Genomic DNA, 57,671 nt, shown 5'->3' on the forward strand with positions numbered 1-57,671 from the left:
AACTTGACCAGGGCGCGCATCGAATTGCCGTGGGCGGCCATCAGCACGTTGTTCCCCGCACGGATGGCCGGCGCCAGCACCTCGTGCCAGTACGGCAGCACGCGTTCCACGGTGTCCTTCAGGCATTCCGTCAGCGGCACGGCGATGCCTTTGTAGCGGTCGTCGTCCGCGAAGGCCTTCGCGCCCGGTTCGAGAGCCGGCGGCGGCGTGTCGTAGCTGCGGCGCCAGATGTGCACCTGCTCGTTGCCGTATTTCGCGGCAGTCTCGGCCTTGTTGAGGCCGGTCAGCGCGCCGTAGTGCCGCTCGTTGAGACGCCAGTCGGTCACCACCGGAATCCACATCAGGTCCATTTCGTCCTGCACGTGCCAGAGCGTGCGCACGGCGCGCTTCAGGTACGAGGTATGGGCCAGATCGAAGGTGAAGCCGGCGTCCTTCAGGAGGCGCCCGGCTTCGCGGGCCTCGGCCACGCCCTGTTCGCTGAGGTCGACATCGGCCCAGCCGCTGAAGCGATTTTCGAGGTTCCAGGCCGACTGGCCGTGGCGGATCATCACGAGCTTGTACATGGCGGTAGACGCTGGCGAGGGAAAAGGGGATGGTGGGGTGTCCCGCCAGGTAAGGTCAACTTTGCGGCGTGAGTCGGCCGCCGTGGGCGGCCTGTAAGTCGCGGCCTGCGGCCGCTGCGAACCGTAAGGAGGCCCCCTTACGGTTCACAAGCGCCGCCAGGCGCGCTCCCAGCGGCCGCAGGCCGCGACTCACTCAAATGCCCCTGCCGTCAGTCACGCTAAACCCATGCCGCTTTGGGTGCATCCTAGGGACTCAATCCACCGCGGAGTCCCGCAATGCGTCGTACGCTCCTTTCTCTCTTTATCGCCTTCTCCGTCGCCGGCACGGCCGTCGCCCAGGAGGACGTCAGCAAGGTCAACGGCAGCGCCACGGTGGACGCCGGGCAGCGTGCCGGGGACGTGCACACCGTCAACGGCTCCGTGCGCGTCGGCGACCGCGCCGTCGTGCAGAAGGCCAGCACGGTGAACGGTTCGGTCGAGATCGGCGAAGGCGCCACGGCCACCGGCGTCAAGACGGTCAACGGCGCGGTCACCCTGAACGACAAGGCCCGTGTATCCGGCGATGTGGAAAACGTAAACGGCAGGGTGCGCCTCGACGAGGGTGCGGACGTCGGCGGGCACCTCCACAACGTCAACGGCGAAATCCAGCTGGAGCGCGCGCACGTGGGCGGCGGCATCGAAACCACCAACGCCGACGTCACCATCGGCGAGGGCTCGAAGGTCGAGGGCGGCCTGCTCGTCAAGAAACCGGGCTGGGGCCTCTTCGGCAATCACAACGATCGCGTGCCGAAGATCGTGATCGGCCCGCACGCCGTCGTGCAGGGCACGCTCACCTTCGAACGCGACGTGGAGCTCTACGTCAGCGATTCGGCCACGGTCGGCAAGATCGAAGGTGCCACGCCGAAGAAATTCTCCGGCGCGACGCCCTGAACCCGGTCACACCCAATCGCGCGGCTTCAGATACTCCTGGAGCCGCGCTTCCGCGCTGCCCGCTTCCGGCGAATAGCCATACTCGAAACGCACGCGTGGCGGCAGGCTCATCAGGATGGACTCCGTGCGCCCCCCGGACTGCAGGCCGAACAGCGTGCCGCGGTCGTACACCAGATTGAATTCCACGTAGCGGCCACGGCGATACAGCTGGAACTCGCGCTCGCGTTCGCCGTAAGGCATGTGGCGGCGCCGCTCGACGATCGGCAGGTAAGCGTCGAGGAACCCCTCGCCGACGTCGCGCATGAAGTTCATGCAGCGCTCGAAGCCGCCTTCGTTGAGGTCGTCGTAGAACAGGCCGCCCACGCCGCGGGTCTCGCCGCGATGCTTCAGGTAGAAGTACTCGTCGCACCAGTGCTTGTACCGTGCGTACACGTCGTCGCCATAGGGCTGGCAGATATCCCTCGCCACCGTGTGCCAGTGGCGCACGTCGTCGTCGAAGGGATAGAAGGGCGTGAGGTCGAACCCGCCGCCGAACCACCAGACCGGATCGCTGCCTTCCTTCGACGCCTCGAAGTAGCGCACGTTGGCATGGGTGGTTGGGATGTACGGATTGCGTGGATGCAGCACCAGCGACACACCTGTGGCGATGAAACTGCCCCCCACGAGATCCGGACGGTGGGCGGTGGCGCTGGGCGGAAGCGGCGACCCCGTCACGTACGAGAAATTGACTCCGGCCTGCTCGAAGACACCGCCATCGCGCAGCACGCGCGTTCGTCCGCCACCGCCGGCCGGGCGCGTCCACGCGTCTTCCTCGAAGCGTGCCACGCCGTCCGCCGATTCGACAGCCGCGCAGATGCGATCCTGCAAGCCGCGCAGGAACGAAGCGGCGAGTTCGGCTTGCTCGGACATGGCGCATCCTTCGGTAAGAGTTGACGCCCAAGCTTAGCAAGCACAACGAAGGGATGCCCGCGACGAAGCGCTGCGCGCTCAGGAGATGCGCGTGGCCATGCGCCGGTTGCCGGTCAGGGCGGCCCAGCGCATGCCGGTGTCGATCCACATGAGGTAACCCGCCTCCATCAGCAGACGGGTGACGTAACGCCGGCCGAGCGGCAGATGCTCCTCGGCGGCGAGCGGCTCGGCGTCGAAGCCCAGGCGTCGGGCAAGGTAGAGGCAGCGGGCCAGATGGTAGCGGCTGGTCACCAGCCACACGGGCGGAAGCGCGTCGTCGCTGCGCTCCCGCAACAACTCGCGGGCGTGGCGCAGGTTTTCGAGGGAATCGACGGAAGCCTGCTCCAGTTGCAGCGGTACGGTTTCCGGCCACCCTTCGGCCTGCAGCCAGCGGCGCCCGGCCTCGGCCTCGCTGATGGAGCCCCCGCTGTAGCCGCCAAGAACGAGCACGCGATCCGCGAAACCGGCGAAGGCATCGGCGCGTCCCCTGGCGAGCCTCCCGACGAAATCGGCCTCAGGCCGGTCGCTTACGAGGCGGCGGCCGAATATCAGCATGGCGCGCCGGCCGGCGGCACGCGCCGGTGCGCGCGCGGCGAGCCAGCACACGCGCCCCAGGTGCGCGGCATAGACCAGCCCGAGGCTCGCGGCGAACACCACGGCGGTGACGAAGGCCGCGACGAGGATGTCGCGATCGCTCAGGTAACGCCAGACACCACGGCGGAGGATTTTCGGAGCGTGCAGACCGGACATGGAAGCATCCTCGGGGGCGCAAGTATCGCCTGAACGCGTCGTGCGTGGCATTACGTCATTCACGAGACGCTGCGGATCAAACAGGATAGGCTCGCCGCATGCCCCATCTCATGACACCGTTAGCCATCAGCGCGTACACCGCCACCTCCGCCCTCGGCCGGGGCCTCCAAGCCCACGCCGACGCACTCGCCGCCTCGTGCGGCGGACTCGTTCCGAACGATTTCAGTACCGCGCCGCTCGACTGCTGGATCGGGCGCGTTGCCGGCGTGGAAGACGAGCCGCTTCCGCCCGAACTGGCGGAGTGGGATTGCCGCAACAACCGGCTTGCCTGGATCGCCCTGCGCCAGGATGGTTTCGCCGACGCGGTGCGGGCGGCGCGCGAGCGCTACGGATCGGCACGCATCGCGGTGCTGCTGGGCACGTCCACGGCCAGCATCGGCGCCACCGAGGAAGGTTATCGCCGGCTCGACCACGGCAACATGCCCGCGGACCTTCATCGCCCTGTGCTGCATACACCCCATTCGCTCGCGAGCTTCGTCGCGGCAGCCTTCGAACTCGACGGCCCGTGCCTCACGGTAGCCACCGCGTGCTCCTCCAGCGCCAAGGTGTTCGCGAACGCGGAACGCATGATCCGCCTCGGCCTCATCGACGCGGCGATCGTCGGCGGCACCGACAGCCTCTGCGACAGCGTGCTGTTCGGATTCAACTCCCTCGAACTCGTCTCGCCCGAGCCCTGCCGTCCCTTCGACGCCGGGCGCAGCGGCATTTCGATCGGCGAGGCCGCGGGCTTCGCCATCCTCGAACGCATCGAGGCAGCGAAAGACGCCCCGCTGCTCATCGGCTACGGCGAAGCCAGCGACGCCCACCACATGTCCACGCCCCACCCCGAAGGCCTCGGCGCGGAACTCGCGTTGCGCGACGCGCTGGCCCGTGCGGGCATCGAGCCGGGCGACGTCGACTACATCAACCTGCACGGCACCGCCAGCCAGAAGAACGACGAAGTGGAAGCCGCGCTCGTCGCGCGCACTTTCCCCGCGACCACGCGAGCCAGCTCGACCAAGGGTTTCACCGGCCACACCCTGGGCGCGGCCGGCGTGCTGGAGGCTGCCATCACGCTGCTCGCCATGCGCGAACGCCAGGTGCCGGCCAACCTGGGCGCGACGACGCCCGACCCCCTCTGCGGTCCGCAGATGGCCTGGCGTCCGGAGCCCGCGGAGATCCGCATCGCCCTCAGCAACTCCTTCGGCTTCGGCGGCAACAACGCCTGCCTTGCTTTCGCCCGCGCGGAGCAACGCGCATGAGCCCCGCCCTGTCGGTCTGGATCGGCGGCATCGGTCTCTGGGCTCCCGGCGCCAGTGACTGGCATGCGTTCCGCGACATCGCCGCCGCCGGCGCCGCCCCGGGCGAAAGCGCCCGCCCGCTGGCCGAGGTGCTACCGCCGAACGAGCGGCGCCGCGCACCGGAAAGCGTGCTGCTCGCAGCGGCGGTCGCCGGCCAGGCGGTGCGGATGAGCGGCCGGGACGCCGCCACGCTGCCGTGCGTGTTCGCCTCCGCGCACGGCGACCAGGTCATCACCGACTACATGTGCGAAACCCTGGCCACCGCACCGCGCGAACTGTCGCCGACGAAGTTCCACAACTCGGTGCACAACGCGCCCGCGGGTTACTGGACGATCGCCACCGGATGCCACGCGGCGTCCAGCGCCGTATCCGGCGGCGAGGAAGCCTTCGGCGCCGGGCTGCTGGAGGCAGCGACGCTCGCCGTGGCCGACGATCGCGACGTGCTGCTCGCCAGCTACGACATCGCCGGCACCGGACCGCTGGGAAGCATGACGACCACCACCGGCCCGTTCGCCGTCGCGCTCGTTCTCTCGCCGCGCGCGGAAGGTGCCGCCGTTCGCCTCGACATCACCCCGGAGCGGGGCAACAGCGGCAGCGACCCGATGGGCGATGCCTGGCTGGACGGTCTCTCGGCAAGCAATCCCTCCGCCCGGGCCGTGCCGCTGATGCGTGCCCTGGCGCTGATGAAGCCGGCGGCCTTGCGCCTGCCCGCCGCGCGCGGCCTCGACCTGCACATCGACATCGGAGTCGCCGCATGAGCGCCGCCACGCCGCGCTATTGCGTCCTCATTCCCTGCCTCAACGAGGAGCGCGCCATCGGTCGCGTGGTCGGCGAAGCGCTTGCGCTTGGCCTGCCGGTGATCGTGGTGGACGACGGTTCCGACGACCGTACTCCAGACATCGTTGGCGCCATGCCCGTCACCCTGCTCCGCCACGAGACGCGCCGCGGCAAGGGCGAGGCCCTGCGCACGGGCTTCCGGGAGGTGCTCCGCATGGGATACGACGCCGTGGTGACCATGGATGGCGACGGGCAGCATCTCGCCGCCGACATTCCCGCCATCGTCGCCGCCGGCGAACGCTATCCCGGCTCCATCGTGATCGGCGCGCGCCTGCTCGACCGCGAACAGCAGCCGAACGGCCGCCGCCGCGCCAACGCCGTCGCCGACTGGGGCATTTCCTGGGCCTGCGCCCTTCCCATCGCCGATACGCAGAGCGGGCAACGGCTGTATCCGCGGGAAACCCTCGATCTGGCGGATATCCCCGCCGAGCATTTCGTCTTCGAAGCGGCCGTGTTGATCACGGCATGCCGGGAACGCGGCATCGGTGTCGTGTCGGTGCCCATCGCGTCGCGCTACCAGGGGGAGTTCCGGCTCAGCCACTTCAGCCCCGTGCGCGACGTGACGCGGATCACCCTCTATACGATCGGCAGGATCTTCCACTATGGGAACATCCTCGCCAGTTACCGGCGGTCGCGAGCGCGACCCACGATCGTGGAAGACCGCGCGGCGGCGGGCCTGGCCGTAAACTGATCAGAAGCACACAAGGGGTGGAACCGATGGATCGCAAGCCGCACGACGCCGTCATCCTTGGCGGAGGCCTGGCCGGCCTCACGCTCGCCATGCAGCTCAAGGGTGCCTACCCCGACATGGACATCGTCGTGCTCGAACGGCAGGTCCGGCCGCTGCCCGAGGCGGCACACAAGGTCGGCGAATCCACCGTCGAGATCGCCGCGCACTACTTCGGCGACACGCTCGGCCTCCTGCCACATCTGGAAGAGGCCCACATCCGCAAGTTCGGCTTCCGGTTCTTCTTTTCCGAAGGCTGCGACCGGCTCGAAGACGTCACCGAGCTCGGCGTGAGTGCCGTACTGCCCACACCGAGCTACCAGATCGACCGCGGCATTCTCGAAAACTTCCTCGGCGACGAAGCTCGTCGCCGCGGTATCGATTTCCGCGAAGGCGTCACCGTGCGTGGATTCGACATCGGCAGCGACGACACACTGCATACCGTGCGTTTCGTCGACGGCGAAGGCGAAGCGAGCCTGCAGGCTCGCTGGCTGCTGGACGCATCCGGCCGCGCCGGCCTGATGCGCCGCAAGCTCGACCTCACGCGCGACAACGGCCACCGTGCCAACGCCGTGTGGTTCCGCATCGGCGAGCGCCTGGCGATCGACGACTGGTGCGACGACCCCGAATGGAAAGACCGCTGCCATCCGCCGGAACGCTGGCGGTCCACGAACCACCTCGTGGGTCCGGGCTACTGGGTCTGGCTGATTCCGCTGTCGTCCGGCGCGCATTCGGTCGGCATCGTGGCCGACGCGGAAATGCACCCGCTGGAGGGCATGAAGACCTTCGACCTCGCGCTCGCATGGCTGGAAGAACACCAGCCCGTGGTCGCACGGCACGTGGCCAGCCAGCGTGAAAAGCTGCTCGACTTCGCTTTCTTCCGTAACTTCTCCTACGGCTGCGCCAGGATGTTCTCATCCGATCGCTGGGCACTTACCGGCGAAGCGGGCGCGTTCCTCGATCCGTTCTACTCGCCGGGCAGCGATTTCATCGCCATCGCCAACACCTACATCACGCTGCTGGTCGGGCAGGACCGGCGCGGCGAGGCCGTGGCCCCCTATGCGCGCCACTACGAACGGATGTTCTTCTCGTTCTACGAAGGCACGCTGCGCATGTACCGCGGACAGTACAACCTGTTCGGCGATCCGGAAGTGCTGCCGGTGAAGGTGATCTGGGACTACGCCTACTACTGGGGCGTGCTCTGCCAGCTCGTGTTCCAGGAGCGCCTGGGCGACGCCGCCTTCGTCACGCGCATGGCGCCGGAGCTCGCGGAATCGGCCGAATTGAACACGACCATGCAGACGTTCTTCCAGCGCTGGCACGCGGTGTCCGAACGGCGGAACGGCCGGAACATGATGGACCAGCGCGATCTCACCTGGTTCGCCGACATGAACGCCACGCTACACGACAGCCTCAACGACGACACGCTTGCGCTTCGCCTGCGCGACAACGTGCGCATGATGAAGGCGCTCGCGTCCAGCATCGTGGAACAGGCGGCAGCCGAGCACCCGTCGGTGGTCGAAGGCTACGAGCACCTTCTGCACGGCGAAGGGCGGCTGGAACTGTTCGCCCGGGTGGCCTGAGCGGGGGCGTCTCGTTCTGTGAGACGGCACCGGCGGAGAATGCCCCGGTCGGCCCGGAGGGGCCGGTCAGGCTCCTCATCAGTCACCCTTTCCCTCTGCCCCTCCGGGCCGTCGATCACATCTGCGGATGGATGACGGCCGCGCGGCCCGACGCGATCTCGAGCCCTTCGTGGCAAATGCGGAACACGTACTGGGCGCCGGCATCGTCGGCCAGCAGGCACTCGGCGTGGACATCCAGGGTGCCAGCGAGCGTGTCCACCCTCTCGACGGAAAGCTTCACGCCGCGCAGGCTCACGAGCATGCCGGGGCGAGGTTCCGTGCGGCCTTCCGCCTGTCCGCGCAACGCACCGTGCACGGCCATGGCCTGTGCACCGTATTCGGCCAGGTGCACGGCATGCAGGCCGTGCTCGCCGCGCAGAGGATGCGACGCCAGTACATGGCTCGTGCTCACTGCGTGGATCGTCGAGGCGTCCCACGCCAACACGCCGTCGAGCAGGCACATGTCGCCCGCATGCGGAACGAGGTCAATGAAGTCGGTCTTGGCGAGCATGCGGAGCCATCAGGATCGATAGACAGAAATGGAAGCCGACGCCCAGCGCCACAGTGAGGCCGATGGCGCGCAGCACCGGGATCGACGACCAGGCGAGCATGCCGAACACGAGCAACGCGGCGATGACGCACACCACCGTGGCATGCAACGTGCGCCGCTGCTCGGCCGGATCGCCCGTGTCGCGCTCGAAGAAAAGCGCATAGTGCAGGCCCAGGCCCGCGGCGAGGATCAGTGCCACGAGGTGGAAAAGTGACACGGGAATGCCCGCCATGCGCTCCACCGCCAGCACGAGGAACGTGGCGAGCGTCATGGGCGCCAGCACATGCCATGCGCGGCGGATGCTGCGCAATGCCAGGGTGATGGTGACGAACAGGAGCAGCGTGGCCGCCAGTACCGCGTGCAGGATACGCGTGCGGTATGCGGCGACGAGCGACTCCGAGGCCTCCTTGAGATCAAGCAATCGCGCACTGGGATCGGCCGACGCGACCGCGGCGGCCACAGCGGCCGCATCGTGCACGCCGCTCAGCGTCGACAGTCCGACCCAATGATCGCCCCGCGCCGAAAGCATCGCGGCGAGGCGCTGGCCCAGCGGCGATCGCGCAAACATCTCCGGCGTCAGCAACGGGGCTGTGCGGGCGGTTTCCACGTCGTCGACGAACGGAGCGAAAAGGTCCTTGCGGAACGGAAGACCCTGGAGCGCCGCGGTCAACGCGGCATCGAGCGTGGGACGGTCGGGCAGTTTCGCCTGCCGCGCACGCTGCGTCGCCAGGTCGGGCAAATAGATGGACGGCAGCTCGAAACCGTCCAGCGCCTTCGCGGCCACCTGTTCGCGCAGGCGCGGCTCCAGCTTTGCCGATGCCGTCAACACGGCGTCCGCCGTCTTTGCCTGCACCACCAGGAGGTAACGCACATCGGGCGCACCGAGTTCGCCACGCAGTCGCGCGTCGGTCATCAGCAGGTCGCGCGGCAGGGGCGTGAGCGCCGAAAGATCGTTCTGCCAGAAGGGACCGGGGGCGAATACGATCATCGCCACCACGGCGGCGGCGATGGGAATCGGCAACCAGCGCGGACGCGGCAGGGCATCCAGCCACGCGCGGAAGGCGGCCAGCCCAGGCATGCCGGCAACATCGCGGGCATGCTCCGGCAACAGGTAAGGCAGTGCGTAGCGGGTGCTGAAGCCCGCGGCCAGCAGGCCTGTGATCGTGAACACCGCCAGTTGCTTCAAACCGCCGACGCCGGACGCGTAGAAGGCAAGGTAAGCGATGCACGCGGAAGCGATGGCGGTGAGCAGAAGAGGCCACAAACCACGCACGCTGGCGACGGCCGATTCGCCTTCGCGGCGGTGGCTGAGAAGGCGGATCGGGTATTCCTGCGCTACGCCGAGCAGGGTGAAGCCGAAGGCCAGCGTGATCCCGTGCACTTCGGGAAAGCAGACCGTCAGCATCGCGATGCCGGCCAGTCCACCCGTCGCCACAGGCAAGGCGCCCAGCAGGAGACTGCTCACGCTCCGGTAGGCGGCCAGCATCAGCACGATGAAGCCGATGGTCGAGATGCGGCCGATCCAGTCGGCCTCGTCCCGCGTCTGCGCATTCACCATCACGGTGAAATAGCCCGGGCCGGTGATCGTGAGATGCGAACCACCGCTGCCCGGCAAGGCGGCGAACGCCGCCCGCAATTGCCCGATGGCCTGTTCCTGCGCGCCGGGGTCGAAGCCTGCACCGCGCGTCTGCGCCAGCAGTAAGGCTTCGCCGCGCGAAGAGAACCACACGCCTTCGCGCACCTCCGGCGAGCGCACGGGCGTCCATCGTTCGGCGAGCTTCAGCGTCTCGAGTGTGGGATCGCGCGGCAGCAGGCCTTTGAGCAAGGTGGCCGCCGGCGAGCCCAGGTCGTCGAGGCGTTGCTGCAGCTGGTCGGCGAGGTAGGCCTCGTCGAACGACTCCGTATCGAGCGTCGGCGAGAGGAGGTAGCGGTAAGGCAGCAGCGCGCTGTCGAGCATGCCGACGTCGAAGTCGCCGTTCACCACCTGGGTGAACGCGGGATCCTTGCGCAGCGCCTGCGCCAGCCCGCGGCTGAGCGAGGCCTTCGCGGCGTCGTCGCCGCCGTCGATGGCCACGAGCAGCAGGCGCGAGCCAGGACCCTCGCCCACCTGCTCCATGAGCAGCTTCTGATCGGGCGTGGTCGGTGCCGGCATGAAACTGCGCAGGTCGGTGCCGACCTTCAGCTGCGTGGCGACCAACGCTCCGAGTAACGCGAGGACGACGATCCAGGCGACGAGCAGACCGAGGCGCGCGCCCCTCACATTGCGCCGCCGCACTGCGCGATGAGGCCCTCGCGGGTGGGTTCCGCCGGCATCTTCGCGGCGAGGTCGCCCAGGAGATCGATGGACGTGTCGCCGTCGCTTTCGTCCATGCGCATGCAGCGGGCGAGCTGGCCGGTGCCGTAGACGTGGATGCCGGCGATCTGCTTCGCGATGCGCGCGTCGCGCGGGGTCAGGGTAAGGCGCCAGCGGTCGGCATCGCGGCCGAGCGTGACATCGAACGACTGGCCGAGGCGCGACGGATCGCCCGCCAGAAGGGCGACGAAGCTGTCGAGCAGCACCTGCAGCTGCGGCGCCCGCTTCAGCGAGAAGCTGCGCGGCTTCTTGCCTTCGCGTTCCTGGGTCACCTCGCCGTCGGCGATGGTCGAGACTTCCTTCGTGGGCGTCTCGACACGGCGTTCAAGGCGGTCGCCGCCGAGCCAGGCGAGTTCGCCCGACACCACCAGCGGCTTGTCCAGCACACGCATGAAACGCGCTTCCGCGAATGGCGTGCGCGCAGGGGCCGGACGATTCAGGCTGGCGATCAGCGCTTTCGCATCGTCCGCGTCAGGCGTCGGAGTGGCGAGGCAGGTGAGCGGCAGCAGCAGGCTCGTCAGCAGGGCCAGTTTCTTGCCAGAAGTCATAGAAATTGAACCAGTTGAAGGGATAAAGGCGGGCGTAGTGCTCCACCCGGGCAGCGTACCTTGCCACGAGGGCCTCGAGCATGGCCGCGCGCTGGCCGCGCGGAATGTCGATACCGTCGGAAAACGCCTCGAAGATCAACCGGTAACGGTTGCCGCCGAGATAAATGCCCATGCACAGCACCACGGGAATCTTCAACGCCGCGGCCAGCAACCAGGGCCCGGCCGGAAATGGCGCGGGCTTGCCCAGGAACGGCACCCGGCACACAGTTTCGTGGCGGTGCCCCCGGTCGGCAAGGAGGGCCACCATGCCGCCCTGCGCAGCGCCTTCGGCCATGGCGAGCGCCACGGAGGCGCCACCGCGCGAGGCGTCGATGACCGCCGCGCCCACGTCCGGCGCAAGCGCCTCGAGCACTGCCGTGAGGGCCGGGGTCTTCTGCTTGTCGAGGACCACGCGCAGCGGGACGTCGGGACGGCGGCCGCCCAGCGCGCGCAGCGCTTCGAAACTGCCCTGGTGGGAGCCGACCAGCAGCACGCCGCGGCCGGCGTCGATGCAACGATCGAGCGCATCGAGGCCTTCCACCTCCACGACGAAGTCGCGTTCGCCGCGCGCCAGGAAGAACAGGCGGTCGAGCAGCGTGGCGGCGAACATGTGAATGTGCCGGAACACGTCGTACGCCGTCACCGGCCGGTGCAACACGCGGGCGAGGTAGGCACGCGAAGCGGCGCGTTCGTCGCGCCGGCGCAGGAAGAAATAGAACGCGATCGGATACAGGAGCACGCGCGCCACACCGCGCCCGAGGCGCAGGGCGATCGTACGGATCAGCCAGATGGCGAACCAGCCGCCGCCCTCGCGCTGCTGCCAGTGGCTCATGCGGCCTCCAGCGTGCCGCGCAGCAGCATGTCGCCGCCCCGGCGCACCGTGAAGCGGAAGCGCGAATCGCCCGCGGCCACGAGTTCCAGCTCGGCGTCCTCGTCGGGCAGGAGCGGCGCGACGAACTTCGCATCCACCACCTGGCGCACGGTGAGCCCTCGCCACGCGCGCAGGGCCTCGGCCGCGGCCTCCAGCAGCAGGACGCCGGCCACGATGGGCCGGCCGGGGAAATGGCCGGCAAAGCTCGGGTGCGCCCCCGCGAAACGCAGCGGACGCACGCAGGACGCGTGGTCGGATTCGGTCATCGACATCTCCGGGCGAAGCAAACCACGCCCTGGGAAAGTGCGGCCTGAACGGCGATCAGGCGGCGGCGCGATGCTGTTCGATATGCTCCGACAGCGTCCGCAGGCTCGTGAAGATGGTGCGATTGTCGGGGTTGTCGGACTTCAGCTGGAAGCCGTAGCGCTTGGAGACGGCCAGCGCGATCTCCAGGGCATCGATGGAATCGAGACCCAGATCGCCGCCGAAAAGCGGGGCTTCCGGGTCGATTTCCTGGGGTTTCACCGATTCGAGGTTGAGGCTGGTGACGATGAGTTCGGCCAGTTCTTTCTGTGCTGCGGTCTGCGTTGCCATTGATGTTTCCAGGTCCTGGATATTCCTGCCTCCCCCCGGATGGCAGCGGCCGCGGAGTTTATCACAGGGGTCTTAGCCCCAGCTTCGCAGCCGTTCAGGCGGGCGTATGCGGATCGTTCACGCCGCGGCGCGGGAACGGGACGATATGATGGCCCGACTGCGTTTGACGGAAGACTCGATGCTCCCAGGAAGCGAAATGCGCGAGGCCGCGCGCCACACCATCCATGCCGCGCCGGCTGTCGGCTACGTGCCGGGAACGGCGGTGCTTTCGCCTTCCACGCTCGCTGCGTTCGGATTCGGCACCCCCGGTACGGGGCCCGACGACCCGCGCTGGCTGCGCGTGGCACTGGCGCCCTTGGGGGAGCCGGCGAGCGAAGTCTGGGAAGTGAACGGTGAAGTGGTGGCCGGGCGCGAGGGCGAATTGCGCTGGTCTCGCGGGGGCGGCTGGCTGTTCGCCGCCGTGGAGTGCCATGAGGAAGACCACGGCGGCACGGAAGGCGCAGCGCGTCACGCCTACCGCCTGCTGTCGGGCTTCGTCGCCGGTGCGGCGGAGCAGCACGTGCAGCGGATATGGAATTACCTCGGCGCGATCAACGAGGGCAAGGACGACGACGAGCGCTACAAGCACTTCTGCACGGGCCGCATCGGTGGCATGGGCGACGTATTCGCGCAGGGTTTCCCCGCGGCGACCGCCATCGGCCACCATGCGGACCCAGGCCTTCTGCAGGTCTACCTGCTCGCCACCGACCGTCCGGGCACGCGCGTGGAAAATCCTCGCCAGGTAAGCGCCTGGCGCTACCCGCGCCAGTACGGCCGCACGCCGCCCAGTTTCGCCCGCGCCACACTGCTGCCGGCCGGCGACGCACTCGCCATCTCCGGTACCGCGGCCGTGGTGGGCCATGCGTCCGCGCATGCCGGCGACATCGAGGCCCAACTGGCCGAGACGCAGCGGAACCTCGACGCACTGCTCGCCGCCGGCGGCCTCCCCGGCGGATTCGGCGCCTCGGCGCCGCTGAAGGCCTACGTGCGCCATCCCGAACATGCCGACGCGGTGCGGGCCTTCGCGGAGACACACTTCCCGGATGCACCGCTCGTGCTGCTGCATGGCGACATCTGTCGCGCCGAGCTGCTCATAGAGATCGACGGCTGGCGCTATCGGCACCCCTGATACCGCCGTTCGGCACCACGTAGGAGCGCGCCCTGCGCGCGACATCTTTTCGCGACAGTGTTCAAGCTGGCGCGCCAGCTCCGAGGCTTCGCGAAAAACTGTCGCGCGCAGGGCGCGCTCCTACGAGCGTTTGGTCGGGCGATGCCAGCCTTCGACGGTCGTCTGCCGTGCCCGGGAGATTGTCAATTCGCCGGCGGGGGCGTCTTTCGTGATGACCGAGCCGGCACCAATGGTGGCTCCGGCGCGGAGGGTGACCGGCGCCACCAGCGAGCTGTTCGAACCGACGAAGACGCCGTCCTCGATCGTGGTGCGGCTCTTGTTCACGCCGTCGTAGTTGCACGTGATGGTGCCCGCGCCGATGTTCACCTTGCTGCCGATCACCGCGTCGCCGAGATAGGTGAGGTGGTTCGCCTTCGAGCCCTGCGCGACGGTCGCATTCTTCGTTTCGACGAAGTTGCCGATGTGTACGCCTTCGGCGAGATCGGTACCGGGGCGCAGACGCGCAAACGGGCCGATCGTGCAGGGGCCGTGGGTGACCACGCCGTCGAGATCGCAATGGGCCAGCACCACCGTGCCCGCGGCCAGCCTCGCGTTGCGCACGCGGGTGAAGGGACCGATGCGCACGTCGTCGCCCAGGGTCACTTCTCCCTCGAAGATCACGTTCACGTCCACCTCGACGTCGCGCCCGGCGGTGACCGTGCCGCGCACGTCGAGCCGGCGCGGGTCGGCCATGCGTACGCCTGCCAGGGCGAGTTCCCGCGCGCTGCGCTCGCGGAACAGGGCTTCCAGGTCGGCGAGCTGCCATGGATCGTTCGCCCCCGACGCCTCGGTGGCCTCGCAATCCACGCAGGCGGCCGGCGAGCCTTCGCTCGCGGCCATTTCGAAAACGTCGGTGAGGTAGTACTCGCCTTGCGCGTTGTCGTTGCCCAGTCGCCGCGTCCAGGCCAGCAGCCTGGCGGCGTCGGCGGCGACGATCCCGGTGTTCACCAGATCGATGGCGCGCTGCGCCGCGCTGGCGTCCTTTTCCTCGACGATGTGGCGCACGTGACCCGCGGCGTCCAGCACCACGCGGCCGTAGCCCTTCGGATCGGCCAGCCGGGTGGCCAGCATCGACAGGCCTTCGCCGGCGGATACGAGGGTCGAGAGCGTCGCCGCACGGATGAGCGGCACGTCGCCGTAGAGCACGAGCACCCGGCCTTCGATCCCACCGTTTGCCTCCATCGCTTCCAGCGCCGTGCGCACGGCATGGCCGGTTCCCAGGCGCTCGCGCTGTTCGATCCAGTCGAGCGAGGTGTCGCCGGCGAAGGCCTGGCGCACCTGTTCGCCGTTGTGGCCGTACACCACGTGGATGCTCTCGGGTCCGAGCGACCGGGCCGCGTCGATCACGTGGGCCAGCAGCGGCCGACCGGCGAGAGGCATCAGCACCTTCGCCTTTGCGGACTTCATCCGTTTGCCCTCGCCGGCGGCGAGGATGAGGACATGGAGAGGTGTGGCGGTCATGGATTCGGCAGCCTGCCTTGAGCGAGGGGCGCACTTTCGCGCGTTTGCCCCGCCCTGCCAAGTCGGCTACTCGTCCTTAGGCCGCTCGGTCAGGTGCTCCAGGCTGGGCTTGTACGCTTCCACGAACGCGTTGCGCAGAATACCCAGGATGGCCTCGATCGGCGAAACGTTCCTGTCGCCGATCGTGCCCGAGATCGGCACGCGCGTGGCGAACTGGTCCTTGGACTGGTTCTTGAAGATCTTGGTGACGCCTTCCGCCACGGCCTCGTAGGCAAGCTTGAGCGGATTCTTCTTTTCCTGTTCGACGTCCTGCTTCCAGCTGAAGATCTTCAGTCCGTGGAAAAGGGGCTTCGCATAGCCTTCCAGCCGACGGTCGCGCGCCTGCAGCTCCATGAAGAAGTCGCCTTCGCCGCCAGCGAAATCCAGCCCGCTGTATGCGCGCGCGAGATCGTTAGCCTTCACCAGCTTGATGTTGCGAACGCTCAGCTCGTAGCGGAAGTCGCCGGTCTCCTCGAGCGGGTCGAACTCCGCCCGCGTTTCCAGCGGGGCATCGCCCAGCACCTTGGCCGTGGCATGCATGTGCGCCACGCGCGAGCCGCCCTCGCGCTGCACGTTGGTGAGGTTCGTGGCGGTACCGTTCACCTCGGTCATCTTCAGGTCCACCTTGGGACTGGAGACGAAATTGTGGAAGGTGACCGTACCGTTCATGACGTTCAACTCTTCGATACGGGTCGGCACCAGTGCGCGCAACTGCGCGCGCCAGTCGACGCCCTTACCCGTCTGTGTGTCGCCCTCGCCGCGACCGTCGACGAAGTTCAGCACCGGCTCATAGAAATCCACCTTGCCGCGCAGGCGACCGCGCGAGAGGGCCAGCCAGCTCAGGGAAATGTCGGCGCGCGCCGTGTCGAAGAACGGCACCGGCACCTTGCCGTCCACCTTCTGGATCGTGAGGTGGTCGATCGAATACGCCCCGCGCCATAAGTGGATGTCGATGTCGGCGATATGGCCCGAATAGGCGCCCATGCGCGAGAGCCTGCCGTTGAGGTAATCGAGCACGACATAGGGCAGCGCGATACGGCCGACGATCAGTACGACGGCAATGACACCGATGATCCAGAAACTTCGACGATAACGGGTTCGCATGGGGGAGAGACACCGTGGGCGGACTGAGCGAGTGTGACGGCCGGGTGGTCGTCATTTCATGAATTCGGAAGTCTGGACATCCAAAGTCCTAGGAAAATGGTTCCAGACGAAAGTGTTGACAGCCGTTGACGAACCGGCATACCTTCGACGACATGACGCAGCGCAACACCCATGGCCGCTTTGCCCTGAACCGACTTACGTCGGTGGTCGGCAAGCTGCGTCTCGGCAGCGGCCTCCTTCTTATTAGCCTTGTACTTATTACCTGCGGAGGTGCGGGCTGAGGGCAAGTGTCCAGGTGAAATAAGAAGCAAAACCTGAAGACTCCCAAAGAACCCCGCACCCGGTAACGGATGCGGGGTTTTTTATTGCCCGGCCCGCCTCATTCACGAGCGGAGCCAGACATGAATCCAGCAAACCAGGGCAGCACCGACGCCGTCGACAGCGACGTAGGCGGGCGCGTGCGCATCTTCGACACCACCTTGCGCGACGGCGAGCAGGCCCCCGGCTTCTCGATGGACCGGCGCGCCAAGCTGCGCATGGCGCATGCCCTGGAGGAACTCGGCGTCGACATCATCGAAGCCGGCTTCCCGCAAGCCTCTCCCGACGACTTCGCCGCCGTGGCCGAGATCGCGAGGACGCTGAAAGCACCCACGATCGCCGCACTGGCCCGATGTCAGGATGTGGACATCGACAGTGCGGGCAAGGCGCTGCAAGGCGCCAGGCATTCACGGATACACCTGTTCCTCTCCACCTCCCCCCTGCACCGCGAGCACAAGCTCGGCAAAAGCCGGCAGGAAGTCATCGACATCGCCGCCTCCGCCATCCGGCGCGCCAAGGCCCTCGTTCACGAAGTCGAATTCTCCGCCGAAGACGCCCTCCGCACCGAACCCGACTTCCTCGCCGAAGTCTTCTCCGTCGCCGTCGAAGCCGGCGCCAGCGTACTCAACGCCCCCGACACCGTCGGTTACGTCACCCCTTCCGAGATCCACGCCATGTTTACCTACCTGCGCGAGCACGTACGCGGGGCGGACAAGGTGATGTTCTCGGCCCACTGCCACGACGACCTGGGCATGGCCGTCGCAAACACCCTGGCTGCCATCTCCGCGGGCGCACGGCAGGTCGAGTGCACCATCAACGGCATCGGCGAACGCGCCGGCAACGCCGCCCTGGAAGAAGTGGTGATGGCGCTGCACACGCGCCAGCCGCTGTTCGGCGTGGAGACCGGCATCGTCACGCAACGCCTGTTCCCCACCTCGCGCCTGCTCGCCGAAGTCACCGGGCAACCCGTGCCGCGCAACAAGGCCATCGTGGGCGACAACGCCTTCGCGCACGAGTCGGGCATCCATCAGCACGGCATGCTGAAGCATCGCGGCACCTACGAAATCATGCGGCCGCAAGACGTCGGGGCGAAGACCTCGCTGGTCCTCGGCAAGCATTCCGGCCGTCACGCGCTGCGCCAGCGCCTCGAGGAACTGGAGTTCGAGGTGGACGAAGCCACGCTCGACACCGTCTTCGAGAGTTTCAAAAGCCTTACAGACAGACAGCGCTCGATCACAAACGATGACCTCGTCGCGCTGATGGACAAACACCAAAACCCCAACCACACCGCCGCCGTCGCGGTCGAGTCCTGAAGGAGCACCCATGGAAGCCCCGACCCATCTCTGGCACAACGGCCGCATCAAGGCCTGGGCCGACGCCACCGTTCATGTGGGCGCGCATGCGCTGCACTATGGCTCCTCCGTGTTCGAAGGCGTGCGCGTGTACGCCACCCCGGACGGTCCGCGCTACTTCCGCCTGGAGGAACACACCGAGCGCCTGTTCCACTCGGCGCGGGTGTACGACCTGTCTATGCCTTACGACGCCGCGACCATCAACCGCGCGTGCCGCGAGGTCATCGTCGCCAACGGCCTGACCTCGGCTTACGTCCGCCCCATCGTGTTCCGCAGCGGCTTCACCTTCAGCCTCGCGCCGTCGCTCGACACGGCGGTGGACGTCGCCGTCATCGCCCTGCCCTGGGGCGCCTACCACGGCGCCGACGCCATCGAGAAAGGCGTGGATGTGTGCGTGTCGTCCTGGAATCGCGCCGCACCGAACACCTATCCCAGCGGCGCGAAGGCGGGCGGCAACTACCTCAACAGCCAGCTCATCGCGCGCGAAGCGGTGAACGGCGGTTATGCCGAGGGCATCGCCCTGGGCACCGACGGCCTGCTGAGCGAGGGTGCGGGGGAAAACCTCTTCGTGGTGCGCAAGGGCGTGATCCACACGCCGCCGGCCGCGTCGTCCATCCTCTGCGGCATCACCCGCGACACCGTGCTGACGCTCGCACGCGAACGCGGTTACGACGTGGTGGAGCAATCCCTGCCCCGCGAAATGCTGTACTTCGCCGACGAGGTGTTCATGACCGGCACGGCCGCGGAAGTCACCGCCGTGCGCTCGGTGGATCGCAAACCCGTCGGCTCCGGCCACCCCGGTCCCATCACGCGGCAATTGCAGCAGGACTTCTTCGGCCTGTTCGACGGCCGCACGGAAGACCGCTGGGGTTGGCTCACGCCTGTCGAGGAAGTCACCGCCGGGAGGGCCGCCGCATGACGCCGCGCACCCTCTTCGACAAGCTGTGGGACGCCCACCAGGTCAAGGCCGAGACCGAGAGCACGCCGGGCGTGCTGTACATCGACCTGCACATGGTGCACGAGGTCACCTCGCCGCAGGCGTTCGACGAGCTTCGCGCCCGCGGGCTGAAGGTGCGCCGTCCCGACCGCACGCTGGCCACGCTGGACCATTCCACACCCACGCTGCCGCCGGATGCCGACGGCAAGCGCCCGTATTACACGCAGGAAGCCGAAGCGCAGGTCGCCCGGCTGGAAGCGAACGTTCGCGAGTTCGGCATCGACCTCATGGGCTGGGACAGCCCGCAGCGCGGCATCGTGCACGTGGCGGGGCCCGAGGTGGGCGCCACGCAGCCCGGCATGACCATCGTCTGCGGCGACAGTCACACCGCCACGCATGGCGCCTTCGGCGCGCTGGCGTTCGGCATCGGCACCACCGAGGTCGGCCATGTGCTGGCCACGCAGTGCCTGCTCCAGCGCAAGCCGAAGTCGTTCGCCATCCATGTCGACGGTGCACTGCAACCCGGCGTCACGGCGAAAGACCTGATCCTGCACATCATCGGCACGATCGGCATCGGTGGCGGTACCGGCCACGTGCTGGAGTACACCGGCGAGGCCATCCGCGCCATGTCGATGGAAGAACGCATGACGGTGTGCAACATGTCCATCGAGGCCGGTGCGCGCGCAGGACTCATCGCGCCTGACGACACCACGTTTGCGTGGCTGGAGGGTCGCGAGCGCGTGCCCAAGGGCGCGGCTTGGGAGCGCGCGGTCGCCCACTGGCGCACGCTCCCCACCGACGAGGGCGCCACATACGACCGCGAAGTCCGCATCGACGCCTCGTCGATCCAGCCGTCGGTCACCTATGGCACGCATCCCGGCATGGTGGTGCCTATCCATGCGCCGGTGCCTGCCGCCGCCGACGCCGTGGAGCAGCGCGCCCTCGACTACATGAAGGTCACCGCGGGCAAGCCGATCGCCGGCGAGGCCGTGGACGTCGTGTTCATCGGCAGCTGCACCAATGGCCGCCTGTCCGACCTGCGCGCGGCGGCCGGCATCCTGCGCGGCCGACGCGTCGCCGGCGGCGTGCGCATGCTCGTGGTGCCCGGTTCCGAACAGGTGCGCCGCGACGCCGAACGCGAAGGACTGCACGAGATCTTTCGCGCCGCCGGCGCCGAATGGCGCGAACCGGGTTGCTCGATGTGCATCGCCATGAACGGCGACCTCGCGCAGCCGGGCCAGCTCGTGGTCGCCACCAGCAACCGCAACTTCGAAGGCCGCCAGGGCAAGGGCGCGCGCACCGTGCTCGCCAGCCCCCTCGTCGCCGCCGCTTCGGCCGTCGCCGGCCGCGTGACCGATCCCCGCGAATACATGAACCAGGAAGCCGCCGCATGAGCAGCACCAGCCGCCCGCTCGCCTACGTGCACTCCCGCACGGCAGTGCTGCGCAACGAAAACATCGACACCGACCGGATCATCCCGGCCCGTTTCCTTACCACCACCGAGCGCACCGGCCTCGGCAAGCACTGCTTCGAGGACTGGCGCTACGCCGCCGACGGCAGCGACGATCCGGCCTTCCCGCTCAACCAGCCACAGGCGCGCGGTTGCAGCATCCTCGTGGCCGGCCGCAACTTCGGCTGCGGCTCGTCACGCGAGCACGCGCCATGGGCCCTGCTCGATTACGGCATCCGTGCGGTCATCTCCAGCGAGATCGCGGACATCTTCCGCGGCAACGCCCTGAAGAACGGCCTGGTCGCCATCGTGATCAGCGAAGCCGAGCATCGCTGGCTGCTGGACAACCCCGGCGTGGAACTGCGCATCGACATCGCCGAAGGCACCATCCGCCTGCCGGACGGTGGCGTGGTCCGCTTCGACCTCGACGCCTTCTCCCGACACTGCCTGCTCAACGGCGTCGACCAGTTGGGCTTCCTCCTGCAGCAGCAGGCCGACATCGCGGCCTACGAACAGCGGACGGAGGAAGCGGCATGAAGGCTTCGATCGTCGTACTGCCCGGTGACGGCATCGGCCCCGAAGTGGCCTCCGCCGGCGTGGCGGTGTTGCGCGAAGTGGCGCAGCGCTTCGGCCACGACTTCGCCTTCGCCGAACACGCCATCGGTGGCGATGCCATCGATCGTTTCGGCGACCCGCTGCCGCCGGTGACGCGGGAAGCCCTGCTAGCGGCCGACGCGGTGCTGCTCGGCGCCGTGGGTGGACCCAAATGGTCCGACCCGAACGCTCCGGTGCGCCCGGAACAGGGGCTGCTGGCGATGCGCAAGCTGCTCGGCGTGTTCGCCAACGTTCGCCCCCTGAAATTGCACCCCCGTACCGCCGCGCTGTCGCCGTTGAAGGCCGAGCGTACGAAAGGCGTGGATCTGGTGTTCATCCGCGAGCTCACCGGCGGCATCTATTTCGGCGCAAAAACCCGCAGCGACAACGATGCCACCGACGAATGCCGCTACAGCGTGGAAGAGGTGGAGCGCGTGGTCCGCCATGCCTTCGATCTGGCGCGCACGCGCCGCCGCAAGGTCACCTCGGTGGACAAGGCCAACGTGCTCGAAACCTCCCGCCTGTGGCGCTCGGTCGCCACACGCGTGGCCGCCGATTACCCGGATGTCGAACTGGAGCACCAGCTCGTCGATTCCATGGCGATGCACCTGCTCACCCGCCCGGCGGACTACGACGTGATCGTGACCGAGAACATGTTCGGCGACATCCTCACCGACGAAGCCTCGGTCCTGGCCGGCTCCCTCGGCCTGTCGCCGTCGGCATCCATCGGCGGCCCGGGTGCCGGCGTGTACGAACCCATCCATGGTTCGGCGCCCGACATCGCCGGCCAGGCGCTCGCCAACCCGCTCGGCACCATCCTCTCCGCAGCGATGCTGCTGCGTCATTCGCTGGGCCTCACCGAAGAAGCGGCAGTCGTCGAAGCGGCCGTCGATCACGTGCTGGAGCACGCCAACCTCACCCGCGACCTGGGCGGCAGCGCCACCACGCATGCCGTCACGCGCGCCGTCCTGGATGCCTGTGCCGCCAAAGCGGAGGAAGCCGCATGAACACGAAAAAGATCCCCATCCGCACGCTGCGCAGCGACGCGATCAAGACCGGCCCGGACCGCGCACCCGCGCGAGCGATGCTGCGTGCCACCGGCCTCGACGACGAAGCCATCGCCCGGCCGATGGTCGCCATCGTGCATAGCTGGTCGAACGTCTCGCCGTGCAACCTCAACCTGCGCGAGCTGGCGGAAGCCGCTGCCGAAGGCGTGCGCGCCGCGGGCGGCACGCCGGTGGAGTTCAACACCATCGCCGTGACCGACGGCATCGCCATGGGTACGCAGGGCATGCGCTCCTCGCTGGTGAGCCGCGAAATCATCACGGACTCCATCGAACTCGCCGTCGACGGCCACTGCCTCGACGCGATGGTGGTGCTGTGCGGCTGCGACAAGACCATACCCGCGGCCGCGATGGCGCTGGCCCGGCTGAACATCCCGGGCGTGGCGCTTTACGGCGGCAGCATCGCGCACGGCAGTCGCAACGGCTGCCCGATCACGGTGCAGGAAGTATTCGAGGCCGTGGGCGCGCATGGCGCGGGCAAGATCGACGACGCCGAACTCGACGACGTGGAACGCCACGCGTGCCCAGGCGCGGGTGCGTGCGGCGGCCAGTTCACCGCCAACACCATGGCGATGGTGCTGACCACGCTGGGCCTGACGCCGGTCGGCCTCAACGATATTCCCGCCACCGATCCGGCGAAGCGCGACGCGGCGTACCGCTGCGGCGAACTTGCCATGGCCTGCCTGGAGGCGAACCGGCGTCCCCGCGACGTCATGACTCGCGCCGCCTTCGACAATGCCGCGCGCATGGTCGCGGCCACCGCCGGCTCCACCAACGCCGTGTTGCACCTCCTGGCCATCGCCAACGAAGCGCGCGTGCCGCTGTCCATCGAGGACTTCGAACCCGCGTCCGCCCGCACGCCGGTCATTGCCGACCTGAAACCCGGCGGCCGCTTCAGCGCCGTGGAACTCACCGCCGCCGGCGGCACCGCGGTCGTGGCGCGCGAACTGCGCGAAGCCGGACTCATCGCCGACGCGCAGACGGTCACGGGCCGCAGCCTGTTCGCCGAACTGGATGCCGCGCCCTCGGCCACCGAGGGGCAACAGGTGGTGCGTCCCGTTGCCCACCCGTTCAAGCCGCGCGGCGGCTACAGCATCCTCTACGGCAACCTCTCGCCCGAAGGCTGCATCCTGAAACTCGCGGGTCACGGCCGTACCAGCCATGCGGGCCCGGCGCGCGTGTTCGAGAGCGAGGAGGACGCGTTCGCTGCCGTGCAGGCCGGCCGCATCCGCGCAGGCGACGTCATGGTGATCCGCAACGAAGGGCCGGCCGGCGGTCCCGGCATGCGCGAGATGCTGGCGGTGACGGCCGCGCTGGTCGGCCGGGGCCTCGGCGACGACGTGGCGCTCATCACCGACGGCCGCTTCAGCGGAGCCACGCACGGTTTCATGGTGGGCCACGTCGCGCCGGAAGCGGCGCGCGGCGGTCCCATCGGCCTCCTGCGCGAAGGCGACGCGGTCTTCATCGACGCCGCCACGCGCGAACTGCGCACCGATGCCGACCTGGCCTCGCGTCGTGCGGCATGGCGGCCGGCGGCGCCCAAGGTGACGCGCGGCGTTCTCGCCAAGTACGCCCGGCTGGTGGGTTCCGCGGCTGAGGGTGCCGTCACGCAAGCGTTCGACGACGCACCCGCCGTCGCGACGCGGGCCCGCCGCGAATTCGAAGACGAAGACCTCACCCAGGAGCTGATCGGCAACTGATTCGCCTGTAGGAGCGCGCCCTGCGCGCGACAACCGTTCGCGAGGAGCAACAGGCCCTGTTGCTCCTCGCCCCAAAACATGTCGCGCGCAGGGCGCGCTCCTACACCACACCTTTCCAGTTCGACCTATCCGAGGAGAACCACCATGACCGATACCCAAGCCACCACCGCCCCCCTGCAGAACGCCCGTATCGCCGTGCTCGGCTACGGCAGCCAGGGCCGTGCCCACGCGCTCAACCTGAAGGATTCCGGCCTCGACGTCGTGGTCGGCCTGCGCCCGGGCGGCCCATCGTGGCGGCGCGCCTACCTCGACGGCTTCGCCGTCGCCGAGCCGGCCGATGCGGTGCGCGGCGCCGATCTCGTCGCGGTGCTCACCCCCGACATGACCCAGCCGGGCATCTACAAGGACGCCATCGAAGCCAACATGAAGCCGGGCGCCACCTTGCTGTTCGCGCATGGCTTCAACGTGCACTTCGGCCAGATCCAGCCGCGCGCCGACATCGACGTGGTGCTCGTGGCACCGAAGGGCCCGGGTGCGCTGGTGCGTCGCGAATACGAAATCGGCCGCGGTGTGCCCTGCCTGTACGCCGTGCACCAGGACACCACCGGCAAGGCGACCGAACGCGCCACCGCTTACGCGGCCGGCATCGGCGGCGCACGCGCCATGCTGATCGAGACGGACTTCAAGGAAGAGACCGAAACCGATCTGTTCGGCGAGCAGGCCGTGCTCTGCGGCGGCGCTTCCGAACTCGTCATCAAGGGCTTCGAGACCCTCGTGGAAGCCGGCTATCGCCCGGAGATCGCCTACTACGAGGTGATGCACGAACTGAAGCTGATCGTCGACCTCTTCTACGAAGGCGGCATCGCGCGAATGCTCGAGTTCATTTCCGAGACGGCGCAATACGGCGACTACACCCGCGGTCCGCGGATCGTCGATGCGGACACGAAGGAACGTATGAAAGCGGTGCTCAAGGAGATCCAGGACGGCACTTTCGCCCGGGAATGGACGGCCGAATACAACGCCGGCCTGCCGAACTACAAGGCGTACAAGCAGCGCGATCTCGAACACCCGATCGAAAAGGTGGGCGCGAAGCTGCGCGCACGCATGCCCTGGCTCGCCGCGAACCAGCCGAAGGCTCAGCCGGAGCCGGAACCCGTGAAGGCACCCTAGCCGACACGGGTTGTGGGAGCCGCTTCAGCGGCGATCCCGCGGCAGCGGGCCGGGTTGCCGCGAGCACCCATCGCCGCTGAAGCGGCTCCCACACAAAGCAAGCAGACGTCAAGCCTTCCACGCAAGGCCAACTTTCCTCAGCGCTTGAAGGAATACAAACATCGTGAACGCCCAACTGGACACCGTCGGCGACATTAGTCCCACGTCGACCCATCCCCTGGCCGGCCAATCCCTGACCGGCGCCGACATCGTCGTGCAGGTGCTCGCCGACGAAGGCCTCGATGTCCTTTTCGGTTACTCCGGCGGCGCCATCCTTCCGGTTTATGACGCCGTCTTCCGCTACAACGGCGTGCATACGCGCGACGACGGCAGCGAGCCGATGCCGTTGATCGTTCCTGCCAACGAGCAGGGCGCCTGCTTCATGGCGGCAGGTTATGCGCGCGCTTCCGGGCGCGTGGGCGTGGCGCTGGTCACCTCCGGGCCAGGTGCCACGAACGCGGTCACGCCTGTGCGGGATTCCATGGCCGATTCCATACCGCTGGTGGTGATCTGCGGCCAGGTGCCCACCGCCGCGATCGGTACCGACGCGTTCCAGGAGGCACCGATCAGCACAATCATGGGGTCCTGCGCCAAGCATGTGTTTCTCGTTACCGATCCGACCACGCTGGAAGCCACCTTGCGCACGGCATTCCATATCGCACGCAGCGGTCGGCCCGGCCCGGTGGTCATCGACATTCCGAAGGACGTGCAGAACGCGGTGTCGACCTTCCACGGCAGTCACGAACTGCCCGTGCGCGGCTACCGTTCGCGCCTGCACGCCGTGGAGTCGGCAACCATTCCCGACGACCATTGCGCGCGGTTCTTCGATCTCCTGGGCGCGGCCAAGCGCCCCCTGATCTACGCCGGAGGCGGCATCATCTCCTCCGGCGCGGCCGATGCCCTGCGCGACTTCGCGCACGAATACGGCATTCCGGTGGTGACCACGCTGATGGGGATCGGCGGCTTCGATACCACCGATCCGCTGTCCCTCGACATGCTCGGCATGCACGGCGCGGCGTATGCCAACTACGCCATGGACGACTGCGACTTCGTGCTCGCCCTCGGCGCCCGCTTCGACGACAGGGTGGTGGGCGTCCCGGACAAGTTCGCGCCGCGAGCCCGTGCCATCGCGCAGATCGACATCGATCCGGCGGAAATCGGAAAGGTGAAGGCCGTGGAGTGGCACCATGTGGGCACGCTGGACCAGTCGCTCGATCGTCTGTCCACGTATGGACGAACGAAGGGCATTCGCGGCGACCATGCGGCGTGGCATGCCCATGTCGCCGCGCTGAAGGCCAATCACGCCATGGATTTCTGCCGCGACGGCACGAGCATCCAGCCGTGCGCGGTCATCGAGGCCGTCAACCGTATCACCGACGGCCGGGCCGTGATCAGCACGGGCGTCGGACAGCACCAGATGTGGGCCGCGCAATACTTCGACTTCCGCGAGCCGCGCCTCTGGCTGACGTCCGGCTCCATGGGCACGATGGGCTTCGGCTTGCCGGCAGCGATCGGCGCGCAGTTCGCGCGCCCCGATCGCATCGTGATCGACGTGGACGGCGACGCCAGCATCCGCATGAATATCGGCGAGCTGGAAACCGTCACCACGTACAACCTGCCGGTGAAGGTGGTGGTGTTGAACAACAGCGGCGACGGCATGGTTCGCCAGTGGCAGAAGTTGTTCTTCAAGGGGCGCTTCTCGGCATCGGACAAGAGCCTGCACAAGAAGGACTTCGTTCGCGCCGCCGAGGCGGACGGATTTCGCTGGGCGCGTCGTCTCGACAACCCTGCCGACATCGACAGCGTCGTCGCCGACTTCCTGGCCTTCGAGGGCCCGGCCTTCCTGGAAGTGGTGATCGATCCCGATGCCGGTGTGTATCCGATGGTGGGCCCCGGTGCCAGCTACGCGGAAATGATCACCGGCGACTGGATACCCAGCCGCGAGCGTCCCGTGACCCGGGCCGCCGAACCGACGGGAATGTTCTGACGATGCGCCACCTGATTTCCATGCTGCTCCAGAACGAAGCCGGCGCGCTGGCGCGGGTCGCCGGCCTGTTCGCCTCGCGCGGCTACAACATCGAATCGCTGCTTGTCGCACCCACGCGAGACGCCGACGTGTCGCGGCTCACGCTCGTGGTCGACGTGGACGAGGCGGCGGTCGAGCAGATCGTGAAGCAGTCCGCAAAGCTCGTCGACGTGATCGAGATCGCTGACCTCGGTGGCAGCGACGCAACGGCGCAAGCGTCCCTCGCTGCCTTCCAGGCGGCGCTGCGGCACGCGGACGACATCGTGGAACGTGTGCGGGGCGACGCGGCTTACCAGACCTTGTAGACCTGCCCGGTCTGGCGACCCTCGACCGACCGCGCAAACGCGAGTGCCGCGCGCGCGGCCGGCACCGGTTCGAAGCCACGGAAGAACGGCCCGTAGCTTCCCATCGATTCCGTAAGAACGTTCGGGCTCACCGCGTTGATGCGGATGCCGCGAGGCAATTCGATGGCAGCCGCGCGCACGAAGGCCTCGACGGCACCGTTCACCAGGCTGGCGCAAGCGCCGGCCACGATGGGCTGCTCGGTGAGGATGCCGGTGATGAGGGTGAAGGAGCCTCCGTCGCGCAGACGCGGCGTGCCTGCCTGCACCAGGCGGATCTGACCCATGAGCTTGTCCTGCACGCCCGCCAGATACTTCGCTTCGTCGAGTTCGGCCAACGGCGCGAACGGGACCTTGCCCGCGGCACATACCACGGCGTGGAGGTCGCCCACCTCGCGGAACATCGTCTCGACGCTGCCGGCATCGCGCAGGTCCACGCGCACGTCACCGTGCGAGCGGCCGGCGCGAACGATGTCGTGACGTGCGCCGAGCTCCTCGGCCACGGCCTGGCCCAGCGTACCGCCTGCTCCGATGATCAGGATCTTCATGATCGCTTCCTTCTGTCTGCAGCCGGCAAGGATACGCCGCAGGGCGTGAACGGGCGACGCGGCATGTTCCGACTCACCCTGGCTTTACGGCACGTACCCGGCTGCTTCACCTGACCGTGCCTAGGTTGGACTCCTTCCCCGCAAGACTACGGAGTCCCCATGCCGTACACACCGACCAACCCGCAGCCGCCTGTCGCCGAACCTGGCAAGAATCGTCCCGAGGGCGAGATCCGCCAGCCAGGACACTACAAGCCCGAGCGGGATGCCGACCCGGAGCCGCCGGTGGACGACGATCCGATCGAACCGCTGGAGCGCTGAACGTTTTGCGGGGCGATGTCGTCGCCCCGCCCCGTCGTCCACGCGGCGACCGCTGGGCTAGACTTCGCGGATGAGCCGCACGCCCCGCACCCCGCCCACCCGTCGCAAGAATCCCTCGGCAAACCGCAGGCCCTCGGTAGCAGCGGCGCCCGCGCGTCCCGCCGATGCGTCGACTACTGCCGAGCGCGTGCTCGCTTTTCTGCTGCGCGGCCTGCCGGCGGCACGACGCGACAAGATCCATGCCTATCTCGTGCTCACCCGGATGGACCGTCCCATCGGCGCGCTGCTGCTCCTGTGGCCTACCTGGTGGGCGCTCTGGCTGGCCGCGAAGGACTTTCCGCCTGTCGGGCCGCTGGTGATCTTCACCCTCGGCGTATTCGCCATGCGCTCCGCCGGATGCGCCATCAACGACTACGCCGACCGGAAGCTCGACCCCCAGGTGAGTCGTACGGCGGGACGACCGATCGCGAGCGGCAGGGTCAGTCCGCGCGAGGCGCTCTACGTCTTCGCGGCCCTGCTCGCGTTCTCGTTCGTGCTCGTGCTCTTCACCAATCGGCTCACCATCCTGCTGTCATTCGCGGGCGCGGCCCTTGCGGCCCTCTATCCCTTCAGCAAGCGCTACACGAACCTTCCGCAGGTCGTGCTGGGCGCGGCATTCGGCTGGTCGATCCCGATGGCGTTCGCCGCGGTTACCGATTCGGTACCCCCGCTGGCATGGTTGCTGTTCATCGGCAATATCCTCTGGTCGGTGATCTACGACACCGAATACGCCATGGTCGACCGCGAGGAAGACATCAAGGCGGGCGCCAAGTCCACGGCCATCCTCTTTGCCGACGCCGATCTGGTCATCGTGGGGGTGCTGATGGGCACCTTCCTGCTCACCATGCTGCTCGTGGGTACGCGTGCCGCACTGGCGTGGCCGTACTGGATCGCGCTGGCGGCGACCACTGGGCTCTTCGCCTACCAGCAGTGGATCATGCGCGACCGGGAGCGTGCCGCGTGCCTTGCCGCCTTCCGTCACAACAACTGGGTGGGCCTGGCCCTCTGGCTCGGCATCGTGCTCGCTCTCGCCCTGTGACCGTCGTCACGGCGTGAGCTGTCGATGACCATTTGTCTCGATTGAAATAGGGCCGTCATGAAAATTCAGCGATCCCGTCATCGCTGACGCATAAGTTCCTGCGGGTCGCGGACCCACGGAGTGGCCGCGGGCCGCCGCAAGCACGCGCGGTCCGAGGGGAGGGTTCGCGCAGCCCTATCCCCGGAAAACCATCGACATGCGTAAGACCCTGCTCAGCCGCGCCCTGCGCTCGGCGCTCCTCGGCGCGTTCCTCATTTCCGCCGCGGCCCATGCCCAGGACAGCAACCCCGAGAAGAAGACCACCGACCTCGACAATGTCGTCGTCACCGCGCGCTCGGGCGTGGAGACCCGCACCAAGGCAGAAACGAGTTACTCCATCACCACCATCGACGAGGACCGCCTGCGCATGCAGGCACCCACCAGCGTCACCGAGGCAGTGAAATCGGTGCCCGGTTTCTGGGTGGAGTCTTCCGGCGGCGAGGCGTCGGGCAACATCCGCGCGCGCGGCATTCCGGTGGACGGCTACGGCTCGGTCACGCTGCTCGAAGACGGCATCCCGGTTCAGCACGACCCGGCGCTCGGTTACCTCAACGCCGACCAGGCGTTCCGTCTCGACGAAACGATCGAGCGCGTCGAAGTCGTCCGCGGCGGCCCCTCGTCGGTCTTCTATTCCAACGCGCCCGCCGGCGCCATCAACTTCATTCCGCGCAAGGTCGGCGACACGCCCGAAGGCCTGGTGAAGTACACGGTCGGCAATTATTCGCTCAACCGGCTGGACTTCTGGTACGGCACGCCGGTCGGCGGCGGCTGGAAGCTCGGAGTGGGCGGCTTCTGGCGGGTGGACGACGGTGTGCGGCGCCCGCAGTACCACGCGGATGACGGCGGCCAGCTGCGTGCCACCCTGTCCAGGGAACTCGAGCACGGCGACATCAGCTTCGACGTGAAGCACATGGACGACAAGGTGGCGCTCTACCTCGGCATTCCGATGCGCACCAATGCCAATGGCGACATCCGTGCCGTACCCGGCTTCAACGGCAATTACGGAACGCTGGCCGGCCCGGAAACGAAACACCTCCTCATGCGCGAGGGCAACGGCGGCCTGTACGACTTCGACAATACCGAAGGCACGCACGTCAAGCGCACGCAACTATCGTTCAAGTTCGATCATGATCTCGGCGACGACTGGAAGCTGGCCGAATCCATGCGGTACAGCACCACCGACACACAGCGCAACGGCGTGTTCCCGAACGCATTGCAAAGCGCGAGTTCGTTCCTCGCCCAGGATGCCAAGCGTCTGTCGGCCATCCCGGGCGCCACGGCCCTCCAGTTCCGGTATGTGGACAACCCGTCGCAGGTATTCAACGTGGCCAACCAGAACGGCAACGGCCTGGTGGTGACCGAGGGACTGCGCGGCGTGACCTTGCCGGTGGACGAGTTCATCAACGACACACGCGTGCTGCGCAAGTTCGAGTTCGGCGAGCAGAGCCACGACGTCACTTTCGGCTACTACCACGCGAACTTCCAGCAGGATTTCGACCGCTACTCGTCCACCGTACTGACCGATGCCAGCGACAATGCCCGCCTGCTCGACCTCGTGGGCGTGGATGCCAATGGCAATGTCCTCGGTTCGCTGACCGATCACGGCTTCTACCGTTACGGCTACGAGTGGGAACATGCCAGCGGCAAGTCGAACACCAATGCCTTCTACGCATCCGACGAATGGCAGGTGACACCGGAACTGCGCATCGATGGCGGCCTCCGCTACGAGAAGGTGAACGTCAAGGGGTTCACCGAAGGCAAGCAGACGGTAAACCTCGGTGGCTCGCCCGCGGCGGCGACGGTGCTCACGGGCAACGGCGTCCTGACGCATTACGACCAGTCGTTCGACAAGACGGGCTGGACCCTCGGCGCGAACTGGCAGTTCTCGCCGCGCCAGGGAGTGTTCGCGCGCTGGACCTCGGCGTTCCGCCTGCCAAACCTCAGCACCTACATCACGAACCCGACGGCCACGCCGCTGCTGCAAACCATGGACCTGGCCGAGGCGGGCTGGAAGTACAGCGACCGTTTCATGGACCTGTACGCGACGGCCTTCTACACGAAGTACGACAACGTCAGCTTCACCAACAACGTGTTCGATCGGAACGGCAACACCTCCACGCCGCAGACCGGCTTCGCCACCACGAAGACCTACGGTTTGGAACTCGAAGGCACGCTCTATCCCAGCAAGTGGTTCGACGTGCAGTTCAACGCCACGCTGCAAGATCCGAAGTACAAAGGGCTGAGCTACACCGACGTGGTCGCGAATGCACCGGTGCTGCGCGACTACGACGACAACCAGCTGATCCGCGTGCCCAAGGTCAGCTACCGCATCGTGCCTGGTGTGAACCTGTTCGACGGCCGCCTGCGCGTGCAGGTGTCGTACGAGCATGAAGGCAAGCGTTATGTCGACACGGCCAACTCGGTGGTACTGCCGTCGTATCACGTGGTCGGCGCCAGCGCCCGTTACGACGCCACGCAACAGCTGTCGCTGTTCCTTTACGCCGACAACATCACGAACTCGCTCGGCCTCACGGAGGGGAATCCCCGTGCCGGCGAACTGGCAAGCTCGGATGCGGGGGCCAACACCTTCATCGCCCGGCCGCTGCTCGGCCGCTCGTTCCGTCTCGCAGCGATGTACCGTTTCTGATGCGCGCCCTACTCGGTTTCGTACTCGCGTGCCTGACCGCCGTGACGGCAGCGGCGGAGCGCGCCCCGGATCTGGTCCTCCGCGGCAAGCTCAGCGGTGCCGACCAGCATACGTATCGTGAGGTCCCGTTCGACGTGCCGGCGGGCACGTCGCGGATCACGGTGGATGTGGATTACACCGGGCGCGAAGACAAGACGGTGATGGATCTCGGCCTGCTCGGCCCCGGGCCGTTCGAGGCCCAGGACGGCTTCCGCGGTTGGAGTGGCGGCAGCAAGCACCGCTTCACCGTATCGGCCACGGATGCCACGGCGTCGTTCCTGCCCGGGGCCATCCAGCCCGGCCGGTGGCGTCTCCTCTTCGGTATACCGAACATCCGCGCCGCCTCGCATGCCACCTACACGGCGAAGGTGTGGTTTTCGCGGGACGACGAGGGCTTCGGGCCGGAACATGGACTGACTGCACCGTTGGCGACGGAAGATCGCTGGTATCGTGGCGACCTGCACATGCATTCGGCACACAGCGACGGCGGCTGCCTCAACCTGTCCAAGACCGCGAAGGTGCCCTGCCCGCTCTTCTTCACCGTGGCTTCGGCGGCAAAGCGTGGGCTGGACTTCATCGCCCTGTCCGATCACAACACCATGTCCCAGGTGTCGGAGCTGCGCGAGCTGCAACCGTACTTCGACACGATGCTGCTCATCCCCGCCCGCGAGATCACCACGTTCGAAGGCCACGCCAACCTGTTCGGCGTATCCCGCACCGTGGATTTCCGCGTGGGAAGCAAGGCGGTACCGGATTGGAACGCGTTGCTCGCCGACGTCGCCCGCGCGCACGGCGTCATCTCGATCAATCATCCCAATCGCCCGAACGACGAAACCTGTATGGGTTGCGGGTTCACGCCAAAGAGTCCGGTGGATATGCGGGGTTTCCAGGCGATCGAGGCGGTCAACGGCACCGACACGGAGCGTCCCGAAACCGGCATTCCGTTCTGGGAGAAACAGTTGAACGGCGGGCTGCGCATCACGGCCATCGGCGGCAGCGACAGCCACATCGGCACCGACGATCCGCGCGATGCCTTCGCCGGGACCATCGGCACGCCCACCACGGTGGTGCACGCGAATGCGCTGTCCATGGAGGGCATCCTTGACGGCATTCGTGCGGGGCATGTGTTCGTCGACGTGGAGGGCACGCGCGACCGCTCGCTCGATATCCTCGCGAGCGCGGGCGCGACCAGCGCCGGGATGGGCGATGCACTCCAGGTGGCAAACGGCGCCACGATGCATGTCGTGGTGCGGACCGCCGCGTTGGAGGGACAGCATGTCGTCGTCACTGTGGATGGCAAGCCACTGGCTTCCGCGGAGAAGCCCATTCCGGCCGACGGCGAGGTCTCTTTCGACTGGACCGGCGACGGCAGGCGGCATTGGTTGCGCGTCGACGTGCACTCCCCGAAGGGCAAGCTGTTGGTCCTGGGCAATCCTGTCTACGTGAATCACTGAGGCGCAAGTCACTGGGTTCCCGCCTTCGCGGGAACGACGATAGACAGGTCTGGCCGACCTCAGGCATGTCGCCCCTGCGAAGGCAGGGGCCCAGCGACTTTCGACGCGTTCCGTTGCCCCGGCAAGGGCGTTCGCGCCAGCGCCCACACGTCGACACGTGCGACCCCCGCGGCAAGAAGCACTCTCGCGCATTCCGCCAGTGTCGCGCCTGTTGTCATCACGTCGTCGACAATGGCCACGTGCTTCTGCGCGGGCATGCGTTTCACGGCAAAGGCCGCGTGCACGTTCGTTGCGCGTGCGGCGGCATCGAGTTCGGTCTGAGCCCCGGTCGGGCGCGCGCGGGTGAGCACGTCGTGCGCCAGCGGCAGTCCAAGGTGCCGTGCCAGCGGCCGTGTCAGTTCCAGCGCCTGGTTGTAACCACGCTTACGCAACCTTCCGGCATGCAGCGGCACCGGTACGAGCAAGTCGGGCATGACGGGCGGCACGCCTGAAGACAGCCAGCAGGTGGCCAGCACACGCCCCGCGGCGAGGCTTCCGGAAAACTTGAAGCGGCTCTCGAGAGCGTCCAGCGGCCACGCGTAGACAAAGGGGACCCACACATCGTGCCAAGGGGGCGGCTTCGTCTGGCATTGCCCGCATAGGGGCGTCATGGCCGGCAACGGAAGCGCACAGCGACTGCAACACGCGACGTTGGATACCAGGGAGCGATGGCAGCCGTCGCACAATTCCAGGCTGCCACTGCCGTGCCCTTCGCATACGATACAACGCGGCGGCAGGACGAAACGCCCTGCCGCCGCCAGCCATGCCCGGAGCGGCGACATTCGTAACGGTCGGCGAGCGTCACCTGCGGCAGGGAGGTTGCCGGCGCTGCGGCGTCCATCGCTCATGGAACATCCTCCTGCGGAAACACTACGGCACCGACCCCGGCACGCCTACGGCGACGAAACGACCGGACGCTCGACCGCCGCCGCGTAGCCGTTTCGGCCGTTAGCCTTCGCGCGATACAGCGCGTCGTCGGCGCGTCGCACCAGGCCTTCCGCGTCGATTTCACCGGAGGTAGCGATCCCAATGCTCACCGTCACGCGCCGATCGATTCCCAGGTCGAACGCCAGCGCGGCGTCGTACACCGATCGATTCATGCGGCGCGCCACGACCTGCGCCCCGTCTTCCGCCGTATTGGGCAGGAGCACCACGAATTCTTCGCCGCCGTAGCGCGCAATGAAGTCGGCGGGGCGACGAAGGGTACCCGCGAGAAGGCGGGCCACCGCTTTCAAAGCCGCGTCCCCGTCAAGATGGCCGCGACTGTCATTGAATATCTTGAACCGGTCGACGTCGATCATGAGCGCACTGACCGGCTTATGGTCTCGCATGGACTCGCGAAGCCGCTCCCTCAAGGTGTTCTCGAAAGCACGACGATTCGGAATGCCTGTCAATTCATCCAGAAGAGACACACGCTCCACGGCGGCAAGGGCTTCCGCGAGACGGTCGCGCGTAGCCGCGAACCAGAACTGGGTCTGCACCACGCGAATCACGTAAGTCAGCATGGCCAGTGCCAACACGAGTTGCCCGAGCACGCCCTGCGACCCGCGAACCCCAACACTCAGCGCAAATATCGCGGCAAGCAGTATGCCCGGAGCGAAGCTGGCTGCGAGACGTCGAGCCCAGATGCGATCGGCGAGTTCGAACGCACCTGGCTTTCGATAGCCGTGAAGAAGGCAGATCAGAAATATGAAGACCATGGTCGGCAGCGCATCGGCCATTGCTCCAACGATCGCCGACCCGGTCAGTTGCTCGATGTGATTGTGCAAGGCGGAAGCCAATGCGTAGGCCCCCAGGAAGATCGTCACGGTCCGGAAGGTCCGGTACTCACGTTCGTCCGTGGCCGCCAGCGAGCGAACCAGGAATGCCATGAGCAGGAGCGCATTTTCCGCATCGAAGGCGAGTGCGACCCACGGCTCGTATTGGCTCCTCAGGAACCCGTGGTCGTCCTGCAGGTCTCGCACGCCCAGATAGCAAAGGATCACAAGCAGGACGAGAAGCGCGCCGTCCACCAGGCGGCGCGACCTCGTCGTGGGTTCGTCGCGCGTCGCAACCGCGGCATAAAGCAGCGGCAGCCCATAGCTGACGAAATAGACATAGGTCGATATAAGGTTCTGTTCGGCATCGGAGTTGGCGATCGCGTTCCCCATACCGATCACCCATAGAAGGAGCCCCAGGGCGAGACAGAGAACGGTGCGTTGATCGAAGGCGGACGTGCGCGAATAAACGAGAGCCGTCGCACTCGCCATGAGCGCCGCCAAAAGCATGAGGTAATACGCCAATTCGGGCATTTGCCGCCCGAGGACCCAGGGCAGGCCGAACTGGACAATGGGAGGTACGAGCAGGAGCGCTCCGTAACCCACGTAGCCACGCGTTCCGAGACCGGATTCCATAGACGCCCCCGCCCCTTTCACCTGGGACATCCTGCCACGGCCGCCCGTGGCTGGACTGTCGACGTCGGCCCATATTGAACGGGGGGACGCGTCCATGCGCCAGGAGCGGGCCTCAGTCTCGCCGATACATGGCTGCGTCGACGATCGACCAGAGATGGATGATCCAGCCGAGCCAGATCACCCAGAGCACGGCGGCGAGCACGAACATGATCAGCGCCTTGAAGACACGGCCCTGCACCAACTGCCCGAGGCCGGGGATGAAGAAACTGCAGATGGCGGCAAGCACGTTGCCGGTGCTGCCTTGTCCTTCGCTCATGCGTGCACCTCCTGAGGGGATATCGCACCTCCATCCTACGGCACGCGATAGCCGCGCACTGTAAACCTGAAGACTACCGTTAAGGTTGACAGCGTGACGGCGGGTTTCCACACTCGCGGCTTCGCCCCCGGAAAACCGCCATGACCGCAGCCCTTCGCCACGACTGGTCCCGAGAGGAAGTCGAGCGCCTTTTCGCCTTACCCTTCAACGACCTGCTGTTCCAGGCCCAGACGATCCACCGGCAGTACCACGACCCCAACGCGGTGCAGGTCTCGACCCTGCTCTCGATCAAGACCGGAGGGTGTCCCGAGGATTGCGCCTACTGTCCGCAGGCGGCCCGCTACGCCACCGGGGTTAAGGCCGAGAAGCTGATGAGCGTGGAGGCCGTGCTCGCCAGGGCACAGGCCGCCAAGGATGCCGGGGCAAGCCGTTTCTGCATGGGTGCCGCATGGCGTTCGCCGAAGGACCGCGACGTGGCAAAGGTGGCCGAGATCGTCAGTGCGGTGAAGTCGCTGGGACTGCAGACGTGCGCCACACTGGGCATGCTCACCCAGCCGCAGGCCGACACGCTCAAGGCGGCCGGGCTGGATTTCTACAACCACAATCTGGACACGTCGCCCGACTTCTACGGCGAGATCATCCACACGCGCGAATACCAGGACCGTCTCGACACGCTGGAACACATACGCGAGGCCGGTCTGAAGACCTGCTGCGGCGGCATCGTCGGCATGGGCGAGTCGCGCGCCCAGCGCGCCGGGCTGCTCGCCACGCTGGCCAACCTGCCCGAACATCCGGAATCGGTACCCATCAATCGCCTGGTCCAGGTGGCGGGAACGCCGCTGGCCGGCACCGAAGCGCTCGATCCGTTCGAATTCGTGCGCAGCATCGCCGTCGCACGCATTCTGATGCCGGCATCCGTGGTGCGACTGTCCGCAGGGCGCGAGACGATGGACGATGCCTTGCAGGCGCTGTGCTTCGCCGCCGGTGCCAATTCGATCTTTTACGGCGAGAAACTGCTGACCACCGGCAACCCCGACGTGGAGCACGACCGCCGTCTCTTCGAGCGGCTCGGTCTGAAACCGATGGAAGTGGAGGTCGAGCCCGGCACGGTGCACGCCGATATCGTGGAGCCGGCCGAGGCGTGAACCGGCCGGATCTCCTCGCCCGCCTGGAAAGCGCACGCGCTGCGCGGGAACAGGCGGGACTGCTCCGGCGCGCACGCGTCTGCGACGCCCTGGGCGCACGGCGCATCGTGCGCGGCCGCGCACTGGTGGACTTCTGCGGCAACGACTACCTCGGCCTGGCCGGACACCGTGACCTTGTCGCGGCGCTTTCGCGCACGGCGGCCGCGGAAGGCGTGGGCACGGGTGCGGCGCACCTGGTATCGGGTCACCGCGACGAGCATGCGGCACTCGAGGAGGAGCTGGCCGAGTGGACGGGACGGGAGCGCGCGTTGCTGTTTTCCACCGGCGTCATGGCGAACCTGGGTGCGATGCAGGCGCTACTGGGCGCCGGCGCGATGCCGGTGCCCGGGCGCGCTTCGGCGTTGTGCGTGCAGGACCGGCTGAATCACGCGAGCCTGATCGACGGCGCGCAACTGGCCGGCGCGGAGCTGCGGCGTTACCCCCATGCCGACGCGGAAGGCGCGGCCCGGCAGCTCGACGCGCGAAGCGAACTTCCCGCCATGGTGGCCACCGACGGCGTGTTCAGCATGGACGGCGATGTCGCGCCGCTCCCGGCCCTGGCTGCGGTGTGCCGCGCGCGTGGCGCACTCCTTTACGTGGACGACGCGCACGGCCTGGGCGTACTGGGCGCACAGGGTGCGGGATCCGTGAGTGCCGCCGGGCTGGGCACCGCCGACGTGCCCGTCCTGATGGGTACCCTGGGCAAGGCGCTCGGCTGCGCGGGCGCATTCATCGCCGGCGACGCCGCCGTGATCGAGGGCATCGCCCAGTTCGCACGCACTTACGTGTACACCACGGCGATGCCCGCTGCGCTGGCGGCGGCCACCCGCGCCGCCCTGCGCCTGGTCCGCTTCGATCGCGAGGGGCGGCGGGAGAAACTGGCGGCAAACATCGCCCGCTTCCGTACCGGGGCGGCCCACCTGGGGCTGCCGCTCATGCCTTCCGCCACGCCGATCCAGCCGTTGCCCATGGGCACGGCCACCGCGGCCGTCGCCGCCGCTGCAGCGCTGGAAGACGCCGGGTTTCTGGTGGTGGCCATCCGTCCGCCCACGGTTCCCCAGGGTGGTGCCCGTCTGCGCATCACGCTCTCGGCGCAGCACACGCCGGACCGGATCGACGCCCTGCTGGACGCCCTGGCGCGCCTGCCCCGCCCCGCGGAAAGCGCGGTCGTATAATGGACGGTCGCACTACCCAGGCCGGCCCATGACGATCCTCAATATCTCCGCCTACAAGTTCGTCGGGCTCGACGACCTCGAAAGCCTGCGGGCACGGATCGTCGAGCGCTGCGAGGCGCTGGCCCTGAAGGGCACCGTGCTGCTGGCCCCGGAAGGCATCAACCTGTTCCTCGCGGCCCCGCGCGATGCGGTGGAGGCCTTCCTCGCCTGGCTGCGCGAAGATCCTCGTTTCGCCGACATCGCACCCAAGGAAAGCCTTTCGGACGAAGTCCCGTTCGCACGCATGCGCGTGCGCCTCAAGAAGGAAATCATCACGATGCGGGCGCCGGCCATTCGGCCCGCCGAAGGCCGTGCACCACATGTGCTGCCCACCGATCTGCGGCGCTGGCTCGACCAGGGCCACGACGACGCCGGCCGGCCCGTGGTGCTGCTCGACACGCGCAACGACTACGAAGTGGCCGCGGGCACGTTCGAGAACACGGTGGCCTACGGGTTGTCCAGCTTCACCGGCTTTCCCGCCGCCGTCGCCGCCGACCGCGAGCGCTTCGAAGGCAAGACAGTGGTCTCGTTCTGCACCGGGGGCATCCGTTGCGAGAAGGCGGCGATCCACATGCGTGAGATCGGCATCGACAACGTGTTCCAGCTCGAAGGCGGCATCCTCAAGTATTTCGAGGAAGTGGGCGGCGCGCACTGGCGCGGCGACTGCTTCGTGTTCGATGGGCGGGGCGCTCTCGACCCCAGCCTCGCGCCGAGCGACGTGGCATGAGCGGGCTGCACATCGAAACGCATGGCAGCGGTCCGCTGCCGCTGGTGATGATCCATGGCTGGGCCATGCACGGCGGCATCCTCGCACCTCTCGTCGATGCATTGGCGGACCGCTGCACGATGTACGTCGTGGATCTGCCCGGCCACGGTTATTCCTGCCACTCGTCGATTCCCCTCGAACCGCTGGCATGCGCACGCGCCATCGCCGACGCGACACCGCCGGCCGTATGGCTCGGCTGGTCGCTCGGTGGCCTGATCGCCATGACGGCCGCGCTCGACGTGCCGGACGCCGTGCACGCCATCGTGCCGGTCTGCGCGACGCCGCACTTCGTACGCGGCGACGGATGGCCGTACGGCAACGACGCCGCCATGGTGCGTCAGCTCGCCGCGGACCTGGAAGCGGACTACAAGGCGACCGTGGAGCGCTTCATCGCGCTCGAAGCCATGGGCAGCGCGGACCCTCGCGCCGAGGCCCGACGCCTGAAGGAAGAAGCCTTCGCGCGTGGCGAACCCGATCCCCGCGTACTTATGGAAGGCATTCGCCTCCTCGAAAGCGCCGACCTGCGTTCGCGCCTTCCCGACATCGATCAGCCCAGCCTCTGGGTGGCCGGCCGACGCGATCGCATCGTGCATCCGGAGGCGATGCGCTGGTCCGCCGAAGCCGCCGGCGGGCAGTTCGAGGAAATCGCGCACGCCGGGCACGCCCCCTTCATCGGACACGCCGCCGTCGTGGCGGACGTCCTGCACCGGTTCATCGACACACGATCATGAGCGACTTCCATTTCGACCGACGCCAGGTTCGCCGCAACTTCGGTCGCGCCGCCGGCACCTATGAAAAACACGACGCGCTCCAGCGCGAGGTGCAGTCGACGCTTGTCGAACGGCTCGACATCTACGAGCAGGAGCCGCAGGTCGTTCTCGATGTCGGCGCCGGCACGGGCCGCGGTAGCGCCGCGCTGAAGAAGCGCTACCCCAAGGCGCAGGTCATCGCCATGGATCTCGCCCTGCCGATGCTGCGGCAAGCGAAACATCACGCCGGCTGGTTGAAGCCCTTCGGACGCGTCGCCGCCGACGCCTACACGCTGCCGGTGCCCGATCACAGTGTGGATCTGCTCTTCTCGAACCTCTGTTTCCAGTGGTGCGAGGATCTGCCCCGCCTGTTCGCCGAATGCGCTCGCGTGCTGAAGCCCGGCGGCCTGCTCACGTTCTCCACATTCGGACCGGACACACTGAAAGAGCTGCGCGCCGCATGGGCCGAAGCGGATCAGCAGGCCCACGTGGCCCGTTTCCTCGACATGCACGACGTGGGCGACGCGATGCTGGCGCAGGGATTGAAAGATCCCGTGCTGTTCGCGGAACGCTACACCCTCACGTATCCGACGCCTCGCGCACTGCTCGACGAGTTGAAAGGACTGGGCGCGAATAACGCGGATGCCGATCGCCCGCGCGGGCTCACCGGCAAGACGCATTACCGTCGCATGATCGATGCGTACGAAGTCATGCGCAGCGACGGCGTCATTCCATCGACGTGGGAAGTCGTCACCGCCCACGCCTGGGGCCCGCCTGCCGGCCAGTCGCGCCGCGAAGGCAGTGGCGAGATCGCCAGCTTCCCGATCGAGAACCTGCGCGGCTCGCGGCGGAAGACGCCGTTCTAGTTCGAACTACAACAAGGCCGCCAGCGCGTGCGCATCGCGCGGCGCCTTCACTTTCATGTCGTTGTCGAAATAGACGTAGACGTCGCGCGACGCCCTTTTGGGCGGGGCGGACCGGGAGATGCGAGGATCCCTCGCGGGCTGCACGCCACGCTGCCAGGCGCGGATGCGCCGCACCCAATCGTGCAATACCTCGTCGCTGTAACCGCTGGCGTAGAGCTTCTTGTCGCCGTGCAGCCGCACGTAGACGAAGGGCGCGGTGACGTCGAAGTAACGGGGAAACTTGCCGGCCGTGTCAGCCACCACGAATGCCACGCCGTACTTGCGCAGCAGCGTGATGAAAGCCGGGTCCACGAAGCTTTCGTGGCGGATTTCCACCGCATGGCGGAGGCGGTGGCTGCGCTCCACATCGAGGTACGCCCTCCGTTTCAAGTGGGCGTCGTGCCCCCGCCCCATGGCGGCGGCCGCCGTCGTTGTACGCGGAAGCATGGCGAGGAACGCCTCGAACACCTGTGGGTCGAAACGAAAGTTCGGCGGGAATTGCCACAGCATGGGGCCGAGTTTCTCGCGAAGCGCCAGCACGCCCGAGGCGAAAAAGTTCGCCATCGGTTTATCGATGTCGCGTAGGCGCTTGGTGTGCGTGATGAAGCGCGGCCCTTTCACCGCGAAGACAAAGCCGCGCGGCGTGTCCTCGTACCATGAAAGATAGCTCTCCGGCCGCTGCAACGAGTAGAACGAGCCGTTGAGTTCGATTGTCGGGAACTCGCGCGAAGCGAAGGACAACTCGTCTTTCTGAACGAGGTCCTTGGGATAGAAGACGCCGCGCCAGGGGCTGTAGCGCCAGCCGGATATGCCGATCCGTGTCGTTGCCATGCGCCCATGGCAACGGGTCGGCGGTGCAGCCGCGGTGAACGTGGCGTCAGCGGCGACGAAAGCATTCGCACGCGTGGTCGTCGACCAGCCCGGCAGACTGCATCATGGCGTAGCAGATGGCCGTACCGGCGAAACGGAAGCCCCGTTCGCGCAGGACCGCGCTCATGCGATCGGACGCCGTGTCGAAGACAGGCATCGGGTCGCAGTCGCGACGGGCGTTGACCTTTGGCACGCCGTCGACAAACGACCACAGGAACGAGGAGAAGGAGCCCTCTTCCGCGACGATGCGAGCGACGAGCCGGGCATTGCTCCGTATGGCCTCGATCTTCAGACGGTTACGAATGACGGCGCGATCGGCCAGCACCGTCGCCATCTCTGCATCGCTCATGGCCGCGACGGCGGCGATGTCGAAGTTGTGGAACGCACGGCGAAACGCCTCGCGCTTGGTAAGGACGATGCGCCAGGCCAAACCGGCCTGCACGCCTCTCAATGCCAGCGTCTCGAAGAGGAGACGATCGTCGTGAACGGGCACACCCCACTCGGTGTCGTGATAGACGCGTTCTGCGTCGTTCTGCTCGGCCCATGCGCAGCGCATAGCCACCTCGCGAACTCCTGAAGGACGAGCGAGGTTACAGTCGGGTCTTTTCCGGCGGTGTCCGCTGGCGGCGTGGCCTCATGTGCGCCTGCGCGGGGCCGCTGCATCGTAGGCCGCTGTCATCTGGCTTGGGCAACGCCCACAGGTCCGCGTCACCAGGGCAAGGCGTCGAGGTCGACGTTGCCGCCCGTAAGGACGGCGCCGACACGGCGTCCGGCAAAGGCTTGCGGATAGCGCAGCGCGGCGGCCAGCACGGTGGCGCTCGACACTTCGACGACGATGCGCAATTCGCTCCACAACAACTTCATGGCTGCCACCGCTTCCGCGTCGCTTACCCGCAGCACCCGGACCCCATGCTCGCGCAGTGCGTGGAAGTTGGGCTCGCCTATCAGCGTGCGCAGGCCGTCGCACACCGTATCGGCAACGAACGGGCCGACACGCTCATCGGCCTCGAGCGAGCGGGCGGCGTCGTCCGCGCCTTCGGGTTCCGCGCCGAAGAGAACGATGCCGGGGTCGATCCCATGCGCGGCAATGGAGCACCCGGAAGCAAGACCGCCACCGCCGACGGGAAAGAGGACGGTGTCGAGACCGGGCACCTGACGGAAGAGTTCGGGAACCAGTGTGCCCTGCCCCGCCATGACGCGCGGGTCGGCGTAGGGATGCACCAGCGTCGCGCCGGTGCTTGCCTGGATCTCGGCCGCCGCCGCCTCGCGCGCCGCCGTGGTGGGTGCGCAGCGGTGCACGGTGGCACCGGCGGCGACGATCGCATCGACCTTTGCCTTTACGGCGCCGTCCGGCACGACCACGTGCGCGGGAATGCCGCGCGTACGCGCGGCCATCGCGAGCGCGTTGCCGTGGTTGCCGGACGAATGAGTGACGACGCCACCGGCGGCTTCGTCCTCGCCCAGCGACCACACCGCATTGGTGGCACCGCGGAACTTGAAGGCGCCGCCACGTTGCAGGTTCTCGCACTTGAACACAATCGGGGCACCGACGAGTTCGTCGATGCGGTCGCTGCGCAGCACGGGCGTTACCGTGGCATACGGTGCGATGCGTGCCGCGGCATCGCGGATATCGGCGAAGCTGGGCAACGGATTCAACGGTCGAACTCCACGCCACAGATGAAGCGGCGCTCCTCCCCGACGGGTAGCGTCACCAGGGGCGTGCAGTCGTCGCGATTGAAGGCATCCGCCATGCATTCCATCGGCTCGAGGGCCACCGACTTGCGCGCATCGCGCTCGGCCGTGTCCGAGGTGAACACGAGCATGACGCCCTTTTCCTGCCATACCGCAATGCCGGTGCCGCTTTTGGGGTCGCGCAGACGCGTGCGGGCGCGACCGTCCGGATCGAGCTGGAGGTCGGTGTACGTGTTGTTCAGGGCAAGGTCGCCGATCGGCCGCGGCTTGCGGAAATCGAGACTCGCGTCGGCCTTGTCCAGCGCCTTCCAGGCACGTGTGCCGGGCAACGGAATGAAGTCTTCGCCGGTGGCGATGACGGTGTCGGCCGGCACGTGCAGTTCCCATCCCTCGATGGGGTTATCGGAGAGCCGGAAGTACGGGTGCCAGCCGAAGAAGGCAGGTGCGGCGTGGTCGCCGACGTTTCGCGTCCTGGATTCCACCGTCAGGCCCTTGTCGTCGAGCGTGAATGTGACCGCCACGTCGAGCGAGAACGGGTAGCCGGGATTCGTCTCCGGACGGATCGCGCGGGTGAACAGCGTGACCGAGGCGTGGTCGTCGTCGGCATGTTCCCGCTGGATGTCGAACGTCACCGCGCGCACGAAACCGTGGCGGATCGCCCGGTCGGCACCGACGGCACCCGGCTGCAAATCGTAGGATTTTCCTTCAAACGTATAGCGCGCGTCGTTCACGCGATTGGCGAACGGCGCCATGATCGCGAAGCGCGATCCCTTGTGCCCGAGCAGCTCTTTCTCGTCGCGGAAACCGTCGGCGATGTCGCGACGCGCCTCCGCGGAACACGTGACGATGGAGAGCACGGTGGCGCCGCGGCGGGCGATGCGAACCTCGCGGTCCGCGTCCGCGTCGACGAGCACCACCAGTTCCTGGGCGCCCAGGGACGAACGCGTAACGGTGAAGCGAGACATGATGCCTTCCTTTTGACGGATTCGGACGCATGTTAGCCTGCCTGGGACCAAACGACGTGTGCAGCCATGAGCGACCGCTCCGACACCCCCACCTCCGTCATCCGCCTCTCCGAGTACCGCCCCCCGGCGTGGTCGGTGCAGCACGTCGACCTCGCGTTCGACCTGGGCATCGACCGTACCGAGGTCGCCGCCACACTGGCGATGGTGCGCCAGGCCGATGAGCCGGTCCGGCTGGACGGCGAAGGGCTCGAGCTGCTCGAACTCACGGTCGACGGGCGGCGTCTCGGTGAGGGCGAATACATCCTCGCCAACGGCGTTCTCGAAGTGGCGGTGGAAGGCGATCGCTGCACGATCGCCACGCGCGTCGCCATCCGCCCGGCGGAAAACACAGCGCTCGAGGGGCTCTACCTTTCCGGCAGCCGCGAGAATGGCTTCCTCTTGACGCAGTGCGAGGCGGAAGGCTTCCGCCACATCACCTTCTTCCCCGACCGTCCCGACGTCCTTTCGCGTTACACGGTGACGCTCCGCGCCGACAGGCAGCGCTTCCCCGTGTTGCTGGCGGGCGGGAATCCCGACGGCGCGGGCGAACTGGACGGCGGCCGCCATTGGGCACGTTTTGTCGACCCGCACCCGAAACCCAGCTACCTCTTCGCCGTGGTGGCCGGCCGGCTCGAACGGATCAGCCACGACTACACCACCGCGGACGGCCGGGCCGTGGCGCTGCATATCTGGGCCGAACCCGATGCCATAGGCCGCTGCGGCTACGCGATGGACTCGCTGATCCGTTCGATGCAATGGGACGAACGCGTCTACGGAAGAAATTACGATCTGGACGTCTTCCATGTCGTCGCCACGCACGACTTCAACATGGGCGCGATGGAGAACAAGGGGCTCAACATCTTCAACGCGAAATACCTGCTGGCCGACCCCGATTCGAGCACCGACGACGAATATCGGCACGTGGAAGCCGTGGTGGCACACGAGTATTTCCACAACTGGAGCGGCAATCGCGTCACCTGCAGGGACTGGTTCCAGCTCAGCCTCAAGGAAGGGCTCACCGTCTTCCGCGAACAGAGTTTCTCCGCGGACATGAATTCGGTGCCGCTGAAGCGCATCGAAGACGTCGCCCTGCTCCGCCGCGCGCAGTTTCCGGAAGACGCCGGCCCGCTGTCGCATCCGGTACGGCCGTCGCAGTACAGCGAGATCAACAACTTCTACACCGCCACGGTCTACGAAAAAGGCTCCGAGCTCGTGCGCATGCTGGCCGGCCACCTCGGGCCGGACGGCTTCCGCAAGGGCATGGACCTTTACTTCGACCGGCACGACGGGCAAGCCGCGACGATCGAGGATTTTCTTGCCGCGCTCGGCGAAGCGAATGGCATCGACCTGTCGCCCTACCTCGCCTGGTACGGACAGGCAGGCACGCCGCGCCTCACGGCGGAGGGTCGCTTCGATCCGGCACAGCGCCGCTATCGGCTCACCTTGCGCCAGCGCACGCCGGCCACAGCCGGTCAGCCCGCCAAGCAGCCGCTACCCATTCCGGTCCGGCTGTCGTTGTTCGACCGCGAGGGCCATGCGCTGCCCCTGCGCCTGGAAGGCGAAGGCACGCATGGCGGCACGGAACGTACGGTGGTCCTCGATACGGCGGAACACAGCTTCGTGTTCGAGGACGTGAGCGCCGCGCCGGTGCCCTCGCTGCTGCGCGGCTTCTCGGCGCCGGTCATTCTGGAAAGCGACTATCAGCCGGACGAACTGGCGATCCTGCTTCGCCACGATGCGGACGGCTTCAATCGCTGGGAAGCCGGCCAGCAGCTTGCGGGACTCGCCTACGACGACTGCCGGGACGGAAACACCGGTGGCTCCGCCCTGGCGGCGTGGACCGGAGCCCTGGCGGATATCTTCGCCGAGGGCCGGCTGGACGATGCGTTGCTTGCCGAACTGCTTACGCCGCCCGGCGAGATCGAACTCGTCGAGCGCCAGCCGGAACGCGATCCGGAGCGTATTCGCGAGGCGCGCCAGGCCATGCTCCGCGATCTGGCCGGGCGGATCGGGGTGGCAGCGCTGCGTGGACGCTACGAGTCGCTTCGCGCCGCGTCCAGCGCGACGCTCGATGCCGCGAGCCAGGCGCGCCGACAGCTGAAGCGCCGCGTGCTCGACCTGCTCGCCCTGGTCGACCCCGAGGGCACGAGGGAGCGGGCTCTCGCCCAGTACGAAGACGCACCGGCAATGACCGACCGCCTGGCGGCCCTCACCACCCTCGCCACCTATGCTCCCACCGCCGCCGAGGCGCCGATCGCCCATTTCCGCCAGCGCTACGACGGCAATGCGTTGGCCCTGGACAAGTGGTTCGCCATGCAGGCGCTGCTGCCCGGTGCCGACGCGCTGGCGCGCGTGCAGGCGCTGGAAAACGATCCGGCGTTCACGCTCAAGAACCCGAACCGCGTGCAGTCGCTGCTGGGCAGCTTCGCGCGGGCGAACCCCACCGGGTTCCATCGCGCGGACGGCGCGTCGTATCGCTGGCTGGCCGACCGGCTGGTGGCCATCGACGCGCTCAATCCGCAGGTCGCGGCACGGGTAGCCACCGCGTTCAACGGGTGGAAGCGACTCGAGCCCGTGCGGCGGGAAGCGGCCCATGCCTCGGTCGCCGCGCTGGCCGCGCGGACGGATCTCTCGCGCGACCTCACCGATATCCTCGCCAGGGTGGCCTTGGGCTGACCCAGTTTCAGAAAAAACTGACGTACTGCGTCACCAATTGCCGAAATACAGCACGTCCTTGACGCAAAAGTCACACATGGTTCATTCGGACAGTGTAGTGTTGGCCCCAACAGAGAAAGCCGCGGTCGAGGCCGCGGCTCTTTGTGCCAGTCATTCGGTTTCTGGCGCCCGGCAGCACGGTCATCCTGGATTCCCCCTGTTCCTGAGACCGCCGGGCGCCAGATCTCATTCCCCGAACCGAACGGGGCGTCCTTGCCCGCATTCCGCTTCCTTCTTCCGGCACTCGGCCAAACCCCTGTGTTCGGCCTCGGCGCGCGGCTGATCGCGCAGCGTCTGCCCGGAAGAAGTGCCCGCATGGGCAAGCACGAGCCATGCCACCGGCGGGTCGCGTAAGGGCGTAAAATCGCCCATCCGGCATCCGAAGCCCATTCAAGCCCATGTTGCACAACGAATCCTACGACGTGATCGTGGTCGGCGGCGGTCACGCCGGCACGGAGGCCGCCCTGGCCTCGGCCCGGGCCGGCGCGCGCACGCTCCTGCTCAGCCACAACATCGAAACCATCGGCCAGATGAGCTGCAATCCGGCCATCGGCGGCATCGGCAAGGGGCATCTGGTCAAGGAAATCGATGCTCTCGGCGGCGCCATGGGCGTGGCCGCGGACCGCGCGGGCATCCAATGGCGCACGCTCAATGCCTCCAAAGGGCCGGCCGTCCGCGCCACCCGTTGCCAGGCCGACCGCGCGCTGTACAAGGCCGCCATCCGATCGATGGTGGAAACCCAGCCGAACCTCGTGCTTTTCCAGCAGGCCGTGGACGACCTCATCCTCGTCGACGGCCGCGTGGCGGGCGTGCGCACCCAGATGGGTCTGGACTTCCATGCGCCGGCGGTGGTGCTCACGGCGGGCACCTTCCTCGCCGGCAAGATCCATATCGGCCCCGCGCAATACGCGGGCGGCCGCGCCGGCGACCCGCCCGCCTCCACCCTCGCCGCCAGGCTCCGCGAGTTGCCCGTGGCCGCCGACCGCCTGAAGACCGGCACGCCACCACGCATCGACAGCCGCAGCATCGACTTCTCCGTGCTGGACGAGCAGCCCGGCGACGATCCGATGCCGCACTTCTCGTTCATGGGGTCGGCCGCGGACCATCCGCGCCAGGTGAGCTGCTGGATCACCCATACCACCGAGGCGACGCACGAACTCATTCGCGGCTCGCTCGACCGGTCGCCGCTCTACAGCGGCCAGATCGAAGGTGTGGGTCCGCGCTATTGCCCCTCGATCGAAGACAAGGTCGTTCGTTTCGCCGACAAGACCTCGCACCAGATCTTCGTGGAGCCCGAAGGCCTCGACACCTTCGAGATCTACCCCAACGGCATTTCCACATCCCTTCCGTTCGACGTGCAATACGCGCTGGTCCGTTCCATTCCCGGTTTCGAACAGGCGCACATCACTCGCCCCGGCTACGCCATCGAGTACGACTACTTCGACCCGCGCGGCTTGCAGCCCTGGCTGGAAACCAAGGCCATTCCCGGCCTTTACTTCGCGGGGCAGATCAACGGCACCACCGGATACGAGGAAGCCGGCGCGCAAGGCCTTATCGCCGGCATGAATGCAGCGCTGGGCGTGCGGGGCGACGCACCCTGGTACCCGGGGCGCGACGAGGCCTACATCGGCGTGCTCATCGACGACCTCACCACGAACGGCACGATCGAGCCCTACCGCATGTTCACCTCGCGCGCCGAATACCGGCTGCACCTGCGCGAGGACAACGCCGATCTGCGACTGACGCCGCAGGGCTACGCCCGCGGCGTGGTCTCCGAGGCACGCTTCCGCCGGCTCGAGGCCAAGCGGGAAGCCGCCGAACGCGAGAGCGCGCGCCTCAAGGGCCTTTGGGCGGCTCCCACGAATGCGCTGGGTGCCACCATCGAGCGTTCGCTCGGCATCGCCGTGAGCCGGGAGACACACGCGCTCGACCTGCTGCGCCGCCCGGGCATGGATTACACGACGCTCACCACCGTCCCGGAACTGGGGCCCCCGGTCGACGACGCCGAGGTGGCCACGCAGGTCGAGGTCCAGGCCAAATATGCCGGCTACCTCGAGCGCCAGCGGGAGGAAATCGACCGCCAGCGCCGTCATGAGGCCACCGCCATTCCCGAAGGCTTCGATTACGACCGCGTACGCGGCCTGTCGGCGGAAGTGCTGCTCAAGCTGAAGCGGTCGCAGCCCGCCACCATCGGCCAGGCCTCGCGCATCAGCGGCGTGACCCCGGCCGCCATCTCGCTGCTGCTGGTGCACCTGAAGCGCCGCGCCGCGTAGGAGCGCGCCCTGCGCGCGACAGCTCTTCGCACCGGTCCCCAACCTCGCGCGCCAGCTTCAGGGAACGGCCCCAAAACATGTCGCGCGCAAGGCGCGCTCCTACACGCCCTTCAGGCCCATCTGGCATCATTTGGGCATTGAGCGAACGGAAGGAACACCATGCAGGTCTGGATCGGACGGAACGGCGAACGCTTCGGCCCCTACGAAGAGAGCGAAGTCCGGCAGTGGCTGCGCGACGGCACCTGCCGTCCGGAGGAACTGGGCTGGTACGAAGGCATGACCGACTGGCGTCCGCTTGGTGACCTGTTCCCGGACGAGCGCCCGGCGCCGGGCGCCGTGCCGCCCACGCCGCCGCCTGCGCCGCCCTTCATGGGGGTCACCGAATCGGCGGAACCGGAATACGCCGGGTTCTGGCTGCGCTTCGGCGCCTGGGTCATCGACTACCTGATCCTGATGGTGCCATTCACGGCGATCAGCCTTGCCATGGGGCTGGGCGCGGCGATGACCACCCTCCTCAGCCGCATCGAAAACGACCAGACGGCGGCAATCAGCGCTTACGCCACAGCCGTGCAACCGATCACCTATGTGCTGCTGGTCATCGGCTTCGCCTACTACGTGTTTTTCGAAAGCTCGAAGTGGCAAGCCACGCCCGGCAAGCTGGCGGTGGGCATCCGCGTAACCGATGTCGAAGGCCGTCGCCTCACCGTGGCGCGTGCCGCGGGACGTAACGCCGTGCGTCTCGTCAACGCGTTCACCGTGCTCATTCCCATGGTGTTCTACATCACTGCCGCGTTCACCCAGCGCAAGCAGGGCGTGCATGACCTGCTGGCCAGCACCTACGTGCTGACGGGGCGTGCGGACAGCACGGTGGCCGTACCGGCGGCGGCCGACACCCGTCCTGGCGGCCGCTTCGACGCCTGAGCCTCCGCAGGGAGGCTCTTCCGTCGCCTTGCTATCATCGGCGGCCCGGCCCCATAGGCCGGTCGGCAGAGCAAGCGACAGGAAACCCATGCAGAGCATCGAACAACGTATTGCCCAGGACATCGCCGCCAAGCCCGAACAGGTGCGCGCGGCGGTGGAGCTCCTCGACGGCGGCGCCACCGTGCCGTTCATCGCGCGCTATCGCAAGGAAGTCACCGGGGGCCTCGACGACACCCAACTGCGCCTGCTCGAAGAGCGCCTGCGCTACCTGCGCGAACTCGAAGACCGCCGCGCCGCGATCCTGGACAGCATCGCCGAACAGGGCAAGATGACCGACGCCCTCCGCGCCGACATCCTCGCCGCGGACACCAAGGCGCGGCTCGAAGACCTCTACCTGCCTTACAAGCCCAAGCGCCGCACGAAAGCGCAGATCGCGCGCGAAGCCGGCCTGGAACCCCTCGCGCTGACCCTGCGCGACGACCCCACCCAGGATCCGGAAACCGTCGCCGCCGGTTACGTGGACGCCGAGAAGGGCGTCGCCGATACGAAGGCAGCGCTCGACGGCGCCCGCGCCATCCTCATGGAAACGATTTCCGAAGACGCCGCGCTCGTGGGCGAACTGCGCGACTGGCTTTGGGAAAAGGGTCAGATTCGCGCCACCGTCGTCGCCGGAAAGGAAAACGAGGGCGCGAAGTTCCGCGACTACTTCGACCACATGGAGCCGGTGGCGAAGATTCCGTCGCATCGCCTGCTGGCGCTGATGCGCGCCCGCAACGAAGGCATCCTCGAGATCGACCTGAACCCCGGCGCCGATGCCGAGCAGGGCCATGCCGAGGGCGAAGGCCGCGTGGCCGCGCGTGCCGGTATCGTCGACCGTGGCCGCCCTGCCGACGCGTGGCTGCGCGAGACCGTTCGCCTCACCTGGCGGGTGAAGCTGCACCTGCACCTCACACTGGATCTCTTCGGCCGCGTGCGCGAAGGTGCCGAGGACGAAGCCATCCGCGTGTTCGGCGAGAACCTCAAGGACCTGCTCCTCGCCGCTCCGGCCGGTGCGAAAACCGTCATGGGCCTCGATCCCGGCATTCGCACCGGCTGCAAGATCGCCATCGTGGATGCCACGGGCAAGCTCCTCGCCCACGACACCATTTACCCGCACGAACCGCGCAACCAGTGGGACCAGTCCATCGCTCGCATCGCGCAGCTGTCGAAACAGCACGGGGTGAACCTCGTCGCCATCGGCAACGGCACGGCCTCGCGGGAAACGGACAAGCTGGTGGGCGAAGTCATTCGCAAGCACCCAGACCTGGGGCTCTCCAAGGTCGTGGTGAGCGAAGCGGGCGCCTCCGTCTACTCGGCCTCTGAACTCGCCGCCAGGGAATTTCCCGATCTCGACGTGTCGATCCGCGGCGCCGTGTCGATCGCGCGGCGCCTGCAGGACCCGCTGGCCGAGCTGGTGAAGATCGAACCGAAGGCCATCGGCGTCGGCCAGTACCAGCACGACGTAAACCAGGTGAAGCTGGCACGCGCGCTGGATGCCCGCGTCGAGGACTGCGTGAACGCCGTGGGTGTCGACGTGAACACCGCGTCCGCCCCGCTGCTCGCGCGTGTGGCCGGGCTCTCGTCGAGCGTGGCGGAGAACGTGGTGAAGCACCGCGACGCGAACGGCCCGTTCCCCAGCCGCAAGGATCTGCTCAAGGTTCCCCGGCTCGGCGACAAGGCCTTCGAACAATGCGCGGGATTCCTGCGTATTACCGGTGGCAGCAATCCGCTGGATGCGAGCAGCGTGCATCCCGAGGCTTACCCGGTCGTGGAGCGCATCCTCAAGCAGTGCGGCCGCGAAGTGAAGCAGGTGATCGGCGATACCTCGTTCCTGCGGGGACTGAAAGCCGAGGCATTCACCGACGAGACCTTCGGCCTGCCGACCGTGCGCGACATTCTCAAGGAACTGGAAAAGCCCGGCCGCGATCCGCGCCCGGAATTCGTCGCGCCCAGCTTCGCCGAAGGCGTGGAAGACCTGAAGGATCTCAAGGTGGGCATGGTGCTGGAAGGACGCGTGACCAACGTGGCCGCCTTTGGCGCCTTCGTGGACATCGGCGTGCACCAGGACGGCCTCGTTCACGTCTCGGCACTGTCGCACACCTTCGTGAAGGACCCGCGCGACGCGGTGAAAGCCGGCGACATCGTCAAGGTGAAGGTCATGGAGGTCGACCTGCCACGCAAGCGCATCGCCCTCAGCATGCGCCTGGACGACGTGCCGGGCGAGGCGCGCGGCGGCCGTCCCGGCGCCCAGCGCGATGACGCTTCCGCAGGCGGCAACCGCCGCGGCGGGCCCCAGGGCGGGCGTGGGCAGCAGGCGCCGAAGTCCGCGCCGGCTCCGGCCAACAGCGCGTTTGCCGACGCGCTGTCGCGCGCGATGAAGAAATAACTCAACCAACTCTCGTGACAGCGCGGACGGATCCCCCTTTGTAAGGAAGGGGGATCCGCCGACATCTTTCTCCCTTTTGGCCCGCTACCGCAGCGCAGCATGCGCCGGCGTATGGCTTCGATTACCGTAACGTTTCTCTAACGCCCCACACGGAGTGTCCACATGCGAATTCGTCATCTTGCCGGTGCCATCGGTGCCGCCCTTCTCTTCAGTGCCGGGGCGCACGCCGACGGATACCAGCAGGTCGTCTCCTTCGGCGACAGCCTCAGCGACAACGGCAACGTCGCCCTGCTCTCCGGTTCCCCGGTGGTCACCCGCTTCACCACGAACCCGGGCACGGTCGCCGTCGAGAACATCGCCAGGCATTTCAACCTCACGCTGACCCCGTCCCTCCAGGGCGGCACCGATTACGCCTTCGGCGGCGCGCGCGCAGCGATCGCGAATCCGGTTCCGGCCACGTCCACCCAGGTGCAGCAGTACCTCGCCGCGAATGGCGGCAAGGCCAATCCGAACGCCCTGTACACGATGTGGATCGGCGCCAACGACCTGCTTGCCGCCGTGCAGAACCCCGCCACGGCACAGGTGACGGTCGCGACGGCCGCCACCAACGAAGTCGGTCAGATCAAGGCGCTGCAGGCCGCCGGCGCGAAGACCATCGTCGTCTTCAATCTGCCCGACGTGGGCAAGACGCCCGCCGCCCTGTCGCAGGGCGCCGCCGCCTCGGCCGGCATCACCCAGCTGACCCAGGTCTACAACGGCGTACTCAGCGGCGGCCTCGCCTCGGCCAACCGTGGCATCGTGCCCATCGACACGTATGCGCTGCTCAACGAAGTGATCGCCAGCCCGGGCACCTACGGCTTCACCAACGTCACGGTGCCGGCCTGCACCACGGCCAGCTCGATCACCTGCTCGCCCGCCACGCTACGCGACCCGAATGCCGCCAGCACCTACCTGTTCGCTGACGGCATCCACCCGACCGCCGCGGCGCACGCGCTGCTGGGTCAGTATGCCATCTCGGTGATCACGGCGCCGCAGCAGATCTCGCTGCTCGGCGAAGCGGGCCTGGCGTCCAATGCCGCTCACGTGCGCACGCTGCGCAACCAGATGATGGCCGATAACTTCGGTGCCGACTCGCGCTTCTTCGCGGCGGTGGATTACGGCCAGCAAAAGTTCAAGAACACCGACACGTCACCCAAGACCGACAGCGACAACGTCAACCTGACCCTCGGTGCCGACGCGCGCGTGAGCGACCATGTGTCGGTCGGCGTCGCGCTGGGCGTCGCGCAGTCGAAGGCCGACTTCCAGGGCGGCGGCGGTTACAAGATGCAGGACATCGCCGGCTCGGGCTACGCCTTCTATCACAACGGCGGCGGCTACTTCGGCGGCTTCGCCAGCTTCGGCCAGCTGAGCTTCACCGACATCGACCGTCGCATCGACCTCGGCGCGGCCCGCCGTACCGAAACCGGCAAGACGGACGGCTCGCATGTCGGCGGCGGTCTGAGCGGCGGCTGGTGGTTCGGTAGCGAGACCCTGAAGACCGGTCCGTTCGCGTCGGTTGAATGGGAGCAGCTGCGCGTGTTCGGTTACACCGAACGCAGCAACACCAGCACCGCCATGCGCTTCGACAAGCAGATTCGCAATTCGCGCATCGAGACCGCCGGCTGGCGCCTGCAGGGCGCATGGCAGTCGGGCGACACGCTGCTTCGTCCCTTCGCCGAAGTGGCCTACAACCACGATGGACGCGCGGACGACCGCTACGTCACCGCGGGTCTGACCAACATGGCCGGCCAGTTCAGCGTCCAGGGCTTCTCGCCCGACAAGACCTGGGTCACCGCTGACCTCGGCGTCACCGCCGACTTCAACCGCAGCTGGAGCGGCTGGGTCAGCTATAGCGGCCGCTTCGGCGATGATACGCAGCGATACAACGGTCTGAACCTGGGTGTGAAGCTGGCGTTCTGAAGCATCGAGACTGTGAAGCGAAAACGCCGGCCTCGTGCCGGCGTTTTTTTTTGAACTTCCTGACGGTCAAAGCACGGCTCTCTTCTCGTGCTTCCAAGGAAGCGGAATAGCGTTGGAGCGCTGTCGAGTCGTGCCACCGCCTACCTACCGGATAATCCGCACGGGCCAACGACCATAAAAAAAGCCGGCACATGGCCGGCTTCTTTTGCTAATTAGGCGGCCTTACTTCTTGCCGCCACCCTTCGCGTACATCGCCTCGGCCTGCTTCTTCAGGCTGTTCGCGTCGTCGTCAGACAACACATCGACCTTGCCGCCGGCTTCGTTCTGCTTCAGCACCAGCTCGCCGGCGTCGTTCCAGCCCGCGCGCTCGATCGAGTTCGGCTTGGCGTCCTTGCTCGACTTCTTCTCCTGCACGATGACCCAGGGCTTGCCGTTCTTATAGGCGTAGTTCGTGGAGGTGAAACCCTTGTCGCCGTAATCGACCAGTTCGATGACGAACTGGACGTCGTTGCCCTTCTTGAAGATCTGCCAGCCGCGCGACTCGCCTTCCTTCAGCGCGGTGCCCTGGGTGACCTTCATGCCACCGATGTTCTTCTTGAGGGTGTTGTAACCGGCCAGTTCCTTCTCACCCGGCGTGGCTTCGCCGACGAGCTGGATGGTGACGGCGTTCTTCGCGCCCTTGGTCAGCACCGGCGTCTTCAGCGGCGAGGAGTAGTGGCGCTCGCCGTCCTGCAGCGACACGTCGACGATGTACATGTCGTTCGGGTTGACGTCCGACGCGTTGAAGTCGAGCTGGAACGACTGCGGCATGGTGACCGGCGCGATCGTCTTGCTGGCGAGCGGCTGCGAGCCTTCGGCGGACACGTCGACAAGCTTGAGCTCAAGCTTGGCATCCGGGCTCAACTGGGCGCTGGCGTCGCGCAGGCTGACGGTGCCGGTGACGGCGTTGGCCGGGGCGGCGTTGGCGTTATCGGAGCCCGCCGGGCCCGCGGCCTGCTGGCCGTTGGTGTCGGAACCGCCGCTGCAACCGGCGAGGGCCGCCATGGCGGCCACGGATGCGAGCGACAAGAGAATCCTGCGCATGGTCGAACCTCGTTACGGAACAGAAATGGTCGTGGGTCACGGAAGATACGCATGCGCATGGCGCACCGGCCCTCCGGGGGGGAACGTGTGAGCATACCGGCAAAAGCACGTTTGGAAAAGTCAAGTGACGAACTAGACATGTAACGGATTTCGCGGCTTCTCGGCTAACTGCCAGTCAGACTTGCCGGAAACGCGCAATTGCTTGATCCCCGTGAGGTTTTTCGAAGCGCCAAATAGCAAGACGCCACCCGAGGGTGGCGTCTTGTAGTTCCAGAACCACGCCCTCGCGGGCGTGGCGCTGGCTGCCGACTCCTAGGATCAGAAGTCGTAGGTCACACCGAAACGCACCGAACGCGGGGTCTGGTACGCATAGGCGCTGCGGTAGCGCGGATTCGGAGCGTCCGACACGCCGTAGTACGGGAACTGCTGGGTCTTCTGCTGTTCGTTGAGGAGGTTGAACACCTCGACGCTGAAGGCCAGCTTGTGGTCCGCAAAGGCCGGACGGTATTCCGAGCTGAGCGACACCGTGTGCGTCATCGGCAGGCGGCTACCCGAGCCCGGGGGCGACGGGAGACCATTGCACCAGTGGTAGGACTCGACGCCGTAACCGGCATCTTCCTGATCCGGACCGAAGCCGCCATAGCAGTTGCGCGGCGCGCCCGAAACAATGGCGATGTTGCCCGCGACCATCCATTCCGGCGTGATCTGGTAAGCACCATAAGCCTTGAACGCGTGGGTGTGGTCGTTGGCGAGCTTGCCGTTCGAATAAACCATCAGCGGCGCGTTGTCCCAAGCCTGGGTAACCGACGGGTCGCTGCGGGTACCGGCATCGGTATCCACCTGGCCTTCGCTATTGCCGTAGAGCTTGGAGTAGGTGTAGCTGACGGTACCCCACCAGTTGCCGTCACCCTTCTGGCGAGTCAAGTGCAGCTCGGCGGCATAGTAGTGGCGCTTCAGGTGCGGGAAGCCGAGTTCCTTGTTCGACACCTTGATCGAATCGTAACCGCCGGCGGCGTTACCCACCTGGAAGGTGTTCGCGCGGCCCGGGTTGAACAGGTAGCAGCCCACGGCGTCCCAGTTCTGCGTATCGGTGTCGTAGCCTGCGGCCGTGAAGGCATCCCGCACCCGACCGGTGTCGCAGAAGTCATCGATGGCGTTACCGAGCTTGCGGTAGGTCAGCTTGGCACCGTAGGTCCAGTCCGTACCGAGCGTCTTGTCGAAGCCAGCAATGAACTCATCCTGGTATTCCGCGCTCACACCCTTCGCCGTGACGATCTTCGGGTCAGGCGACTGGCCGTACTCGTTGTTGGCCGAAATCTCGGCGCCCGGGCCGCGGACCGTGTTGAGCGGGGTGAGGCCGGTCGGGTAGCCGGTCGCCGGATCGACGCCGGTGTACGAATAGTACACGCGGGTGTAGTACGAGCCGGAAGCACCACGGATGGCGGGCGCCGCCGGCAGGGCGAGGTAGTAACGGCCGGCATTGGCGTAGACCTTAAAGGTGCTGTCGCCATAGACGTCCCAGCTTGCGCCGAGGCGCGGAGCCCACTGCGGCTTGGTCTGGGTGAT

The 57,671-nt window shown here is 67.1% G+C and carries 49 protein-coding genes and 2 pseudogenes (2 of these 51 cut by a window edge); 29 read left to right on the top strand and 22 right to left on the bottom strand.

Annotated features, from left to right (window positions below):
- A protein-coding gene (gene gpmA, locus HBF26_RS15235) for a 2,3-diphosphoglycerate-dependent phosphoglycerate mutase (protein WP_167128305.1) crosses the window boundary here: on the bottom strand, positions 1 to 563 show its 5' portion. It extends 175 nt beyond the left edge of the window; the window shows 563 of its 738 coding nt (coding positions 1-563); it begins with the start codon at positions 561 to 563; the stop codon falls past the left edge of the window.
- 276 nt (positions 564 to 839) lie between these two features.
- Here gpmA and HBF26_RS15240 point away from each other — a divergent pair, with 276 nt between their 5' ends.
- Positions 840 to 1,493 (top strand): DUF4097 family beta strand repeat-containing protein, encoded by a 654-nt coding sequence (locus HBF26_RS15240; protein ID WP_167128307.1) that lies wholly within the window; start codon positions 840 to 842, stop codon positions 1,491 to 1,493.
- Between the two features lie 6 nt (positions 1,494 to 1,499).
- On the opposite strand, the gene hemF is transcribed toward HBF26_RS15240, so the two are convergent.
- Both hemF and HBF26_RS15250 read right to left on the bottom strand, forming a co-directional pair.
- Positions 1,500 to 2,402, bottom strand: coding sequence for an oxygen-dependent coproporphyrinogen oxidase (hemF, locus tag HBF26_RS15245; protein ID WP_167128309.1), 903 nt, complete (start codon positions 2,400 to 2,402; stop codon positions 1,500 to 1,502).
- Positions 2,403 to 2,480: 78 nt separating this feature from the next.
- On the bottom strand, positions 2,481 to 3,191 hold the full coding sequence (locus tag HBF26_RS15250; protein WP_167128311.1) for a YdcF family protein: 711 nt from the start codon (positions 3,189 to 3,191) through the stop codon (positions 2,481 to 2,483).
- Positions 3,192 to 3,289: 98 nt separating this feature from the next.
- Between HBF26_RS15250 and HBF26_RS15255 the strand changes: the two genes are divergently transcribed.
- Genes HBF26_RS15255 through HBF26_RS15270 form a run of 4 tightly spaced genes read left to right on the top strand, consistent with a single transcriptional unit; the run spans position 3,290 to position 7,678 of the window.
- Positions 3,290 to 4,492 (top strand): beta-ketoacyl-[acyl-carrier-protein] synthase family protein, encoded by a 1,203-nt coding sequence (locus HBF26_RS15255; RefSeq protein ID WP_193569923.1) that lies wholly within the window; start codon positions 3,290 to 3,292, stop codon positions 4,490 to 4,492.
- Entirely contained in the window at positions 4,489 to 5,289 is an 801-nt protein-coding gene (locus HBF26_RS15260; protein WP_167128313.1) for a beta-ketoacyl synthase chain length factor, read from the top strand. The genes HBF26_RS15255 and HBF26_RS15260 overlap by 4 nt, the downstream gene beginning before the upstream one ends.
- On the top strand, positions 5,286 to 6,059 hold the full coding sequence (locus HBF26_RS15265; RefSeq protein ID WP_167128315.1) for a glycosyltransferase family 2 protein: 774 nt from the start codon (positions 5,286 to 5,288) through the stop codon (positions 6,057 to 6,059). The genes HBF26_RS15260 and HBF26_RS15265 overlap by 4 nt, the downstream gene beginning before the upstream one ends.
- A 26-nt stretch (positions 6,060 to 6,085) precedes the next feature.
- Positions 6,086 to 7,678 carry an NAD(P)/FAD-dependent oxidoreductase gene (locus tag HBF26_RS15270; protein ID WP_167128317.1) on the top strand — a complete coding sequence of 531 codons (1,593 nt, stop codon included), beginning with the start codon at positions 6,086 to 6,088 and terminating at the stop codon, positions 7,676 to 7,678.
- A gap of 115 nt (positions 7,679 to 7,793) precedes the next feature.
- Here HBF26_RS15270 and HBF26_RS15275 read toward each other — a convergent pair whose 3' ends face one another.
- From HBF26_RS15275 to HBF26_RS15300, 6 genes are read right to left on the bottom strand one after another with little or no spacing between them, the layout of a single operon-like run.
- The gene (locus HBF26_RS15275) at positions 7,794 to 8,228 is read right to left on the bottom strand and encodes a hotdog family protein (protein WP_167128320.1); all 435 of its coding nucleotides are present in this window, start codon (positions 8,226 to 8,228) and stop codon (positions 7,794 to 7,796) included.
- Complete coding sequence (locus tag HBF26_RS15280) at positions 8,203 to 10,527, bottom strand: MMPL family transporter (RefSeq protein ID WP_338039685.1); 2,325 nt, start codon at positions 10,525 to 10,527, stop codon at positions 8,203 to 8,205. The genes HBF26_RS15275 and HBF26_RS15280 overlap by 26 nt, the downstream gene beginning before the upstream one ends.
- Positions 10,524 to 11,168: a LolA-related protein gene (locus tag HBF26_RS15285; protein WP_240151373.1), complete on the bottom strand. Its 645-nt coding sequence runs from the start codon at positions 11,166 to 11,168 to the stop codon at positions 10,524 to 10,526. The genes HBF26_RS15280 and HBF26_RS15285 overlap by 4 nt, the downstream gene beginning before the upstream one ends.
- Positions 11,092 to 12,039, bottom strand: coding sequence for a lysophospholipid acyltransferase family protein (locus HBF26_RS15290; protein ID WP_167128326.1), 948 nt, complete (start codon positions 12,037 to 12,039; stop codon positions 11,092 to 11,094). Before HBF26_RS15290 ends, HBF26_RS15285 begins: the two co-directional genes overlap by 77 nt.
- Positions 12,036 to 12,344 (bottom strand): ApeI family dehydratase, encoded by a 309-nt coding sequence (locus tag HBF26_RS15295; protein ID WP_167128329.1) that lies wholly within the window; start codon positions 12,342 to 12,344, stop codon positions 12,036 to 12,038. The genes HBF26_RS15290 and HBF26_RS15295 overlap by 4 nt, the downstream gene beginning before the upstream one ends.
- Positions 12,345 to 12,399: 55 nt before the next feature.
- Positions 12,400 to 12,672, bottom strand: coding sequence for a phosphopantetheine-binding protein (locus tag HBF26_RS15300; RefSeq protein ID WP_167128332.1), 273 nt, complete (start codon positions 12,670 to 12,672; stop codon positions 12,400 to 12,402).
- A gap of 178 nt (positions 12,673 to 12,850) precedes the next feature.
- On the opposite strand from HBF26_RS15300, the gene HBF26_RS15305 reads away from it, so the two are divergent.
- Positions 12,851 to 13,840 (top strand): chorismate transformation FkbO/Hyg5 family protein, encoded by a 990-nt coding sequence (locus HBF26_RS15305; protein ID WP_240151374.1) that lies wholly within the window; start codon positions 12,851 to 12,853, stop codon positions 13,838 to 13,840.
- Between the two features lie 120 nt (positions 13,841 to 13,960).
- On the opposite strand, the gene glmU is transcribed toward HBF26_RS15305, so the two are convergent.
- Positions 13,961 to 15,340 (bottom strand): bifunctional UDP-N-acetylglucosamine diphosphorylase/glucosamine-1-phosphate N-acetyltransferase GlmU, encoded by a 1,380-nt coding sequence (glmU, locus tag HBF26_RS15310; protein ID WP_167128335.1) that lies wholly within the window; start codon positions 15,338 to 15,340, stop codon positions 13,961 to 13,963.
- Between the two features lie 66 nt (positions 15,341 to 15,406).
- Entirely contained in the window at positions 15,407 to 16,483 is a 1,077-nt protein-coding gene (locus HBF26_RS15315) for an AsmA family protein (RefSeq protein WP_167128338.1), read from the bottom strand.
- A 401-nt stretch (positions 16,484 to 16,884) separates the two neighbouring features.
- Between HBF26_RS15315 and HBF26_RS15320 the strand changes: the two are divergent.
- From HBF26_RS15320 to ilvN, 9 genes and pseudogenes are all read left to right on the top strand, one after another.
- Positions 16,885 to 18,072 (top strand): annotated as a pseudogene (locus HBF26_RS15320) (2-isopropylmalate synthase); the annotation flags it as partial.
- Positions 18,073 to 18,124: 52 nt separating this feature from the next.
- Complete coding sequence (locus tag HBF26_RS15325) at positions 18,125 to 19,072, top strand: branched-chain amino acid transaminase (protein ID WP_167128344.1); 948 nt, start codon at positions 18,125 to 18,127, stop codon at positions 19,070 to 19,072.
- Entirely contained in the window at positions 19,069 to 20,484 is a 1,416-nt protein-coding gene (leuC, locus tag HBF26_RS15330) for a 3-isopropylmalate dehydratase large subunit (RefSeq protein WP_167128347.1), read from the top strand. The genes HBF26_RS15325 and leuC overlap by 4 nt, the downstream gene beginning before the upstream one ends.
- On the top strand, positions 20,481 to 21,077 hold the full coding sequence (gene leuD, locus HBF26_RS15335) for a 3-isopropylmalate dehydratase small subunit (protein WP_167128350.1): 597 nt from the start codon (positions 20,481 to 20,483) through the stop codon (positions 21,075 to 21,077). Before leuC ends, leuD begins: the two co-directional genes overlap by 4 nt.
- Entirely contained in the window at positions 21,074 to 22,141 is a 1,068-nt protein-coding gene (gene leuB / locus HBF26_RS15340) for a 3-isopropylmalate dehydrogenase (protein WP_167128353.1), read from the top strand. The genes leuD and leuB overlap by 4 nt, the downstream gene beginning before the upstream one ends.
- A 26-nt stretch (positions 22,142 to 22,167) precedes the next feature.
- Entirely contained in the window at positions 22,168 to 23,898 is a 1,731-nt protein-coding gene (gene ilvD / locus HBF26_RS15345) for a dihydroxy-acid dehydratase (protein ID WP_167128472.1), read from the top strand.
- Between the two features lie 144 nt (positions 23,899 to 24,042).
- A complete protein-coding gene (ilvC, locus tag HBF26_RS15350; RefSeq protein ID WP_167128356.1) occupies positions 24,043 to 25,068 on the top strand; it encodes a ketol-acid reductoisomerase in 1,026 nt (341 codons plus the stop codon).
- Between the two features lie 163 nt (positions 25,069 to 25,231).
- On the top strand, positions 25,232 to 27,094 hold the full coding sequence (gene ilvB, locus HBF26_RS15355; protein ID WP_338039686.1) for a biosynthetic-type acetolactate synthase large subunit: 1,863 nt from the start codon (positions 25,232 to 25,234) through the stop codon (positions 27,092 to 27,094).
- 2 nt (positions 27,095 to 27,096) lie between these two features.
- Positions 27,097 to 27,438, top strand: coding sequence for an acetolactate synthase small subunit (gene ilvN, locus HBF26_RS15360; protein WP_167030412.1), 342 nt, complete (start codon positions 27,097 to 27,099; stop codon positions 27,436 to 27,438).
- Here the strand turns inward: ilvN and HBF26_RS15365 are convergent.
- A complete protein-coding gene (locus tag HBF26_RS15365; RefSeq protein WP_167128359.1) occupies positions 27,423 to 28,022 on the bottom strand; it encodes a short chain dehydrogenase in 600 nt (199 codons plus the stop codon). The two genes, ilvN and HBF26_RS15365, sit on opposite strands and share 16 nt — an antisense overlap.
- A gap of 159 nt (positions 28,023 to 28,181) precedes the next feature.
- Between HBF26_RS15365 and HBF26_RS15370 the strand changes: the two genes are divergently transcribed.
- The 4 genes from HBF26_RS15370 to HBF26_RS15385 all read left to right on the top strand — a co-directional run bounded on the left by HBF26_RS15370 (position 28,182) and on the right by HBF26_RS15385 (position 33,597).
- Positions 28,182 to 28,340, top strand: a complete 159-nt coding sequence (locus HBF26_RS15370; protein ID WP_167128361.1) for a hypothetical protein — start codon at positions 28,182 to 28,184, stop codon at positions 28,338 to 28,340.
- A gap of 187 nt (positions 28,341 to 28,527) precedes the next feature.
- A complete protein-coding gene (gene ubiA / locus HBF26_RS15375; RefSeq protein ID WP_338039687.1) occupies positions 28,528 to 29,418 on the top strand; it encodes a 4-hydroxybenzoate octaprenyltransferase in 891 nt (296 codons plus the stop codon).
- Between the two features lie 196 nt (positions 29,419 to 29,614).
- Positions 29,615 to 32,104 carry a TonB-dependent receptor gene (locus HBF26_RS15380; protein WP_167128366.1) on the top strand — a complete coding sequence of 830 codons (2,490 nt, stop codon included), beginning with the start codon at positions 29,615 to 29,617 and terminating at the stop codon, positions 32,102 to 32,104.
- Positions 32,104 to 33,597, top strand: a complete 1,494-nt coding sequence (locus HBF26_RS15385) for a CehA/McbA family metallohydrolase (RefSeq protein ID WP_167128369.1) — start codon at positions 32,104 to 32,106, stop codon at positions 33,595 to 33,597. Before HBF26_RS15380 ends, HBF26_RS15385 begins: the two co-directional genes overlap by 1 nt.
- Before the next feature lie 59 nt (positions 33,598 to 33,656).
- On the opposite strand, the gene HBF26_RS15390 is transcribed toward HBF26_RS15385, so the two are convergent.
- From HBF26_RS15390 to HBF26_RS15400, 4 genes and pseudogenes are all read right to left on the bottom strand, one after another.
- Positions 33,657 to 34,196 carry a ComF family protein gene (locus HBF26_RS15390; protein ID WP_338039688.1) on the bottom strand — a complete coding sequence of 180 codons (540 nt, stop codon included), beginning with the start codon at positions 34,194 to 34,196 and terminating at the stop codon, positions 33,657 to 33,659.
- Positions 34,197 to 34,232: 36 nt separating this feature from the next.
- Positions 34,233 to 34,484 (bottom strand): annotated as a pseudogene (locus HBF26_RS19905) (double zinc ribbon domain-containing protein); the annotation flags it as partial.
- Between the two features lie 45 nt (positions 34,485 to 34,529).
- The gene (locus HBF26_RS15395) at positions 34,530 to 36,029 is read right to left on the bottom strand and encodes a GGDEF domain-containing protein (RefSeq protein WP_167128372.1); all 1,500 of its coding nucleotides are present in this window, start codon (positions 36,027 to 36,029) and stop codon (positions 34,530 to 34,532) included.
- 112 nt (positions 36,030 to 36,141) lie between these two features.
- A complete protein-coding gene (locus tag HBF26_RS15400) occupies positions 36,142 to 36,345 on the bottom strand; it encodes a hypothetical protein (protein WP_167128375.1) in 204 nt (67 codons plus the stop codon).
- 140 nt (positions 36,346 to 36,485) lie between these two features.
- Between HBF26_RS15400 and bioB the strand changes: the two genes are divergently transcribed.
- Genes bioB through bioC form a run of 5 tightly spaced genes read left to right on the top strand, consistent with a single transcriptional unit; the run spans position 36,486 to position 41,124 of the window.
- On the top strand, positions 36,486 to 37,490 hold the full coding sequence (gene bioB / locus HBF26_RS15405; RefSeq protein ID WP_167128378.1) for a biotin synthase BioB: 1,005 nt from the start codon (positions 36,486 to 36,488) through the stop codon (positions 37,488 to 37,490).
- Positions 37,487 to 38,704 carry an aminotransferase class I/II-fold pyridoxal phosphate-dependent enzyme gene (locus tag HBF26_RS15410; protein ID WP_167128381.1) on the top strand — a complete coding sequence of 406 codons (1,218 nt, stop codon included), beginning with the start codon at positions 37,487 to 37,489 and terminating at the stop codon, positions 38,702 to 38,704. Before bioB ends, HBF26_RS15410 begins: the two co-directional genes overlap by 4 nt.
- Before the next feature lie 28 nt (positions 38,705 to 38,732).
- The gene (locus tag HBF26_RS15415) at positions 38,733 to 39,470 is read left to right on the top strand and encodes a sulfurtransferase (protein ID WP_167128384.1); all 738 of its coding nucleotides are present in this window, start codon (positions 38,733 to 38,735) and stop codon (positions 39,468 to 39,470) included.
- Entirely contained in the window at positions 39,467 to 40,240 is a 774-nt protein-coding gene (bioH, locus tag HBF26_RS15420; protein ID WP_167128388.1) for a pimeloyl-ACP methyl ester esterase BioH, read from the top strand. Before HBF26_RS15415 ends, bioH begins: the two co-directional genes overlap by 4 nt.
- Complete coding sequence (gene bioC / locus HBF26_RS15425; protein WP_167128391.1) at positions 40,237 to 41,124, top strand: malonyl-ACP O-methyltransferase BioC; 888 nt, start codon at positions 40,237 to 40,239, stop codon at positions 41,122 to 41,124. The genes bioH and bioC overlap by 4 nt, the downstream gene beginning before the upstream one ends.
- A 6-nt stretch (positions 41,125 to 41,130) precedes the next feature.
- Here bioC and HBF26_RS15430 read toward each other — a convergent pair whose 3' ends face one another.
- The 4 genes from HBF26_RS15430 to HBF26_RS15445 form a co-directional block, all read right to left on the bottom strand.
- On the bottom strand, positions 41,131 to 41,994 hold the full coding sequence (locus HBF26_RS15430; protein WP_167128394.1) for a DUF72 domain-containing protein: 864 nt from the start codon (positions 41,992 to 41,994) through the stop codon (positions 41,131 to 41,133).
- Between the two features lie 46 nt (positions 41,995 to 42,040).
- Positions 42,041 to 42,589, bottom strand: coding sequence for a DNA-3-methyladenine glycosylase I (locus HBF26_RS15435; RefSeq protein ID WP_167128481.1), 549 nt, complete (start codon positions 42,587 to 42,589; stop codon positions 42,041 to 42,043).
- A gap of 152 nt (positions 42,590 to 42,741) precedes the next feature.
- On the bottom strand, positions 42,742 to 43,689 hold the full coding sequence (locus tag HBF26_RS15440) for a threonine ammonia-lyase (protein WP_167128397.1): 948 nt from the start codon (positions 43,687 to 43,689) through the stop codon (positions 42,742 to 42,744).
- Positions 43,686 to 44,690 (bottom strand): aldose 1-epimerase, encoded by a 1,005-nt coding sequence (locus tag HBF26_RS15445; protein WP_167128400.1) that lies wholly within the window; start codon positions 44,688 to 44,690, stop codon positions 43,686 to 43,688. Before HBF26_RS15445 ends, HBF26_RS15440 begins: the two co-directional genes overlap by 4 nt.
- 66 nt (positions 44,691 to 44,756) lie before the next feature.
- On the opposite strand from HBF26_RS15445, the gene pepN reads away from it, so the two are divergent.
- From pepN to HBF26_RS15470, 5 genes are all read left to right on the top strand, one after another.
- On the top strand, positions 44,757 to 47,405 hold the full coding sequence (pepN, locus tag HBF26_RS15450; RefSeq protein WP_167128403.1) for an aminopeptidase N: 2,649 nt from the start codon (positions 44,757 to 44,759) through the stop codon (positions 47,403 to 47,405).
- Between the two features lie 437 nt (positions 47,406 to 47,842).
- On the top strand, positions 47,843 to 49,717 hold the full coding sequence (gene mnmG, locus HBF26_RS15455) for a tRNA uridine-5-carboxymethylaminomethyl(34) synthesis enzyme MnmG (RefSeq protein ID WP_167128406.1): 1,875 nt from the start codon (positions 47,843 to 47,845) through the stop codon (positions 49,715 to 49,717).
- A gap of 159 nt (positions 49,718 to 49,876) precedes the next feature.
- A complete protein-coding gene (locus HBF26_RS15460) occupies positions 49,877 to 50,638 on the top strand; it encodes an RDD family protein (RefSeq protein WP_167128409.1) in 762 nt (253 codons plus the stop codon).
- An 88-nt stretch (positions 50,639 to 50,726) separates the two neighbouring features.
- Entirely contained in the window at positions 50,727 to 53,063 is a 2,337-nt protein-coding gene (locus HBF26_RS15465) for a Tex family protein (RefSeq protein WP_167128412.1), read from the top strand.
- 162 nt (positions 53,064 to 53,225) lie between these two features.
- Positions 53,226 to 55,022, top strand: a complete 1,797-nt coding sequence (locus HBF26_RS15470; RefSeq protein WP_167128415.1) for an autotransporter outer membrane beta-barrel domain-containing protein — start codon at positions 53,226 to 53,228, stop codon at positions 55,020 to 55,022.
- Positions 55,023 to 55,244: 222 nt separating this feature from the next.
- Here the strand turns inward: HBF26_RS15470 and HBF26_RS15475 are convergent, their stop codons facing one another.
- Positions 55,245 to 56,105, bottom strand: coding sequence for a DUF1481 domain-containing protein (locus HBF26_RS15475; protein ID WP_167128417.1), 861 nt, complete (start codon positions 56,103 to 56,105; stop codon positions 55,245 to 55,247).
- A 318-nt stretch (positions 56,106 to 56,423) separates the two neighbouring features.
- Positions 56,424 to 57,671: the 3' end of a TonB-dependent receptor gene (locus HBF26_RS15480; protein ID WP_167128418.1), read on the bottom strand. The gene runs 1,797 nt beyond the window's last position; the window shows 1,248 of its 3,045 coding nt (coding positions 1,798-3,045); its start codon lies off the right edge, out of view; the stop codon is at positions 56,424 to 56,426.

Source organism: Luteibacter jiangsuensis (assembly GCF_011742555.1).
Lineage (GTDB): Bacteria > Pseudomonadota > Gammaproteobacteria > Xanthomonadales > Rhodanobacteraceae > Luteibacter > Luteibacter jiangsuensis.

Bases quoted from the DNA above. Each gene is read 5' to 3' on its own strand.
- HBF26_RS15240 (WP_167128307.1), top strand. From the start codon at position 840: ATGCGTCGTACGCTCCTTTCTCTCTTTATCGCCTTCTCCGTCGCCGGC.
- hemF (WP_167128309.1), bottom strand. From the start codon at position 2,402: ATGTCCGAGCAAGCCGAACTCGCCGCTTCGTTCCTGCGCGGCTTGCAG.
- HBF26_RS15250 (WP_167128311.1), bottom strand. From the start codon at position 3,191: ATGTCCGGTCTGCACGCTCCGAAAATCCTCCGCCGTGGTGTCTGGCGT.
- HBF26_RS15255 (WP_193569923.1), top strand. From the start codon at position 3,290: ATGCCCCATCTCATGACACCGTTAGCCATCAGCGCGTACACCGCCACC.
- HBF26_RS15260 (WP_167128313.1), top strand. From the start codon at position 4,489: ATGAGCCCCGCCCTGTCGGTCTGGATCGGCGGCATCGGTCTCTGGGCT.
- HBF26_RS15265 (WP_167128315.1), top strand. From the start codon at position 5,286: ATGAGCGCCGCCACGCCGCGCTATTGCGTCCTCATTCCCTGCCTCAAC.
- HBF26_RS15270 (WP_167128317.1), top strand. From the start codon at position 6,086: ATGGATCGCAAGCCGCACGACGCCGTCATCCTTGGCGGAGGCCTGGCC.
- HBF26_RS15275 (WP_167128320.1), bottom strand. From the start codon at position 8,228: ATGCTCGCCAAGACCGACTTCATTGACCTCGTTCCGCATGCGGGCGAC.
- HBF26_RS15285 (WP_240151373.1), bottom strand. From the start codon at position 11,168: ATGACTTCTGGCAAGAAACTGGCCCTGCTGACGAGCCTGCTGCTGCCG.
- HBF26_RS15290 (WP_167128326.1), bottom strand. From the start codon at position 12,039: ATGAGCCACTGGCAGCAGCGCGAGGGCGGCGGCTGGTTCGCCATCTGG.
- HBF26_RS15295 (WP_167128329.1), bottom strand. From the start codon at position 12,344: ATGACCGAATCCGACCACGCGTCCTGCGTGCGTCCGCTGCGTTTCGCG.
- HBF26_RS15300 (WP_167128332.1), bottom strand. From the start codon at position 12,672: ATGGCAACGCAGACCGCAGCACAGAAAGAACTGGCCGAACTCATCGTC.
- HBF26_RS15305 (WP_240151374.1), top strand. From the start codon at position 12,851: ATGCTCCCAGGAAGCGAAATGCGCGAGGCCGCGCGCCACACCATCCAT.
- glmU (WP_167128335.1), bottom strand. From the start codon at position 15,340: ATGACCGCCACACCTCTCCATGTCCTCATCCTCGCCGCCGGCGAGGGC.
- HBF26_RS15315 (WP_167128338.1), bottom strand. From the start codon at position 16,483: ATGCGAACCCGTTATCGTCGAAGTTTCTGGATCATCGGTGTCATTGCC.
- HBF26_RS15325 (WP_167128344.1), top strand. From the start codon at position 18,125: ATGGAAGCCCCGACCCATCTCTGGCACAACGGCCGCATCAAGGCCTGG.
- leuC (WP_167128347.1), top strand. From the start codon at position 19,069: ATGACGCCGCGCACCCTCTTCGACAAGCTGTGGGACGCCCACCAGGTC.
- leuD (WP_167128350.1), top strand. From the start codon at position 20,481: ATGAGCAGCACCAGCCGCCCGCTCGCCTACGTGCACTCCCGCACGGCA.
- leuB (WP_167128353.1), top strand. From the start codon at position 21,074: ATGAAGGCTTCGATCGTCGTACTGCCCGGTGACGGCATCGGCCCCGAA.
- ilvC (WP_167128356.1), top strand. From the start codon at position 24,043: ATGACCGATACCCAAGCCACCACCGCCCCCCTGCAGAACGCCCGTATC.
- ilvN (WP_167030412.1), top strand. From the start codon at position 27,097: ATGCGCCACCTGATTTCCATGCTGCTCCAGAACGAAGCCGGCGCGCTG.
- HBF26_RS15365 (WP_167128359.1), bottom strand. From the start codon at position 28,022: ATGAAGATCCTGATCATCGGAGCAGGCGGTACGCTGGGCCAGGCCGTG.
- HBF26_RS15370 (WP_167128361.1), top strand. From the start codon at position 28,182: ATGCCGTACACACCGACCAACCCGCAGCCGCCTGTCGCCGAACCTGGC.
- HBF26_RS15380 (WP_167128366.1), top strand. From the start codon at position 29,615: ATGCGTAAGACCCTGCTCAGCCGCGCCCTGCGCTCGGCGCTCCTCGGC.
- HBF26_RS15385 (WP_167128369.1), top strand. From the start codon at position 32,104: ATGCGCGCCCTACTCGGTTTCGTACTCGCGTGCCTGACCGCCGTGACG.
- HBF26_RS15395 (WP_167128372.1), bottom strand. From the start codon at position 36,029: ATGGAATCCGGTCTCGGAACGCGTGGCTACGTGGGTTACGGAGCGCTC.
- HBF26_RS15400 (WP_167128375.1), bottom strand. From the start codon at position 36,345: ATGAGCGAAGGACAAGGCAGCACCGGCAACGTGCTTGCCGCCATCTGC.
- bioB (WP_167128378.1), top strand. From the start codon at position 36,486: ATGACCGCAGCCCTTCGCCACGACTGGTCCCGAGAGGAAGTCGAGCGC.
- HBF26_RS15415 (WP_167128384.1), top strand. From the start codon at position 38,733: ATGACGATCCTCAATATCTCCGCCTACAAGTTCGTCGGGCTCGACGAC.
- bioH (WP_167128388.1), top strand. From the start codon at position 39,467: ATGAGCGGGCTGCACATCGAAACGCATGGCAGCGGTCCGCTGCCGCTG.
- bioC (WP_167128391.1), top strand. From the start codon at position 40,237: ATGAGCGACTTCCATTTCGACCGACGCCAGGTTCGCCGCAACTTCGGT.
- HBF26_RS15430 (WP_167128394.1), bottom strand. From the start codon at position 41,994: ATGGCAACGACACGGATCGGCATATCCGGCTGGCGCTACAGCCCCTGG.
- HBF26_RS15435 (WP_167128481.1), bottom strand. From the start codon at position 42,589: ATGCGCTGCGCATGGGCCGAGCAGAACGACGCAGAACGCGTCTATCAC.
- HBF26_RS15445 (WP_167128400.1), bottom strand. From the start codon at position 44,690: ATGTCTCGCTTCACCGTTACGCGTTCGTCCCTGGGCGCCCAGGAACTG.
- pepN (WP_167128403.1), top strand. From the start codon at position 44,757: ATGAGCGACCGCTCCGACACCCCCACCTCCGTCATCCGCCTCTCCGAG.
- mnmG (WP_167128406.1), top strand. From the start codon at position 47,843: ATGTTGCACAACGAATCCTACGACGTGATCGTGGTCGGCGGCGGTCAC.
- HBF26_RS15460 (WP_167128409.1), top strand. From the start codon at position 49,877: ATGCAGGTCTGGATCGGACGGAACGGCGAACGCTTCGGCCCCTACGAA.
- HBF26_RS15465 (WP_167128412.1), top strand. From the start codon at position 50,727: ATGCAGAGCATCGAACAACGTATTGCCCAGGACATCGCCGCCAAGCCC.
- HBF26_RS15470 (WP_167128415.1), top strand. From the start codon at position 53,226: ATGCGAATTCGTCATCTTGCCGGTGCCATCGGTGCCGCCCTTCTCTTC.
- HBF26_RS15475 (WP_167128417.1), bottom strand. From the start codon at position 56,105: ATGCGCAGGATTCTCTTGTCGCTCGCATCCGTGGCCGCCATGGCGGCC.